The sequence below is a fragment of the Kluyvera genomosp. 1 genome (assembly GCF_001266615.1).
GTDB classification, from domain to species: Bacteria; Pseudomonadota; Gammaproteobacteria; order Enterobacterales; family Enterobacteriaceae; genus Kluyvera; species Kluyvera cryocrescens_A.
On record NZ_LGHZ01000009.1, the window covers coordinates 56,110 to 98,594 of the forward strand.

Consider the following 42,485-nt stretch of genomic DNA (forward strand, 5'->3'; position numbering starts at 1 on the left):
GTTTAGCGATATGGGCCGCTGGCTCGCCCAGCATCCTGATTTGTATATCTCGATCAATATCGCCGCGGCCGATCTGCTATCGCCGACCCTACCGGCGCTGATTAATCAGCAGGTCCAGCAGTGGCAAGTGTCAACGAAACAGATTGCCATCGAGCTAACGGAACGCAATCTGGCGGATCCCCAAACGGCACTCCCGGTACTCCAGGCCTACCGCGAACTGGGCCACACGGTCTATATCGACGATTTCGGCGTCGGCTATTCCAGCCTGAGCTACCTCCAGGATCTGGAGGTCGATACGCTAAAAATAGACAAGTCCTTTGTCGATACGCTGGAATCTAATCACGTGATTGGCCACATTATTGAGATGGCGAAGTCACTCAATTTATCGACGGTCGCGGAAGGCATTGAGTGCATTCGCCAGCGCGACTGGCTAGTTGCCCATGGCGTTTACTCAGGCCAGGGCTGGTTGTTTAGTAAGCCGCTACCAAAACAGGCATTTATCGATTGGGTTAAGGACAATCTCAGCCAGTCGAAAACTTAATGATGATAGGGTAAGGCGTGGACGGATAAAGGGCTTTCAGACAGTTTATGACAGTGCTGAAGGGCCTTTTTTCCGGCGTAGCGAAAGAGAAATTCGCCGCTGTGGGATTTATGAATGAACTGGTCACCATTGGAAAACTTCACCAGGTCGATGCCATTGTGCGTTCGGTGACCCGCGCCCACTTCATAATGCCCTTTCCACAGTTCAGAGACATGGTCATAAACATGCAGCGTGACTTCAACAATCCCTCGTGACGGGCAGTTCAAACGTAAAAGCGTTGACGTAAAATCCAAAGCCAAAACTGGAGCAGAAATTAGAGCTAAAAGTAACAACAGGTGTTTCATCGTTTTAAGGTATGCCTCATTAGAATGGCCGGCTACCATACAGGCTCAGTTAATTCATAATTTGTTCTGGCGCAATAAAATTAGAAAAATGAAAATAGGCTGTCAAAAACAAAACCCACCTCACATTATTTACAATGCAGTCGGAAAGAAAACTTCCGTTTAATCATTTCGCAGGGGATGATTTCCATTATGATTATTTACACGGGTACTTCTTCTCTTTTGGATTAATTTTCAGCATTCGATATGTTCTCCTGGAGAATTATAAATCGTGCACCTGAACGTAATTCATATAATTCCCCACTGCTTATACCCACGTTCTGGGGCTTCTTCTCTACAGCTCACGCAATAGGATGAAACTACTCGATATTGCAGATAATGGCCGCTTAGCCTGCATCGCAATAAAGATTTTTTACACATTAATGGCTAAATAATCGCTCCGGATGTAGACCTATTCTCTTTTTGATTAATGTAAATCGCCTATTTAAGCTATGCCCATTCTCTTAGCAATGGACTCTGTTATGAACAAATATACCGTTATTGCTCTCGCCATCGTCGGCGGCCTGATGATGGGCACAGCCAGTGCGAATACGTTGGATAATATTCACCACAAGAATCAAAATGCGCGACATTCTCGTCACCAGGCAGAAAAAAATCAGGTGCATGACGTCAAAAACCGGGCAAAAGACAGGCACAACAACTTCCGCGATAATCAAGATCAGCGTCAGAATACGTTCCGCGATAATCAGGATAACCGTCAGGACAGCTTTGGCGAAGGCCTGGATGCCCACAAAGACGCTTTCAGAGAGAATCAGGATAACCGGCAGGATAGCTTCCGCGGTAATCAGGACAATCGCCAGAATCAGTTTGAAAATGGGCAAGACAGCCGACAAGATTCTCGTAGCGACCGCGTCTCAGACACCCGTGACCGCATTGATGACCGTCTGAATTAATTGACGATAGCGGGCGGTTTCCCCCGACTGCCCGCTACTGCTCCTCTTTCACTATCCACGCTATCTGCTGCGTTTTCGTGGCCGGGACATGCGTTCTACGCCGATACGAACCGAGTGATTCCGGCGTGCAGTAGGTACACCTCTCCATCACCTCGATATTTTCAGATGGCACACCCGCACGAGCCAGCTGCAATAAGCTAAATGCCGGTAAATCAAACCATAGGCTATTCAACTCTCGAGCAGCGGCGCTGCTGGCATTCGGTTTTTGGGGCGTTGATGTGAACAATGATTGCCGATGGGACTGAATGACATTTTTCGCCGGCGTCTGCAATAAAGCATCGTAGAATTCCGCCGACACTTCATAACAGCAGGCACGAATATGTGGGCCGATGGCGACCACGATATCGTTGGCCGTCACGCCGAGTCTTGCAAATTGCTCAACCGATTGCTCAATGATCCCCGCGGCCGTCCCACGCCACCCGGCATGTACGCTGGCAATATGCTGCCCATTGCGTGATGCCATGAGCAGCGGCAGACAATCAGCCGTCACAACGCCAATGGGATGCCCTGCCAGGGACGTCACGACGCCGTCGACCCAAGGCCGTTGCTCGAGTTGGTGCGTGAAATGAAGGATGTCTTTGCCATGAACCTGTTTGATATCAACCAGCGGAGACTTATCGAAAACCGCAGACTCATGCACGTCAAGAAAGGCGTGGCGGACGCCGGGAATGTCCGCCAGTAAGTGAGAGAACCAGGCCATTTTTACCCATCACCGTTATCGTATCTTTGATAACGGTACTGCGGCGATGCCTACCTGACAAGTCACGGGCATCGCCTGCGATGATAAATTACAGCACCTTGCTGAGAAACGCCGCCGTACGCGGGTTTTGCGGGGCGCTGAAAATGGTCTCCGGCGTGCCCTGTTCCTGAATGATTCCCTGGTCGATGAAAATAACCCGGTCGGCGACTTCGCGCGCAAAACCCATTTCATGGGTGACGATGACCATAGTCATCCCTTCCCGCGCCAGGTTTTTCATCACCTCAAGAACGTCGCCCACCAGCTCCGGATCGAGCGCCGACGTTGGCTCATCAAACAGCATAATGGATGGCTGCATCGCCAGCGCCCGCGCGATGGCGACACGCTGCTGCTGGCCGCCGGAGAGGCTTGATGGCCAGGCATCGCGTTTATCACTCAGCCCAACTTTCGCCAACAGGCTTTCAGCAAACACCACCGCATCACTACGATTCATACCGCGCAGCGACATCGGTGCCATCAGCAAATTTTCCAGCACGGTCATATGTGGGAACAGATTGAAGCGCTGAAACACCATCCCGACGCTTTCGCGCATTTTATTGAGATCGGTTTTCTTATCATGAACCGCAAAACCGTTCACCACGACTTCACCTTCGCTCACCGTTTCCAGCGCGTTCATGCAGCGCAGGAAGGTACTTTTACCCGAACCCGACGGCCCAATCACGCATACCACTTCCTGCGGTTGGATGTCACAGTCAATACCGCGCAAAACGTGGCTTTCACCAAAGTGTTTATGTAGATTTTTAATGTGAATCACTTTTGCCAAACCTCTTTTCCAGACGATTAACCAACTGCGCCAACACGAACGTAATCACCCAATACACCAGTGAAATGGTCAAATACGGTTCCCAGTAAGTCGCATAGGCACCGGACACGGTACGAGCGGCGTAGGCCAAATCGGCAAGGCCAATGGCCGAGGCCAGCGAAGAGTCTTTGACGATAGCAATCGCGTTATTGCCCAGTGGCGGCAGAATACGGCGAAACGCCTGCGGCAGAATAACCTTGCGCATGGTTTTCCACCACGGCAGCCCCAGCGCACGCGCGGCTTCCATCTGCCCTTTATCGATCGACTGAATCCCCGCACGGAAAATTTCAGAAACGTAGGCCCCGGCATTGAGCGTAATAGCGACAATACAAGACAGAAACGCGCCGTAGTTTGAGCGCAGTTCACGTGCAAAATCGCTGCTCATCACGCCGCTGGTGACCAGCAAACCATCACGTGGGTTAATGAATAACGGGACTAGCGCGAAGTGCACCACCATGATTTGTACAAACAGCGGCGTGCCGCGAAAAGCGCTGACGTAAAAGCGTACAGGGAACTGCACCAGGTAACGCAAAATGTATTTCCACGGCCCATGCTCAGCTTTTGCCATTCGCCCAAGTCCGAGCGTGAGGCCCCACAGCGTGCCGAGGATCACGCAGATAATGGTGCATTTGAGGGTCATTATCGCGCCGTCAATAAACAGCGGGCCATACTCCTCGATAATTTCCCAACGGAATCCCGTCATAATGTATCCCTGAAATAAAACGGCGATCGGCCATAAAGGCGATCGCCGTAAAAAATGAAATAAGCGTTACTGCGCCGGCAATGCAGGTACGTCGGCGTCAAACCAGGTCTGATAGATTTTAGCGTAGGTGCCATCAGCAACAATTTTCTTCAGGCCCGCGTTCAGCTTGTCGCGAAGTTCCGTATTGCCCTTAGCCACCGCAATGCCGAAATACTGGCGTTCAAACCTGGCATCCGGCACCAGCTTGAACTGTTTTTCTGGATGCTGTTTGATGTAGTACTTCACCACACCGACATCGCCAACCGCCGCGCTAACACCGTCTTCAAACAGCTCCTGCAGCATTAATGGGGTGTTGTCAAAACGCTTAATCGCGGTGCTGTTTTTACCGAGGACATCAGATACCACGATGTCACCTGTACTGGAGTTCACCACGCCAACTTTCTGATCTTTGAGGTCCGCCAGTGAAGCCACTTTGGAATCCTTCGGCACCACGATGGACTGCTCGGCCGGGAAATACGGCGCGGAGAAATCGACCATTTGCTTACGTTTATCGGTAATGGTGATGCCAGAAATGATGATGTCACGGTCGCCGGATCCCAGGGTGGCGAAAATGCCTTCCCACGGCGTATTGATCAGTTTGATATCGAAGTTTTCCGCCTTGGCGATCGCCTTGATGATATCGATATCAAAACCTTCTAACTGCTTCTGATTATTCTCGAACTCGAACGGGCGGTAGGTGCCGCCAGCACCGACGACATAAGTTTGTGCCGCCGCATATCCGCTGGCCACCAGTGCTGCCGTAAAGCAGCAGGCTTTCATCCATTTGCTGATCATGAGATTACCTTTTTATGCAATTAATTTGCATAAAAATACATAACTTATCCAGCAGATGCAATATGCCAGGAGCGTTATTATCTCGAAAAGCAATAATTAAGCATTTTTATTGAATGATTAACGTCACTGAGGGACGGTGGGCCACTACCCAATGGCTTTGGCCAACCAAATGGTGTGCCCGGCACAGTCCGGGTCCTCCATCTTCATCTCCAGCACCGTAAAACCAATTTCTGCCAGCCTTGCCCGGTACTCCTCCGGTGCGAGGCTTGCATGAAACAACGGCTCGCCCTCAAACTGCCCCATCGCAATGCCGTCACCGGGGCCGCTGGTGAACATCAGCACGCTGCCGGGGTGGTTATGGCGAGCGAAGACCGAAAACATCTGCCGCTGGTCGTTCTGGGTGAGGTGGAAAAAACTGTCCCAGGCGAGCAGGCCGTCAAAGGTTTCACCGAGCACCAACGTGCGCATATCATGCTGCAACCAACGCTGTTCGGGAAAACGGCCGCGAGCGCGGCTCAGCATCGCCTCCGCCCCATCGACCCCGGTCAATTGAACGCCTTGTTGGATAAAATACTCCGCAATCGGCTGGCCGTTGCCGCAGCCCAGATCGAGCACGCTACCTGGCCGCCTCATTGCGGTCATAAAAGCATCCAACCAGCGCTTTTCAAAGAGCGAGCGCGAACGTAATCGGGCGAACGCGTCGGCATGACGCTGGTAAATCGGCAGTATTTCACGGGCGGCTGGATTATCCATAGAGCCTCGGTGTTATGGTCTTTTGTCGAAGAATTAACAGCTTAGAGCAAAAGCATCCGCTTCGCCATTGGCATTCCAAGACGCGCGAATCACATCAAAAAGTCCCCGTCTGGTTATCGTTCGTGCATTCCTTTTGCCCTGCCGCCATCTAACAATGTAAGAGCTTCTGTACACCAAAATAAGGGGAAAACCATGACGCAATCACATCAATATGACGACTGGCTGGGGCTTACGGGACAGGTGTTCGCCGTTACGGGAGCGGCAAGCGGGATTGGCGAAGCTATCGCCACCGCGCTAGCTTCGCAAGGTGCCGACGTGGCGCTGCTCGACCGCAACCCGGAAGGCTGCGAGGCGCTGCGCCAGAAGCTGGAACACTATCCGGGGCGGCGACTGGCAGTCGTCTGCGACGTTGCCAGCGAAGCACAAATCAAAGAAGCGGCGCATAGCGTCCGCACCCAGCTTGGCGACTGTTACGGTCTGGTCAACGCAGCCGGGATCTTACGCCCTGCCGGGCTTGCCGAGATAAGCATTGAGCAGTGGCAGACCCAGCTTAACGTTAACCTCACCGGCTACCTGCTGTGCGCCCGCGAATTTGCCGTTGATATGCGTAAAAACAAGCGCGGCAGTATCGTACATATCGGCTCCATCTCTGGGCGTATTCCACAGCCGTGGAGCGGTGCCTACAGCCCGGGAAAAGCCGCTGTTGGCCTGCTGTCCCAGCAGATCGCCGTGGAGTGGGGACAGGATGGTATTCGCAGCAATCTGGTGGCACCGGGAATGATTGAAACCGCGCTCACCGCCGAATACTACGCCCAGCAGGGAGTACGCGAAGCCCGCGAGGCCTTCACCGCCAGCCAACGTATCGGTAAGCCGGAGGATATCGCCAACGCGGTATTGTTCCTGCTCAGCGATAAATCCGGCTATATCAACGGCGCGGAAATTGGCGTCGATGGCGGCTTACCGACCATGCTGATGGGTAAACTGCCGCGACCGGGCTTTACCGGCTAAACCACTCACCTGCTCAGCGACATTGCCTGGGCAGGTTCACACTCTATCTCGCTGGGTTTGTCGCGGAAATCACGCGGTGAAAATCCGGTCGCGCGACGAAAGAAACGCGAAAAATAGGTCGCATCGCTAAAGCCAAGATAATCCGAAATTTGGCTCACGGTCATGCTGGTGTAAAGCAGACTGCGCTTGGCTTCCAGCAGCAGCCGCTGGTGCAACACACCCAGCGCGCTGCAGCCATGAAACTCGCGGCACAGCGTGTTGAGGTGCACCCCGGACATGCCTATTTGGCTGGCGTAGTGTGCCAGCGGGAAATGCTCCCGGTAGTGATGCTCCACCAGCTGATTAAAGCGACGTACGGCGGCGCGTTTACGCTCCACCTTATCGCTCATCTCCGCCAGCGGTGTAGCCTGCCGGTTCAACCAGACCATCAGTGCACTCAGCTGCGAATGCAGCATCATCGCCCGCATCTCGTTATCCGCCGCATACTCCTGCTGTAGCGTGTGAAACAATGCGTTAATCTGCCCCTGCGAATCACCGACCGCAATGCGCACCGGTCGGTTCAGCACCTGCATTGCCCGGCCAAACTGCTGTTCGAACTGGGCAATAAGCGGTGCGGCAAGCGACAGTGAAAAGCCGTTGGTGCCCGAAGAAAAGCGAAAACCGTGTACGCAGAGTGCGGGAATAATCTGTATGCAGGGCTGCGAAAACGGCTGGCGGACGCCTTCAATTTCGATATCGCCCTCGCCCTGCTGAACGTAGAGAATTTGCACCAGATCGGTGTGTTGATGCGCGCGGATACGCCAGTCATATAGGCTGCTACGGCTATGAATCGACTCACAGTGCAGCAGGTCTGGCGTCGGCCAGTGCCAGCTTTCACCGTAGAGTTTAAAAACCGGAATGCTATTTGTTAGATTCATGACGCCTCCGTTGAGATGGTGCGCGTCCCCGGGAACGCGAAAAGATTTCCCGGGGAGAGCTTAAGATCAGCGCATAGAGGCTGCGCGAATCAGCCGCGTCTCCTGAGCCACAATATACGGCTCAGAGGCTTTTAGATAGGCGGCAAAATCCGGATGCGCATCGCGCAGGCGGCTGCGGCGTTCGTATTCATCGAGACTTTCATAGCCCCACAGATGTACAAACTGGTTTTGTGGCCCGACGAAGCTGGTGTAAAAACCCAGCGGGTTACCGAGGGTGTCGATAAGTACTGGCATCGCCAGCCGCTCAAACACCTCAATAAACTCGTTCATTTTGCGCAGTCGGATGGTGTAAATCCGGTGGTCTACAATCGGCAGCGTCATGATTTGATCTCCGCTACCTGGTGCGTTGGCCAGCCCAGCGGTCCAAAACGGTCGTATGGCTTGGGCCATGGCGCCGTTTCGCCCAGCGCAATGGCGGCGTGAATCGGCCAGTTTGGGTCATCGAGCATACCGCGGCCAATCGCCACCAGGTCCGCCCGCTTTTCGGCAACAATCGCTTCGGCCTGCGGCGCTTCATAAATCAGCCCAACGGTAATCACCACCGCCTCCGGTAGCGCCTGTTTTACCGCCTCAGCAAACGGCACCATATAACCCGGCCGGTCGGCAGGCGGCGTCTGGTTATAGATGTTATAGCCACCAGAAACATGCAGATAGTCATAGCCAAGAGCGTGCAGTTCGCGGGCAAACTGTACCGCTTCCTCCAGAGTCAGACCGCCTTCGGCAAATTCACCACCGTTGAAACGTACGCCCAGCGCCCGGCTTTTCGGCCACACATTGCGTAGCGCACGCGCCACCCGAAGCGGGAAACGCATACGATTTTCCGGGCTGCCGCCGTATTCGTCTTCGCGCAAATTGCTCAACGGCGAGAGGAATTGGTTCAGCAGATAGCCGTTTGCCGCATGCAGTTCAATAAAATCAACACCCGCATTCAGCGCCCGCTCAGCGGCGGCGACAAAGCCGTCGATGATGCGCGTCATCCCGGCCTCGTCAAGTTCCTGCGGCACTCGCCAGCCGGGCTTATAGGCCACTGCCGACGGCGCTACCGTTGGCCAGCCGCCTTCGTTATCAGTCAGCGACGCCCCCTGATTGCGCCACGGCGCGTTGGTACCCGCTTTACGTCCGGCATGGTTCAACTGTATGCCGATAGGGGTATTGCTGTAGGTGCGAATATCAGCGAGCAGCTTTTGCAATGCCTGCGCCTGTTCGCGGTTCCACAATCCCAGGCAGTGCGGGGTAATGCGCCCATCCGGCGTCACGCCGTTGGCTTCACAAATCACCATTCCCGCGCCGGAAATGGCTAAACCGCCAATATGCTGGGCGTGCCACGGCGTGGCTAAGCCGTCGTCTGCCGCAGAATATTGCGACATCGGCGGCACAACGATACGGTTGGCCAGCGTCAATGGCCCCATTGGTAACGGACTAAACAGTGTCGACATCATTTTCTCCTGACTCATGATGCGGCGCGCTGCGGCGTCGCTTCGGTTTCCCCACGCGCGGCCATGCTGCGGGCAGCGATATAGCCAAAGGTGGCGGCCGGGCCAATGGTGATCCCCGCCCCCGGATAGCTGCCGCCCATTATGCTGGCCATCTCATTCCCTGCCGCGTAAAGGCCGGGGATCGGTAGCCCCTGGTTGTCCAGCACCCGCGCTTCGCCGTCGGTTTTCAGGCCATGGAAGGTGCCGAGATCGCCCATGAACATTTTCACCGCATAGAACGGCCCCTGCTCAATGGGCGCCACGCACGGGTTGGGTTGATGGTTTGCGTCACCGAGATAGCGGTTGTAGGCGGATTCGCCGCGGCCAAACTGTGGGTCTTTGCCCAGCCGCGCCTCGGTGTTGTACTCCTCGACAGTGCGTTCAAGCGCTCGCACAGGAATCCCCATTTTTTGCGCCAGTTCCGCCAGCGTTTTTCCTTTCAGCAGGTAGCCACTGTTGACATACACCGACGCCGGAATCGGTGCTGGTTTAGCAAAGCCCATGCCGTATTTGCGCAGCGCCCGCTGGTCGCAAATCTGCCAGGCGAAGGTTTCCGCATCGTCGCGACAGGTTTCAATCATGGCGATACCCACGTCGTGATAGGAGTCGGCTTCGTTGCAAAAGCGCACGCCGTGGCGGTTGAGCATAATGAAACCGGGTTTGTAGCGATCGACCAGGTGCGGGAAGACGTACTGCTGGCGGCCAATCTGCACCTTCGAGGCGGGGATCCACGCCGCACCGTGCGGATAGCTGTCGTCAAAGCGCGCGCCAATGCGTTCCGCCATCGCAATACCGTCACCGGTATCTACACCCGGTGGCGTTGGCGAGAGCTGAATACCGCCGCGACGAACGTGGGGATAGATTTTTTTCAGCCGCGTCTCATCGCGGGCAAACCCGCCGGAGGCCAGCACCACGCCGCGTCGGGCATACAGTTTGACTCGTTCGCCGTTCACTTCCGCCACCACACCGCGCACCACGCCCTGTTCAACGATCAGATCTTTTGCCGCCACGCCGGTGTGAATCGGGATCCCCAAGTCCAACGCAGAGCAGGCCAGCCTGGCGACCACCGCGTTGCCGCCATTGGCGGTGATCCCGCGCCCATAGCGGGCAATTTCCAGTAGATGTCGACTCAGGCGCTTGACCACGTATGCGAAAGATTTCAGCGATCGCGTGGCGTTGAAGAAGTGCTTCAAATCGTTGTTTGAGGAGCTGAACATCATGCCCATAAAGGTGATGGTACGCAGCGGCTTGCGCAGTCGCGACATCGCGTCGCCCAGCTCGCGGATATCAAAGGCTTCCGGCACCACCGAACGCCCGCGCATTACGCCGCCGGGAGCGTCGGGATGGTAGTCAGGGTATTGATACAGGTTGCAGCGAAAACGGGTGTTGTCTTCAAAAAAACGCAGCATTTCCGGGCCATTTTGCAAAAACGCGTCAACAACCTCTGGGCGAAAGCTGTCTCCCGCTTCACTTTGCAGATAGGTGCGCGCGGACTGCTGGCTATCTTCGATGCCCTGCTGACGCGCCAGATGGTTGTCAGGGATCCACAGTACGCCGCCGGAAAAAGCGGTCGTGCCGCCGAACACCGGCTCTTTTTCGATAACCTGGACATCAAGTTCGTTCAGCCCGGCGGTAACCGCGGCGGATAAACCGCCGACGCCGCTGCCAATCACCAGCACATCACACTCGCGGGCGGGAAGTTCTACAGCCATAGGGGACCTCGCAGATGAATGATCTTTATTGTTTTATTTATGTTTTTAAAATGTTGCACATGCATTTTTCACAGCTCTCAAGGGAAAAAGAAGGCCACTTTCCAACCAAAACCTGCACTTTTCGACAATTGCGCCAAAGTGTGGTCTGACTCAACTTTTTTGCGGCTTCGGCAATAGAGAAGCGCCTGCTGTTAAGCCCTACTCAGCTCACAAGATGAACAACTGTCGCTTGCCTGGCGTCGATTTTTATCGCCGAATTCAGGCTCCATTGATTACGGGAATTAACGCTTATGCAGCGCTCACCGACAGGACAAAACCGGCATCATGCCCACTAACGTCACTTCACGCCGGGCGCTGCCCAATTACGCGCTGTACGGTGCCGATGCTGGACAGTCGGCGGTCGATATCGTGCATCATGAGCGCATACCTTCCCGCGCCAGCCGCTTTGGTTTTGATATCGAGCCGCATTTTCACGATGCGCTGATCCAGCTGCTGTACATCACCCGCGGCGGTGGTGATACCTCGATTGATGGCCGGGTGTGGTGCTTTACCGCGCCATGTCTACTGGTGATCCCTGCCCGCTCAGTACATGGCTTTCGCTTTCACGAAGACGTTGACGGCCACGTCATCACCACCGCCCAATCGGCAATCGAATCCGTGGCGATGACCACCGCTCCTGACCTGCTAACGGTTGTACGTGCCCCTGCGGTACTGGCCCTCGAAGCCACCCCATCCTCTGAGACTTCGTTAACCCTGCTGTTTGATGCTATCGGGCGCGAGGCTGAGCACCCGGAGCGCTGGCAATACACCGCCGGGCTGGCGTTAACCCTCGCCCTGCTGGTGCAGGTGGCGCGGCTGAGCGAAAAAGCCCAGCTTGCGCAAAATCCGGCACGGGCAGCCGTAGTGGCCCGTATCGAGCGTTTTCGTGCCCTGCTCGACGCGCGCTGCCGTACCCGCCAGCCGGTGGCAAGCTACGCTGACGCGATGGGCATTTCCGCTGGACAGCTCACCCGTATTTGCCGCGAAGCGTTTGGCATTTCGGCGATCGAGGCTATCGATCGCCGCGCCATCCATGAGGCAAAACGTCTGCTCGGTTATTCGTCGTTCAGCATCAAGCAGATTGCTCGTGAACTGGGCTTTCGCGATGAGGCTTACTTTGGCCGCTTCTTTCGCAAGCAAACCGGGCTGCGGCCCACCGAATATCGCCAGCAGGAGCAGGGGCGTCTGCGGCTCTCACCTTAGTTCGCCCGCCGGATCATCCGCACGTACAGATGCTGCGGCCCGGAGTTGGTAAGGTTGTTGCCACGAACGTATTGAATGGGCCGCGTCGGGTCGAGGCTAATTTCCCCGACTTTTTGCGCCACCAGTTTTGCGGCGATTAGCGTTTCTAGCTTCGCCAGCGGCTGCCCCAGGCACTTGTGCATCCCGTTGCCAAAGCCCAGATGGCCGCGAGTATCGCGGTCGATATCAAAGGTTTCACCATCGGTGAATTTACGGCTATCGCGGTTCGCCGCCGACAGCAGCAGTCGCACCATCGCCCCTTTCGGAATGGTCACCCCGGCCACCGTGGTCTCTTCGGTAGTAATACGGCTGACGCGCTGGACGGTGCCACGATAGCGGGCCACCTCTTCGACAAAGTTGTCGGCATCATCGATATTGCCCTGCAGGCGCGCCACCAGCGTCGGTTGCTCGGCAAACATGCGAAACGCATTGGCGACCAGAATGGTGGTGGTGTCGTGTCCGGCGATGAACACAAAGGCACACAGCTCTTTGGCCTCTTTTTCCGACAGCAGCCCCTGCTTCCACATGCGGGCGATATGCCCGCCGATAGACTGACTGTTGCTGACATACAGCCGTTCCATCGCCGCTTTGAGATAGGCAAAGAAAGCCATCGCGCTTTGTTCATCGGTGCCGGTACCTGGAGCATTACGCGCCAGACGGCCGAAGTAGCTGAAGGTTTCATCCGACCAGAACTTCATCTTCTCTTCGTCTTCGTTAGGTACGTCGATCATCGTCGAAATGGTAGCGATACTCAGCGGAATCGCGAAATCTTCCACCACATCGCCGCCGCCGTTTTCCAGCATCCGCTCCAGCAAGGCATCGGCACGTCGTTCGATTTGTGGGATAAACGGCTCCAGCGACAGCGGCATAAACGATGGCTGCGCCACCTTACGCAGACGGGTATGCCCTGGCGCATCAAACAGCGTCAGGAAAGTCAGCGGTGGTGGGCTCACCACTTCCGAGGAGAACAGTTTGGGATTACGAATGGCCTGATAAACGTCGTCGTAGCGCGAAAGGAACCAGACATCAGTGGTGGCCGATTGGCAGCGCAGCACCGGCGCATGCTCACGCATCCAGCGGTAGTGTTCATAGGGGTCGCCCTGCGAGCCATCATCAACCACCTTGAAAGGCTCAAGCTCAGGCGGCCAACTAAGTTCATGAGAATATGGCGGTAGTACTGGCGGCATCATGGCATGGAACGGGCAGCGCGCAATGTCCTGCTCCTCATCCGTCACGATTGCGCAAGCGTCAGGGGTGACGGCTACCGGCATTGAATCTTGCGCCAGCGCTCGGCTCATGGTGGTGCGCGAATGTTGGGCATGCTGAGCCAGCACGTCGCGCGCGGCGTTCAGATCGCCATATTCAAATGCCGCCACCAAATCCCTGTGCTGCTGGACGATATCCCCGACGATTTCCACGCTGGCGGTCAGCGCACGATGAATATATTCCTGCACCGCCAGTGTGCTGTAGAGCGCAATCAACTGGGCATTTTTGGTGGCCTCAATCAGGAACATATGGAAGGCGTGGTTGGCTTCGGCATAGCGCGTCACGTCGATAAAACGCCGCCCGGAGACAAACGCTGCGGTGGCCTCCGCCAGCCGACGGAAAGCGATCAACTGCTCGCCGGAGAGCCGCCCCATGGTCAGCTGAACCGCTCCCAGCTCCAGCGCCAGGCGCAGATCGAAAGCATTGTCCACGTCGACTAACGCCAGCGGAATGCGCGTAGGCTCGGCGGGCTGCGGTAACGGTGGCTGCGTCATCACAACGCTGCTGCCGGCAAATTTCTCGTAGTAGAAATTACGCGGCGTCAGCCCCTGAGCCTGCAGATAATCGCGCACCGCATCCACCATTGGCGGTGGACCGCAGAGATACACATCAACGTCACCACCATTAAGCTGTGCGGCGTCAACATGTTGCGTCACATAGCCTTTGTGTAGGTGCAGGCTTTGCGGGTCGGCCACCGTGCACAGGTAGCGAAAATTCGGCAAACGGCGCGCGTAGTCATCAAGCTCGCTCAGCGCCACCAGATCCTCATCGCGGGTAACGCCGAAGATAAGCTGGATGGCATGCGTGGTGTCCCCGGTTTCTGCCAGTTTATCCAGCATCGACAGGAACGGTGCCAGCCCGGTGCCACCCGCCAAAAACAGCGCCGGGCGCTCCAGCGGGCGCAGATAAAAACTGCCCATTGGGCCGCGCAAACGAATAGCATCACCCGCTTTGGCACGCTGGCTCAAATATCCGGACATCAGCCCCTGCGGCACATTGCGTACCACAAAGCTGACTTCGCGGGCCGAGGGGCCGGAGCTAAACGAATAGGAGCGCGTTTCTTCCGTGCCCGGTATCTGTACGTTAACGTACTGCCCCGGCTGAAAGCTCAGCGCTTCCCGCTCATCAAGCGCAAGGGAGAAGGTGAGCGTGGTCGGCGACAGCGCCCGGCTCTCGGTGAGATGACCGTGATAGTCACGGACACTCACACCGTTGGACGCGGCGGCAATCTCCACTATGCAGTCGCTGGAAGGGTGCATCTGACAGGTCAGGACGCGCCCTGCGCCCGCCTCCTGCGCGGATAACGCATCATCGACGTAGTCGCCCAGTTCATAGTTTCCCGAACGACAGGTCGCCTTGCAGGTGCCGCACACTCCATCACGACAATCGAGCGGAATGGCAATTTTGGCGCGCAGCGCGGCATTAGCGACGGACTCTCCGGCGCGGCAGTCTATCTGCTGCGTTACGCCGTCTTCAAAACGAAGGGTAATCTGATGACTCATCTCTCACATCCTCCAGACAGTTGCACTCGGAAAATCCGAATGCCCCATATCAAGCCGGATGAGGCTTTGAATCAACGGACAGAGATGACATTAAACAGGACAAATCCGGCATCCCGCCGGGTTTAGCGGGTGCGGTCACACTTGTGCAGACGGCGGAATCAGTGCAATAAACTTATCAACTAAAGGGTTATTGCGTGCAGTCGACCAGGCCGCCGCGGTGGTCACCACCTCAATCGGGTTGTCGAGTGGAACGGTGAGCACGTTGGCCGGTGAAAGTCGCTCCAGCGAGTCAGGCACCAACGCAATCCCCTGGCCACAGCCGACAAAAGCAATCTGTGACGCGACCGAGCGAGCGCTGTGAATGATACGCGGCGAAAACCCTTCGCTGCGGCAGGCGGCGGTAATGCTGTCGAAATAGACTGGGCTTAAGTGGCGCGAGAACATCACCCACGCTTCGTGCATCAGCTCACGAATGGCAATGCGCGACGCTCCTGCTAGCCGATGGTGCCTTGGCAGCGCGACAACCAGTTCGGCGCTGGCGAGCGGCAGCAGCGCTATCCCCTCGCCCATTGCGCCGGTTAGTCGAGCGAAGGCAAGATCGATTTCGCCGTTTTGCAGCGCCGGAATCGCCTCCGCACTGTCGATCTCTTTAATCGAGATAACAATCTCCGGGTACTGCGCTTTCATGCTATCGAGCAGTGGCGGTAGGACATCAAGCATCGCGGTGCTGATTGCGCCAATAGTGAGCATCCCGGTATGGCCTGCGACCGCTTCATTCACCGCCAGCTCCAGCCGCTCGACCTGCTCGGCAAATCGCTTAACGGCGGGCAGAATCGCCAGCCCCACCGGCGTGAGCTGAACGTTGCGCTTTGAACGGTCGAAAAGCTGCACCTTGAGCGACTGTTCCAGCACCTGAATTTGCTGAGTCAGCGGCGGCTGAGTCATGCCAAGCTTTTTGGCCGCTCGGCCAAAGTGTTTCTCCTCCGCCACGGCAAGAAACAGCCACATGTGGCGAATAATACGGAAATTAATCATGGCCTACGCTTCCTGTCAGTTTGCTGGGGCGTGCGAAATCATAACGCTGATTGATATTAAAAACATATCAGACCGTTATCTTAATACGATTTTACATATCGGACCCAACGGGTGAATATCACCACCTTTACATCTTCCATCGGGTTTTTATGTTCAGCGAATTTCATCACCAGCAGCAGACCATCACCGTACAGGGAACCGACATTGAGGTTGCCGCCATTTACCGTAGCGGCACACGCGAGCCGATCGTTTTCCTGCACGGCTTCGGCTCCACCAAAGAGGACTATGCCGATATCGTGCACCACGCCGCCTTTAATGACCGGCCGTTTCTGGCCTACGATGCGCCGGGATGCGGCGAAACCCGCTGCGCCGATGTGAAGAAAATCTCTATTCCGCTGCTGGTCGACACCGCACTGGCGATGGTCGATAAACTCGGCTTCACCCGTTTTCATCTGGTCGGCCATTCGATGGGCGGCCTCACTGCGCTGATGCTGGCACACGCCTACCCCGAGCGGGTGCTGAGTTTTGTCGATATCGAAGGCAATATTGCACCTGAAGACTGTTTTTTAAGCCGCCAGGCCATCGACTACCCTGACGGTGACGACGAGCAGTTTTTTGCCGATTTTATCGCCCGCACCCACCGCTCTCCAGCCTGGGCCAGCGCCCTGTACGCCGCCAGCCTACGGCATAAAGTCCGGGCGGCGGCGGTGCGTCCCATTTTCACCTCGATGGTCGACTATTCCGATCACGGCAAGCTGATGGCCAAATTCCTCAATCTGCCCTGCCCGACGATGTTTATGTACGGCGAACAGAACAACACGTTGAGCTATCTGGCGGACATTGAACGGCGCGGCGTGACGCTCGCGGAGATTCCGTACTGCGGCCATTTTCCGATGTATTCGAACCCACTGGCGATGTGGCAAAAGATCAGCGAACTGCAGGGCCGCGTGGCATGAGGCTCAACCTCTCCTCAACGATGGCGGGGTTTTCGCTGGCGGTGCTGGCCGCGTTTGGTTTCTCGTTTAAAGCCATTTTCGTCAAGCTGGCCTATCAGGTGGCTCCTGTCGATCCGGTGACGCTACTGATGCTGCGGATGTCGATGTCACTCCCGCTGATTGCGCTGACCGCGCTGCCGGTTTTGCGCCACGCCAAAGCGCTGCATCGCCGCGATTATGGGCTGCTGGTTGTGCTCGGCGTGGCGGGATACTATGCCTCAGCAATGCTTGATTTTATGGGCCTACAGTACATCACCGCCGGGCTGGAGCGGCTGATTCTGTTTACCTATCCGATGCTAACGATTCTGATCGGCGTCTTTTTCCTCGGCAAAACTTTTGAGAAAAAGCTGCTGCTGGCGATGCTGCTCTCCTACGGCGGGATCCTGATTGCCTTTGTGCATGACCTCGGTTTCACCACCGATACCCGCGCGGTGATGCTCGGCGGCTCACTGGTTTTTGGCTGCGCCATCACCTACGCCATCTACAGTGCCGGGGCCGAAGTGGCGATTGGCCGCATGGGAGCAATTCGCTTCTCGGTGCTGGCGCTACTGGTGTCGATTATCGCCACCCAGGTTCACTTCTTCTCCACGCGGCCACTGAGCGCACTGCATTTGCCATGGCAGATCTACGCGTACAGCGCCGGCATGGCGGTGTTCTCAACGGTGATGCCGATTTTTTGGCTCTCTTCTGCTATCGCCCGCATCGGCGCGGCAAAGGCGGTGTTGATTGGCCTGATCGGGCCGATTCTGACCATTCTATTTAGCTGGTGGCTGCTCGACGAGCCGCTGTCGGTTGAGCAACTGCTGGGCACCGGGCTGGTGGTGTGCGGCCTGCTGGTGGTCATCAGGCGATAGATTCACACGGCGGCTCGCACTCCTGGCATGAGCCGCCATCCCTTCTTACTTAAACAAACAATAAATGGAACGCTAATAGTTCCAGTATTGAATTGATAAGCATTATCACATTTTATATCGTCGCCAGCTCTCTCCAGGATATTGGATATCTTGCAGTTTTCGCCATGGGACGGGCGGGAGGTCTTTTGACTTTGCCGTGTTCCATAAGGTTATCCAATGAATTCCAGCCTTGCCGCCAGCGTTGAATCGGACGCCCAGGCGATTTCCCGCCGCTATCGCCGGGTCATTTTGCAGCGTTATCTGCTCGCCGGTATCGTCCTGCTGTGCATCGTCTGCTCCCTGCTGCTTGATTTTACCCTCGGCCCCTCGGGCATTTCCGTCTCTACGCTATGGCAAACCCTGTTCCACGCCGATGCGGCCGACGCCGGTATCCGGGTGATTGTCTGGGAACTGCGCTTACCCTTCGCCCTGATGGCCGTGTTGGTCGGACTCGCGCTGGGTCTCGCCGGCGCCGAGATGCAAACGGTGCTCAATAACCCGCTTGCCAGCCCGTTTACCCTCGGCGTCTCCTCCGCCGCTTCGTTTGGCGCAGCGCTGGCGATCATTCTCGGGTTGGGTATTCCCGGTGTGCCGGACCAATGGTTTATCTCCGTCAACGCCTTCGTCTTCGCCTTGCTGGCCTGCTTTATTCTCGACGGCATCAGCCGTTGGACGCGTGTCGCCACATCCGGCGTGGTGCTGTTCGGCATCGCGCTAGTCTTCACCTTTAATGCGCTGATCTCCATTTTGCAGTTCGTCGCCAGCGAAGACACCCTACAGGGCCTGGTGTTCTGGACCATGGGCAGCCTCGCTCGCGCGTCGTGGGATAAGCTGGCCATTCTGGCGGTGGCGCTGCTGGTTATCGTGCCGCTGTCATTAAGAAGCGCGTGGAAGCTCACCGCGCTGCGCCTGGGCGAAGACCGCGCCGTCAGCTTTGGCATTAACGTGCGTCAGTTGCGTCTGGCTTCGCTGCTGCGAATCAGCATTATTTCCGCCCTCACCGTTGCCTTTGTTGGCCCTATCGGTTTTATCGGCCTCGTGGCCCCGCATATCTCGCGCATGATGTTTGGCGAAGATCACCGTTTTTATCTACCGGGTAGCATGCTGATTGGCGCACTGGTGCTGTCGCTGGCGTCGGTGGTGTCGAAAAACATCGTTCCCGGAGTCATCATTCCGGTCGGCATTGTCACCTCGCTGGTGGGCGTGCCGTTCTTCCTGAGCATTATTATTCGTCATCGGGGGACGCTGTAATGGACGGACTCACGATCCACGCCCTGCATACCGGCTATCGGCATAAAAAGATTATCGCCGACCTCACCACGCCCACGCTGCCGCGTGGACAAATCACCGCGCTGCTGGGGCCAAACGGGTCAGGGAAGTCAACGCTGCTGCGGGCGCTGGCAGATCTTAACCCGGCACAGGGGTCCATTATCCTCAACGGCGAAGAGCTGACGGCGCTATCGTCGGTTAAACGTGCGCAAAAAGTGGTGTATCTGCCGCAGTCGCTGCCCGCGGGGGTTCACCTGCACGCGCTGGAGTCGGTCGTGGTGGCTCGGCGCGCCAGCGGCCACAGCGACGGCAACGTGGAGGCCGAAGCCTACGGCATTCTTGAAAAACTCGGCGTCGCCCATCTGGCGATGCACTATCTCGACCAGCTTTCTGGCGGCCAGAAACAGCTGATAGGCCTCGCGCAATCCCTGATTCGCCAGCCGGCGCTGCTGCTACTCGACGAGCCGCTAAGCGCCCTCGATCTCAACTATCAATTCCACGTGATGGATATCGTCGCCCGCGAAACCCGGCTGCGCAATATCGTCACCGTGGTGGTTATCCACGATATCAATATCGCGCTGCGGCACTCCCAGTACGCCGTGATGCTTAAAGACGGCGCGCTGGTGGCAAGCGGTGAGCCGGGTGCGGTGGTTTCACCGCAAAATCTGGCAACGGTCTACGGCGTACGTGGGCGCGTTGAACGCTGTTCACAAGGGCTGCCCCACGTGGTGGTCGACGGTTTAACGACATAACAATAAATGCAACACGGGGAAACATGACAATGAAGAAGGCAATACTGGGTGCGGCTCTACTGCTCTCGCCGCTGCTGGCGCTGGCGCAGAACTGGCCGGTGACGGTCACGGATCTGGATAACCGTACGGTGACCATTGAGAAAGAGCCGCAGCGTATCATTTTGCAGGATGGCCGCGATATTCTGACGCTAGCGGTGCTGGAGCGCGAAAATCCATTCGCTAAAGTGGTAGCGTGGAACAACCTGCCGAAAAAGCAGGATAGCGAAACCTGGAACGTGCTCAAGCGCAAATGGCCCGAGGCGGATAAGATCCTCGATATGAAATTTTCCGATCAAGGTAACGTCGATCTGGAAACCATTCTCTCTCGCCATCCGGATTTGATGATTGCCCAGCTGCGCGCCAAGCCGTCGCTGGTACAAAGCGGCGTGTTAGCCAAGCTCGACGCCCTGCACGTCCCGGTAGTGTTCGTCGATTACGAACTGCATCCGGTCGAAAATACCCGTCCAAGTATTGCCATGCTGGGGAAAGTGCTGGGGCAAAGCGCTCGCGCGCAGGCCTATCTGGACTTCTACCAGCAGCGTCTGGATTTGCTGCATCAACGCCTGGCTGAGGTGAAGAAGAAACCGCTGGTGTTTATCGAACCGATTGCCGGGGTCGCCGGGCTGGATAACGGCTGCTGCTTCACCCATGCGCGCAACGGCTGGGGCGGACTGGTTGAAGCCGCGGGCGGCGAAAACATCGGTTCTAAGCTGTTGCCGGGCGCAACCGGGAACGTGTCGGTGGAGAAAATCATCGCCATGAACCCAGACTATTACCTGATGACCGGATCAAAACGTCCTGGCAAAGGTACAGCGATTATTCCGTTTGGTTACAACGTTGACCAAAACGATGTGACCCACGCTTTTAACGCTCTACTGGGACGTCAGGGTGTGAGCAGCATTCCGGCGGTCGTCGCGGGGCATACCGGTGCGCTATACCATCATTTTTACAATAATCCGTACAACATTATCGCCATTGAAACGTTAAGTAAGATCTTCTACCCAACGCAATTCAAGGATGTCGACCCGCAGGCGGATTACCACACGCTGATTACCCGTTTCACCGATATTCCAGATGATAAGGTGATTCTGAGCTACACCCCGGCCAAATAATGGCCCCCTGCCCGGGCCAATTGCTGGCCCGGTTTTTCCCCGGACTTTCCCTCTGATTCGCAGCACCCGCCACAACACGGTATGATGCAGCGCCGAATATCGGATAACTGGCGATAGATTGCGGTTGATTTGCCGCTAAAATCGCTGCGGTATTCTAAAATTTTAAGCAATGATGCCGCCCGTACCGTCAAGCTGACCTCGGAAAATCAGTCTATTTCTGGCTCATTTCGTTGTTCTACGCCATAAGGTGAATATCCTTGGCGTATTTAATTGATATACCATAAGAAAAAATAATAAATTGGTGTCACAGCGCCTTAATTTCGACCCGTAGATGACTCTCGCATATTGATGAAATTTGCCCTTAACATTCTTGACTGGCAGGCCATGGCCCCAGGATTAAGCGACGCGACGCAGTGGCTGGCATGGTCACGGCAGCCGCACGCCATCGACCCTGCCGCACCACAGGCAAAACTTAGCGAACTGCCGATGATGACCGCCCGTCGCCTGAGTTCCGGCAGCAAGCTGGCGGTGGAATGCGGCATGGCCATGCTCCGCCGCCATCAGATTGATGCCGTCCTCTATACCAGCCGTCACGGCGAGTTGGAACGTAATTACCGTATTTTGCACGCGCTGGCGACCGAGCAGCCGCTCTCCCCGACGGATTTTGCCCTGTCGGTGCATAATTCTGCGGTCGGTAATCTGACCATCACGGCCAAACAGCCGATCGTTTCGTCCTCACTTTCCGCTGGAAAAGAGACGTTCCAGCAGGGGCTATGTGAAGTCATGTGCCTGCTTCAGGCAGGTTTCCAGCGGGTATTGATGGTAGATTTTGACGGTGCGCTGCCGGAATTTTATCACCCGCATCTGCCACCCGAGATGCCTACCTGGGCCTATGCCGTGGCGCTGGTGATAGAAGCCGGTGACGGGCTATCGTGTGAAACGCAGCCGCAGGCCCCCCATCCCCCCGAAGCCGCGCTGCCGCAAAGCCTGCAATTTTTGCAGCACTACCTTCAGAACGCGGCCGACTTTACCCTAGCTGGTGAACGCCTCACCTGGCGCTGGCAGCGTTCATGAACGGTTTCTGCTCACGAATAAACCGCCTGTGGCGCGCGGCAATGACCGGCTTCTGCTTTGCGCTTTTTGGCCTCGGCGGGCTGCTGCTCTCTGTGGTGTGGTTCAATCTGCTGCTGCTGGTAGTCCGCAACAAAGCCCGCCGTCGTCAGCTTGCCCGACGCTCTATCTCTGCCAGCTTCCGCGTGTTTTTGGCGGTGGTAAAAGGCGTCGGCGTGCTCGATTATCGTATTGAGGGCAAAGCCATTTTAGCGCAGGAGCGCGGCTGTCTGGTGGTGGCCAACCACCCTAGCCTGATTGATTACGTGATGCTGGCGTCGGTGATGCCGGAAACCGACTGCATGGTGAAAGCGGCGCTGCTGAAAAACCCGTTCCTTAGCGGCGTTATCCGCGCGGCAGACTATCTGATTAACGATCAGGCAGAAAAACTGCTGCCTGCCTGTCGTCAGCGCCTGCGTCAGGGCGACACGATTTTGATTTTTCCCGAAGGGACCCGTACCCTTCCCGGGGAAAAAATGACATTACAACGCGGCGCGGCCAATATTGCCGTGCGCTGCGCGAGCGATTTGCGGCTGGTGGTTATCCGCTGTACCGAACATATGCTGGGTAAACAGAGCAAGTGGTACAACGCCCCGCCAACCAAGCCTCGGTTCACCGTCACGGTGGGCGAGCGAGTGCAGATCGGCCAATTTTACGATGCAAAAACACAGGAACCGGCGCTGGCGGCAAGGCAGCTCAACCGGCATCTTTTGCGTCAATTACAATCAGGTACTACGCCTGGCACAGGAATGAATGATGCAAGCGCTCTATCTTGAAATAAAAAATCTCATCATCACCACGTTGAATCTGGATGAACTGACCGCCGACGACATTGATACCGACGCGCCGCTGTTTGGCGAGGGGCTGGGGCTGGATTCCATCGATGCGCTGGAGCTGGGGCTGGCGGTGAAAAACCAGTTCGGCATTGTGCTGTCGTCTGAGAGCGAAGAGATGCGTCAGCACTTCTTCTCCGTCGCCACATTAGCCACTTATATTCACAGCCAGAAAGCCTGAGGAGTGCCATCATGACCGATAAAAACGCTATTTACGAAGAAGTCTCCGCGCTGCTGGTGAAACTGTTTGAACTCGATCCGCAGGATATTCGTCCTGACGCCCGCCTGTACGAAGATCTGGAGCTGGACAGCATCGATGCCATCGACATGATTGTTCATTTGCAAAAGAAAACCGGTAATAAAATCAAGCCGGAAGAGTTTAAGGCCGTGCGCACCGTGCAGGACGTGGTGGACGCGGTAGAACGCCTGTTTAAAGAAGGCTAACTCATCGTGTCGAGCGTACGCTCGCGACCGCTGCTATCGCTGCTCACAGGATTACTGCTGCTGGCCTGGCCATTTTTAATTTGGTTTGGGCTGGCGCATAACGACCTGCACTGGCTGCTGCCGCTGATGGCGCTGCTGCTGTTATTACGTCTGTTGCAGACCCGCCGTCTGGCCGGGCCGCTGCGCGGGGTGATTCAGTTGGTCGCCGCGGTAGGCATCACGCTGTGCGCCGCCAGCTACATGCTGAAAACCCACCAGTTGCTGCTGTTCTACCCGGTGGTGGTCAACGCGGTAATGCTGGCGGTGTTTGGCGGATCGCTGTGGTCGGCAATGCCGATTGTCGAGCGTATCGCGCGCCTGCGCGAGCCGGCCCTGTCGCCTGTCGGCGTACGCTATACCCGCCGCGTGACCCAGATCTGGTGCCTGTTTTTTATCTTTAACGGCAGCGTCGCGCTGGTGACCGCAGTACATGGCGATATGACGCAGTGGACCGCGTGGAACGGCATGATTGCCTATCTGCTGATGGGCAGCCTGATGGCCGTCGAGTGGCTGGTGCGCCAGCGGGTCAAAAGACGAGAGGCACCATGAACTCACCGTTAAAACTTGCCGAGTGGCTTACCGCCCCGCGCCCCGCCGACACGCTGATTGCGTGGTCCGCCGACCAGCGTTGGACGCTGGGCTATCTGCGCTGCGACGTAGCGGCGCTGATACCCTACCTGCAGCAGCAACAGGCCACGCGCTGGGCGCTGTGCTTTGACAACAGCTATCTGTTTATTGTTGCCCTATTGGCGACGCTGCATGCGGGTAAAATCCCGGTACTGCCAGGCCACAACCGCGCAGCGTTGCTCAATGAGCAACAGACGCTGTTCGACGGCATTTTAAGCGATGGACAACTGGCGTGGACAGGCCCGAGCCGTCTTGTCACCTCATCAATGCAAAGCGCTGATACCGACCATTTTCCCGCACTGCATCGCGATGCGGTGATTGAACTCTACACCTCCGGCTCGACCGGCACGCCTAAACGGGTCGTGAAAACGCGGGTACAGTTAGACGCGGAAGCGGCGCTGCTGGCCGCACTGTTTGCCGAACGCTTAAGCGGCTGCCGGGTCGTTAGCTCCGTCGCCCATCAGCATCTTTATGGCCTGACGTTTCGCATCATGCTGCCGTTGGCGTTAGGTCTGCCGCTGCATGCCGATGTTATCAGCTTTGCCGAGCAACTCTCAGCGCTTGACCGACAGCATCGTTATACCTTTATCAGCAGCCCGGCGTTTTTAAAGCGCCTCGATTATCGATTACCTCCACCGCCGTTCGCCGTCATTCTCAGCGCCGGAGGGGAACTGAACGGCCCGCTGGCGGCACAGGCCGCCGCAGGGTTGCAGGTTTGGCCGGATGAAATTTACGGTAGCACTGAAACAGGGGTGATCGCCTGGCGCTCGCATCAACAGCCGGACGCGTCCTGGCAACCGTTACCCGGCGTCGAGATTCGTCATGAGGATAAGGGATATCGCCTGTTTTCGCCGTTAATCACCGATGAACGCGGCCTGATGCTTGATGATAGGCTCGATATCCTCGTCAACGGCCAGTTCCGCTTGCAGGGGCGCCGCGACCGGGTCGTCAAAATTGAAGAAAAGCGCGTTTCGCTGAATGAAGTGGAGCTGCGCCTGCTCGCACTTGACGGCGTGCGTGAGGCGGCAGCGCTACCGATTAACCGCAGCGGCCGTCAGAGCATCGGTATCGTGCTGGTGCTGGACGATAGCCACCGTGAAAACTGGGGTAAAAAGCAGGAACTGGCGTGGCGCAAGGCGCTGCGCGCCTGGCTTGAACCGCTGGCCATCCCCCGCTACTGGCGGATAGTCGATGAGATTCCGGTGAACGGGATGAATAAACGCGTGGACGCACAATTACAGGAGTTATTTGATGAAACCCGCAGAACTTGAGCGCCGCCAGGCGCACCCGCAGCAGCTTGAGGTGGTGCTTCACCTCGACCCAGCCCTGCCGTGGTTTCGCGGGCATTTTGCCGTACAGCCACTGCTGCCCGGCGTGACGCAGGTCGATTGGGTCATGCATTATGCTCATGTTCTCGCCCCCGGCTGGCGTTTTGTCTGCTTGAAAAGCGTCAAGTTTCAATCCCCCCTGCTGCCGGGAACCACCGTCACGCTCACACTGGAATGGCAGGAAGCGCGTCAATTGCTGAGCTTTAGCTACCAGCGTCACGACGGCGATGCCCGACACCTCGCCAGCAGCGGTAAGATCGCACTATGTCGCTGACCTTTACCCCCTGCGTGCTGATCCCCTGCTATAACCACGGCACAATGATGGCGAGGGTCATCGCACGCTTACAGCCCTTTGGCCTGCCCTGCATCGTGGTGGATGATGGCAGCGATTTGGATACCCAACAAACTCTCGCACGGTTGGCGGCAGAAACCGCCAACCTGACCCTGATTCGTCTGCCGCAAAACGCCGGTAAAGGGGCTGCGGTGATTCGCGGATTGCAGGCGGCCGCCGAGGCCGGTTTCAGTCACGCCGTGCAGGTGGATGCCGACGGCCAGCACGCGATTGAAGATATTCCCAGACTGCTGACCGAAGCGAAGCAGCATCCGACGGCGTTGATATCCGGCCAGCCGATTTATGACGACTCCATTCCCCGCGCGCGCCTGTATGGACGTTGGGTGACTCACGTTTGGGTGTGGATTGAAACGCTCTCCCTGGCGCTCAAAGACAGTATGTGCGGTTTCCGGGTCTATCCTGTCGCCCCCACGTTGGCACTGGCTGGGAAGGCCACGCTCGGCAAACGCATGGACTTTGATACCGAAGTCATGGTGCGCCTCTATTGGCAAGGCAATACCAGCTACTTTATCCCCACCCGCGTCACCTACCCGCCGGACGGGCTGTCGCATTTCGATGCCCTGAAAGACAACCTACGCATCTCGTGGATGCACACCCGGCTATTTCTCGGCATGCTGCCGCGCATGCCTAAACTGCTGTTCCGTCACTCCTCCGCACACTGGGCGCGGCAGCAGGAGGTTAAAGGGCTGTGGGGAATGCGCCTGATGCTGTGGGTCTGGCGCGTATTGGGACGGTGGGCGTTTACCGCACTGCTCTATCCGGTGGTCGGCGTCTATTGGCTAACGGGCACCCGCGCGCGCCGGGCGTCACAAAACTGGATCACGCGAGTCCGCGCCGAGTTGTTAGCACGTCAGCAGACAACCCCGGCCAATCTCTCCAGCTATCGTCATTTCCTGCGTTTTGGCGAGGCGATGCTGGATAAAATTGCCGGCTGGCGCGGTGAACTCCAGTTTGGCCGCGATGTGGTATTTGCCCCCGGTGCGGAATCAGCGCTCGACGTCGACGCTCCGCGCGGCAAGCTGCTGTTGGCTTCGCATCTCGGGGATGTCGAAGTCTGCCGCGCTCTGGCCCAGCACGCGGGCAGCAAAACCATCAATGCGCTGGTGTTTAGCGATAATGCCCAGCGCTTTAAGCAAATCATGCAGGAGATGGCACCGCAGGCCGGGATCAATCTGATGCCGGTGACCGACATTGGCCCGGAAACCGCCATCTTGCTCAAAGAGAAGATCGACCGCGGCGAGTGGATTGCTATCGTCGGCGATCGCATCGCCGTCAATCCGCAGCGCGGCGGTGAATGGCGCGTCTGCTGGAGCCGCTTTATGGGGCAAAAAGCCCCTTTCCCGCAGGGACCGTTTATTCTCGCCTCGCTGTTGCGCTGCCCGGTAGATTTGCTGTTCGCTCTACGTGAGCGGGATAAGCTGCGAATTTACTGCGAGCCGTTTGCCGACCCGCTGCTGCTGCCCCGCGCCGACCGACAGCAGGCATTACAGCAGGCCATCGACCGTTACGCCGAGCGGCTGGAGTATTACGCCCTGCGCTCGCCGCTCGACTGGTTTAATTTTTTCGATTTCTGGCGGCTGCCGGAAATCCAGGATAAGGAGTGAGGATGCTGAACGATCCCCATTTTACGGCTGAAGTCGAGCTGTCTATCGCTTTCCATGACATCGATATGATGGGCGTGGTATGGCACGGCAACTATTTCCGCTATTTTGAGATTGCACGCGAAGCGCTGCTTAACCAGTTTGATTACGGCTATCGCCAGATGAAGGCCTCCGGCTATTTGTGGCCGGTGGTCGATACCCGGGTGAAATATCGCCATGCCCTGACCTTTGAGCAGCGCATTCGCGTACGCGCCAGGGTGGAAGAATATGAAAACCGTCTGCGCATCGGCTACGAGATTTTTGATGCCGACAGCGGCCAGCGCACCACCACTGGCTACACCATTCAGGTAGCGGTAGAGGAACATAGCCGCGAACTGTGCTTCGTTAGCCCAGCGGTACTGTTTGAACGCATGGGAGTCACACCATGAAATTTCTGCCGCTGCTGGCGCTGCTGATAAGCCCCCTGGTCAATGCCCTCACGCTGGATGCGCTACAACAGCGCTTTACCGAACAACCGGTAGTGCGAGCACACTTCACGCAAACCCGTACGATCAAAGACCTGCCGCAGCCGTTACGCTCCGCAGGAAATATGCTGATCGCCCGCGATCGGGGACTGCTGTGGGATCAAACTTCACCGTTCCCAATGCAGCTGTTGCTCGATGACAAGCGCATGGTGCAGGCCATCAACGGCCAGCCGCCGCAGGTCATTACTGCCGAGAATAATCCGCAGATGTTCCAGTTTAACCACCTGCTGCGCGCGCTTTTTCAGGCCGACCGCAAAGTGCTGGAAGAGAACTTCCGCGTTGCGTTTGCCGACCTTGGCGAAGGCCGCTGGACGCTGCGCCTGACGCCGATTACCACACCGCTGGATAAGATCTTCGCCACCATCGATTTAGCCGGACAGACCTATCTCGAGACCATCCAGCTTAACGATAAACAGGGCGATCGTACCGATATCGCGCTTTCCCAACACCAACTGACACCCACACAGCTAACCGATGACGAACGCCAACGCTTTGCTGCCCAGTAAACGGCCCGCGCTGCTTTGGGGGGCCGTCTGCCTGCTGCTGTTGGCCATGCTGCTGACGCTGCTGCCCCACGCGCGGCTCAACAGCAGCGTGCTCGCGATGCTGCCCAAACAGACGTTGGGAGCCATTCCGCCGGCGCTCAACGACGGCTTCATGCAGCGCCTCGATCGGCAGTTGGTGTGGCTGGTCAGCCCCGGTAAAAAGGCCGACCCGGCCGTTGCCCGCGCCTGGCTCACCCAACTTCAGAATTCAAAACTGCTGGCGGAGGTGAAAGGCCCGATGGACGCTGCCAGCCAGCAGGCGTGGGGAACGTTCTTCTGGCAGCACCGCAACGGCCTTATCGATAACGACACTCGTGCGCGCCTTGATCACGGCGGCGAAGCGCAGGCGCAGTGGGTGCTCTCCCAACTCTATTCGGCCTTTTCAGGCGTCAGCGGCAAAGAGCTGCAAAACGATCCGCTGATGCTGACGCGCGGCGCACAGCTGGCGATGGCGAAAAGCGGCCAGCGCCTGCGGTTGATGGACGGCTGGCTGGTGACGCAGGACACAGAAGGCAACTATTGGTATCTGCTCCACGGCGAGCTGGCCGGGCAGTCATTCGATATGCAGCAAACCCACCGCCTGGTGACCACCCTCGATACGCTGGAACAGGAACTGAAAGCCCGTTATCCGCAGGCGCAGCTGCTCTCTCGCGGCACGGCGTTTTACAGCGACTACGCCAGCCAGCAGGCCAAAAAAGATATCTCCACCCTTGGCATCGTCACGGTGCTGGGTGTACTCCTGCTGATCATCGCCGTCTTCCGTTCGCTACGCCCGCTGCTGCTGTGCCTGATTTCCATCAGCATTGGCGCGCTGGCGGGTACCGTGATAACGCTGATGCTGTTCGGTGAACTGCATCTGATGACACTGGTGATGAGCATGAGCATTATCGGCATTTCTGCCGACTACACGCTCTACTATTTGACCGAGCGGATGGTGCACGGCGGCGACAGTACGCCGTGGCAAAGCCTCGCCAAAGTACGTACCGCGCTGCTGCTGGCGCTGCTGACCACCGTAGTCGCCTACCTGCTGCTGATGATCGCCCCCTTCCCCAGCATTCGCCAAATGGCACTGTTCGCGGCGGTGGGTCTCAGCGCTTCCTGCCTGACGGTGATTTTCTGGCATCCGTGGCTATGCCGGGGTCTGCCGGTACGCCCAATTCCGGCCATGGGGCTGATGCTACGCTGGCTGGCAGCATGGCGGCGCAATAAAAAACTGTCGATGGGCCTGCCGGTGGCGCTGGCGCTGTTTTCACTGGTAGGTGCAGCAATGCTGCGGGTTGATGATGATATCGCCCAGCTACAGGCGCTGCCGCAGGATATTCTGGCGCAAGAAAAAGCCATTACCGCGCTCACCGGGCAGAGCGTCGACCAGAAGTGGTTTGTGATTTACGGTCCTTCAGCACAGCAGACGCTGGAACGGCTGGAGCAATTTATCCCAGCGCTGGCACAGGCGAAGGCCGACGGATGGATTAGCGACTACCGCACTCTGCCGCTCAACTCACTTGCCCTTCAACAGCAGGACCTGGCGCGGCTAAAAGCCGCGACCCCCGCCGTCACCCGCGCCTTACAAAGTGCCGGGATCACGGCGGTAACCCCCAACCTTAATGCTATGCCGGTCACCGTCGATGCCTGGCTTACCAGCCCGGCCAGCGAAGGCTGGCGGCTGATGTGGCTTACGCAGGCTAATGGTGAAAGCGCGGTGCTGGTGCCGGTGAGCGGCGTAAAAGACAGCGCAGCACTTGGCACGCTGAGCCAGCGCTATCGCGAGGGCGTGGCATGGGTGGACAGGAAAAGCAGCTTCGATGCGCTGTTTACGCTGTATCGCCACCTGCTGACCGGGCTGCTCGGCGTGGCATTGTTCGTCATCGCCTGCGGCGCGGTGGTGCGGCTCGGCTGGCGTAGCGGGCTGAAAAGCCTCGTGCCTTCCGTGCTGTCGCTCGGCTGCGGGCTGGCGACGCTGACGCTCAGCAGCCATACCGTCAACCTGTTCTCGCTGCTGGCGCTGGTGTTGGTATTGGGGATAGGCATTAACTACACGCTATTCTTCAGTAATCCGCGCGGCACGCCGATAACCTCAATGCTGGCGATTACGTTGGCCATGCTGACGACCCTGCTGACGCTTGGGATGCTGGTCTTTAGCGCCACCCAGGCCATCAGCAGCTTCGGCATTGTGCTGGTGAGCGGGATATTCACCGCTTTCCTGCTGTCGCCGCTGGCGATGCCCGGTAAAAAGAGACAACAACGACATGATTAATTCGATATTCCACGGGCTGCAAAAGAGATTTGCGCACCGTCATTCCCGGCCAAAAGCAGCCCTTTTCGCGCTCGCCTTGACGCTAGCCGGTTGCAGCCATTCGCAGCCGGACAACGGGGCTCGTCCTCAGGCCTGGCTTGAGCCGGGCACCCGCGTGACGCTACCGAAACCCGGTATCTCACCGGCGTTTAGCTCGCAGCAGTTGCTCACCGGAAGCTTTAACGGCAATACTCAGTCGCTACTGGTGATGCTCAATGCCGATAGCCAGAAAGTCACCCTCGCCGGGCTGTCGTCGGTGGGGATTCGCCTGTTCCTCGTGACCTATGACGATAAAGGCCTGCATAGCGAACAGTCCGTGGTGATGCCGCAGCTGCCGCCAGCAAGCCAAGTGCTGGCCGATGTGATGCTGAGCCACTGGCCACTTAGCGCCTGGCTGCCGCAGCTGCCAAAAGGCTGGACGCTCATAGATATCGGCGATAAACGGGAACTGCGTAATGCCCGCGGCAAACTGATCACCGAGATAAGCTACCTGAACCGTAACGGCCAGCGCGTGCCTATTGCTATTGCGCAGCAGGTGTTTAAATACCACATCACCATTCAATATTTGGGTGACTGAGATGATTTACATTTCTGCCGTCGGCCTGATTAACGCCTTGGGCAACGATGCCAACGAGATCGCCGCCAATCTGGTACGCGGTTGCGCGCCAGGCATGCGGCCACGCGCAGGCTGGCTCCAGGGGAGTCCGCAGGCGATATTTGGCGGCGTGGATGCCGAATTGCCGCCAATCCCCGACGCGTTTAGCGCCCATCGTTCACGCAACAACCAGCTGCTGCTGGCTGCGCTAGCGCAAATCCAGCCGCAGGTGGATGACGCGATTGCCCATTTTGGCCGTGACCGCGTGGCGGTCGTGCTTGGTACTAGCACTTCCGGGTTGGACGAAGGTGATAAGCACGTCGACCGGATACTAAACGGCCACGAAAGCGCCGACTGGCACTACCCACAGCAGGAATTGGGCGATCCGTCGCGCTTTCTCAGCCACTGGCTGGCGCTGGACGGCCCGGCATTTACGCTGTCGACCGCCTGCTCCTCCAGCGCGCGGGCCATCATCAGCGGCCGTCGCTTGATTGAGGCGGGCCTTGCCGACGTGGCGATTGTCGGCGGTGCCGATACGCTAAGCCGGATGCCAATAAACGGCTTTCACAGCCTGGAATCGCTCTCCCCCACGCTGTGCCAGCCGTTTGCCCGCGATCGTCGGGGGATCACTATCGGCGAAGCCGCAGGGCTAATGCTATTGACCCGCGAACCGCAGCCCATCGCGCTGCTGGGCGTCGGCGAGTCAAGTGACGCTTACCATATTTCCGCGCCGCATCCGCTGGGTGAAGGAGCCATTCGAGCCATTGAGCAGGTGCTACGCGAGGCCAATCTCACCCCGCAGCAGGTCGGCTATATTAATCTGCACGGCACCGCTACACCGCTTAACGACCAGATCGAGTCCGGCGTGGTGCACGCGCTGTTTGGCGAAACCGTTGCTTGCAGCTCAACCAAGCATCTGACCGGACACACATTAGGCGCAGCGGGCATCACCGAAGCGGCCCTCAGCATGCTGATTTTGCAGCGCGACCTGCCGCTGCCGCCGCAGGATTTCAGCCGCTCACTGCGCGACGAAACGCTGCCACCGTGTGGAATTTTGACGACGCCGCAGCCGCTGACTCGCCCGGTAATCCTGTCCAATTCATTTGCTTTTGGCGGTAACAACGCCAGTATTTTGCTCGGGAGAGTGTCATGAGCCCCTATTTATCGCCCGGCGACTATCTGCCGCACGATGCACCGATGATGCTGCTGGATGAGGTGGTCGATGTCAGCGAAGAGACCGCCTGCTGCCGCGTGACGGTGGCGGCAAGCGGCGTATTGACACCTTTTCTCGATGCCCAGGGCGACCTGCCAGGCTGGTTCGCATTAGAGCTGATGGCGCAAACTGTCGGCGTATGGTCCGGCTGGCACCGTCATCAGCGCGGCGAAACGCACATTGCCTTAGGTATGGTGCTTAGCGCCCGCGATCTCCGCTGTGATGAAAGCCGTTTTCCCGCCGGCACTACACTCACGATAACAACGACACGGCTGATGCAGGATGCGCGTTTCGGCAGTTTTGAATGCACCATTGAGGCTGGCAGCCACCCGCTCGCCAGCGGGCGAATCAACACTTTTCAGCCGACAACGGAAGAACTTCATACTTTATTTCAACAAGGAGCGTCAGCATGAGTCGTTCAGTTTTGGTCACCGGCGCCAGCAAAGGCATTGGCCGCGCAATCGCCCTTCAGCTCGCAGCGGACGGGTTTACGATCGGTGTGCACTACCACCGCGACGCCCAAGGCGCACAACAGACGTTGGATGCGATTGTTGCCGCTGGCGGTACGGGTCGTCTGCTGGCCTTTGACGTGGCCAACCGCGCGCAGTGTCGCGAGGTGCTGGAGCACGATCTTGCCGAACAGGGTGCCTGGTATGGGGTGGTCAGTAACGCCGGGATTGCCCGTGATGCGGCATTCCCGGCGCTCAGTGACGATGATTGGGATACGGTGATTCACACTAATCTCGACAGCTTCTATAACGTGATTCAGCCGTGCATGATGCCGATGATTAGCGCCCGTCGGGGAGGACGCATCATCACCCTCTCCTCGGTCTCCGGGGTGATGGGCAATCGTGGACAGGTCAACTACAGCGCCGCCAAAGCCGGGATTATCGGTGCGACCAAAGCGCTGGCAATTGAGCTGGCTAAACGCAAAATCACCGTTAACTGCATCGCTCCGGGGCTGATTGATACCGGTATGATTGAGATGGAAGACAGTGCTCAGAAAGAGGCGATGGCGATGATTCCGATGAAGCGCATGGGTCAGGCGGAGGAAGTCGCCGGGCTTGCCAGCTATTTGATGTCGGATATTGCAGGCTATGTGACGCGTCAGGTGATTTCCATCAACGGAGGGATGCTATGACGCGCCGCGTGGTGATTACCGGCATGGGCGGCGTTACCGCCTTTGGCAATAGCTGGTCGGCCGTTTCCGACAGATTGCTGGCGTATGAGAATGCGGTCCGCACAATGCCGGAGTGGCAGATTTATGACGGGCTACAGACCCTACTTGCCGCACCGATTGATAACTTTACCCTGCCGGACCATTACACCCGTAAGCGCATTCGTGCCATGGGCCGTGTTTCCCGACTCGCTACCCGCGCCACCGAATTGGCGCTGGATCAGGCCGGGCTGCTTGACGACCCGCTGCTGACCGGTGGCGATACCGGAATTGCCTACGGCTCTTCGACGGGCAGCACCGATTCGGTAAGCGAGTTTGCCACCATGCTGACTGAAAAACACACTCGCAACATTACCGGCACCACCTATGTGCAGATGATGCCGCACACCGCAGCGGTCAATACCGGTTTATTTTTCGGCCTACGCGGCCGGGTGATCCCGACCTCCAGCGCCTGCACCTCCGGCAGCCAGGCCATCGGCTATGCTTGGGAGGCCATTCGCCACGGCTATCAAACCATTATGGTCGCCGGCGGCGCGGAAGAGCTGTGCCCTTCGGAAGCGGCGGTCTTTGATACTCTCTTCGCCACCAGCCAGCGCAACGACGCGCCAAAAACCACGCCAGCCCCGTTTGATGTCGCACGCGATGGTCTGGTGATTGGCGAAGGTGCGGGCACGCTGATTCTCGAAGAACTGGAGCACGCCAGGGCGCGCGGGGCAACGATCTACGGCGAGATTGTTGGCTTTGCCACCAACTGCGATGCCGCACATATCACCCAGCCGCAGCGTGAAACCATGCAAATTTGTATGGAACAGTCGCTGAAAATGGCGGGATTAAGCGCACGGGATATGGGCTATATTTCCGCGCACGGCACGGCGACCGATCGCGGCGACATTGCGGAAAGTCAGGCGACGGCGGCGATTTACGGCGAAAACGTGCCGATCTCATCGCTGAAAAGCTACTTCGGCCATACTCTCGGAGCCTGTGGCGCGCTGGAGGCCTGGATGAGCCTGCAAATGATGCGTGAAGGCTGGTTTGCCCCCACGCTCAACCTCCGCCAGCCGGATGAACAGTGCGGCGCGCTGGATTACATCATTAGCGAGGCCCGGCGAATTGACTGCGAGTTTCTGCAAAGCAACAACTTTGCCTTTGGCGGCATCAACACCTCGCTCGTCATTCGGCGCTGGCCGTAAGATGTACCGGCTTTTCCTCGGCAAAATCTCTCAGCTCAGCGGCGGCCAACTGCCGCCTGCTGTTGCCGCCCTCGCCCCCACGGGGCCAGGACGCGCTGGCTGGCTTGCCGGCCGCGTCCTGCTTTCGCAGGCGATTTCGCCTCTGCCGGAGATAGTGTATGGGGCACTGGGGAAACCGGCGTTCCCAGTGGGTAGCGGGCTTTGGTTTAACCTCAGCCACAGCGGCGATGAGATTGCGCTGTTACTCAGTGATGAAGGAGACGTCGGCTGCGATATTGAAGCGATACGCCCACGAAAAAACTGGCCAGCACTGGTTGAATCCCTGTTTACCCCCGCCGAGCAGGCGTACATCGCAGCCGAAGAATCTGAACGCCAACTCGCCGCCTTCTGGCGCATCTGGACGCGTAAAGAAGCCATCATTAAACAGCGCGGTGGCAGCGTCTGGCAGATGGCGGACGTGCAGAGCACCTGCGGCGAAGGCCAGTTTATTGCCGATAATATCATTAATGGACTGAGTATCGCCGTTTGCACCCCCACGCGCTGTCATTTGGATGACATTATTCATCTGTTACAGTGAGTGTCTAAAATAATTTTTCGGGTGATTATTTAGCCCGTCACAATAACCTGATAAAATACGCTGAGGGATAATCCGCGGGAAAATACATTAGGATTTCTCTCAGTTCACGATAGCATTAAACCAGTCGTTTATATTAATAATGCGAATTGTGAAAGCATAAAAAACAGGTTATCAGCGAACGTGCCGCATATATGATATTTTGACTCAAGTCATTTTTTAATTTATTTTTCTCACCCACCTTCAATATTGATTTTGGTCAACATCACGCCTGCGCTTAAATAGCATTTTATGCACCTATTATTTTTTAGGGTGAATCCGGCGTTGGTATTAAGACTTGAACAAATGTTCTCCAGGCCTTCCAGCCTGTGGGGATGGCTGATGTGCAATGCGTTAAATGGTATCGCTATCGTGTTGTGCTTTGGCTTTATCAGTTCCCTGATTGGCATCAGAGAGCATGTGTGGCATTTGGTTGTAACCCTATCGATAATTGCCTCAACTTTTTATAGCGCCAACTATTATTCCGCCCTCGAATCGCGAAATGATAAGCGTCGGTATTTCCTTTTGGCATGGGTCATTCTCTCCATCGGCTTAAATTTCATTCATGTCTGGGGTAATTAATCCCGCTCATTCATACCATTACTCATTACAGGAAGGCGAATAAATTGACTCTGCCGGTGATACTCAATCACATCAATAACCATAAATTACTGTCGGCCATACTGCTGGCCGTTTTCGTCACCCTGGTCATGGTATTAACGCCGGTGATCAATAAGTTACTCGGAAAATCCTAAGACCTCGAATCATAGAGGTGTTGCCGGAAATGCCTCGCCGGCAGCACCTCGCTCATCGTCAATCGACGCTAACACTATCCCATCCTGACGGGTTAACGCCTGCCATCTTTACGGCACTCAGGGCCGCGGGCCAAACATCTCCACCAGCTGTTTTTCGTCCGGCATGCCGACGACCTGCTGTAGCTCATTGTTGGCATTCATATAGTAAATTGCCGGCGTGGCATTCGCACCGAGGTCATCCATCAGCTTTTGATGGTGCTGGAGCAAATTAAACGTCGCACGTGGCGTGGTGCCTTCAAAATGCGGCAACTTCTTGCCGCCGGACAATTCATAGTCCCGCCACGCGGCCACCGGATCCGCAGCGTTGAGAATTGCCGTCGCGTAGCGTCCGCTTTTCGGATTCAAAAACGCCACCATTAACGTATTGAGCTGCACTTTCCCCGCGGCCACCCACGGCTGAGCGGCCGACCAGAATGCTTTACAGTAAGGGCAGAACGGATCGGCAAACACGAACACTTTACGCGCGGCGGTATCGGGTCCCTCTTTCAACGGCTGCGTCGCATTGAGGGTTTTCCACATTTCTCTGCCAAGCGGTATATAGATTTGCTCTTTGAAATAACCTTCGCTGAGATTCTTTCCCTGCGCGTCATAGAGATAACCGGAAATCACATGCTGGCCATCGGGCGTCAGGAAAAGATTTACCCCCATATCCTGATACTGCCCAACCCAGCTTTTGACGCCGCCGGGCGCTTCGACGGCTTTAACATCCGTAATATTCTGCTGCTCGCTGAAGCGCTTAATAATGTCGGGGACCGCATCCTGCGCGTGTGCCAGAACCGGAGCTATCATTAACGCCGCTAACATCATACGTTTCATCATCACACCTCATAAAACGGGGGCAAAATCCCCCGAGTACCGATTTACTGTTTTTTCAGCGCATCGCTGACCATAGCATCAAACTGTTCGAAGGGAACCCAGCCCGCCAGTAGTTCATTGCCAATCAGCGTGGCGGGCGTGCCCTGAATGCCGAGCTGCTGCGCCAGCGCGAGACTTTTTTTGATGATCTCGACGCTTTGACTGTCCGGCTCATCCACTACCACGCCAGCTTTCTTTTTCGCCGCCGTGATGCTGGCATCGTCGTGATAGCCTTTTTTCACCATCAGAATGTCATTGAACTTGATGAACTGCTGCGGATGCGTTCGCCATACGGTCAACGCATCGCGAGCGGCGGTCACCGAGCTTTCTGAGCGGTACGGCAGGAATTTAAAAATAACGGCCACATCGGGATATTTGGCGACGATCTTTTCCAGATACGGATCGAGCTTCTTGCAATAAGGGCAGTTGTAGTCGGTAAAGACCACCAGCGTCAGCCGGGGATGTTCAGCCCCCATACGCGGTGAATTCGGATCGCGAAACAGAAAGTCAGCATTATCGGCAATCACTTTGTTAACCCTCTGCTGATTGGCCTGCACATCCTGCTGATCGAGCTTTTCTGCCGCAGCCGCTAAAATCTCCGGATGTTTGAGCAGCGTTTCCTGCACCAGTTGTTGTACCCGAGCCTCCTGTGCCGCCGTCAGTGCGGGCGCGGCAAACGCCGGGAGGGAAGCCGCAAACAGAAATAGTGAGAGAAGTGTTTTGTTCATTGTTAATTAACCTTTGGCATTCTTGAGGGTGTCCAGGACGGTACGTTTGTCGAGCAGCGGCGGCAGCATGTCGCCGTCCATGAGCCCTGGCCCATAAATTTGATTGAAGGGGATCGCGTAGCTATTTCTTTTTTGCAGAAACGCCGTGATGAGCTCGGAAGGTTGGCTCCAGTCGCCGCGCAGTGCCACCACATCCGGCTGGCTCAGGGCCGCGATAACCTCCGGTTGGTTAAGCACCCGATGTTCGTTCACTTTGCAGGTCACGCACCAGTCGGCAGAGATATCGACAAATACGCGTTTTCCTTCCGCCTGCGCGCGAGTAATGGCCTCTTCGCTGAGCGGTTGCCAGGCAATGTGCTGGCTGGCCGCAAGAGCAGAGGTACTGGCGTTATCCTGCAATAGCCCGCGTAGTTGATAGCCACCAAAGGCCGCCAGCACAATCACCACTAGCCAGAATAGCGGCGCCGCACGTTTTCCGCTGGCGATGAAGGCAATAAGTGCAACCGCCGTCAGGGAAAGGGTGATAATGCCTGCCAATGCACTTCCCAGATGCGCACTCAGAAGCGAGGCCAGCCAAAGGCTGGAGCCCAGCAGCATCATCGCCAGCACAACCTTGAGCGTATTCATCCACGGGCCGGGACGTGGCAGCAGCAGTGCCGTTTTCGGCACCAGCGCCACAAACAACCACGGCAGCGCCATGCCCAATCCCAGCATCAGGAAAATGAGCCACAGATACGCCAGCGGTGCCGCCAGGGCGAAGGCGACGGCGGTGCCGAGAAACGGTGCCGAGCACGGCGTCGCCAGCAGCGTGGCGAAAACACCCTCAAAGAAGCTCCCCGCTAACCCGTTGCCCCCCGCTGTCGCCATTCGCCCACTTAGCGATGCGGGCAACAGCATTTCAAACAAGCCAAACAGATTCATGGCAAAGATGAAGGTAACAGCCACCATCAGGCCAATAAACCACGGGTTCTGAAACTGAATCCCCCACCCCAGCGACGCGCCGGCGAGCTTCAAGCCGGTGAGCATCGCGGCAAGCAGCGCGAACGAAGTCAGAATCCCGGCGCTGGTCGCCAGAAAGCGCAGGCGAATACGGGTTTTATCAGTCCCGGAATGGAGCACTGAATTGAGCTTCATGCCCATCACCGGCAGTACGCACGGCATCAGGTTTAAGATAAGCCCACCCAGCAGCGCAAACAGCAGCATCTGAGCAAAACCTGCAGACGTCGTATCCAGCATTGGCAATGCCGCCTGGTCAGCCCCCACGGTGAGCGTCGTCTGCTGAGCCTTTCCCTGATTAGTCAGGACGAAGGAGAGCGTTTTGCCCGCCAGCGTTGTTGCCTTTTCACCCCATTCATCGGTGACCGGCGCGGTTACTACCAGCTCCGCGCCGCTGCTTTTCAGCGTCGGGTCGCCGGGAATGATGTCGCCGTCTAAAGGATCAAAATAAATTTGCGCATCGCGCCATTCGCCTACCGTCGTGCCGGTAATTACCAAATCGCTCCCCGCCAGGTGCGCACGAAGATCGCTTGAGATCCCGCTTTCCGCAGGGATAGTTCGCATAGCCTGCTCAAACGCGTCCTGAAAATGGGTATCCACCGACTGATTAAAATCCAGATGCAGCGGATAGTCCGTTAACAAGCAAACGTTGCTACAGGTAGAGAGCGTCAGCGTGCCATCCAGCGTATCGCTTTGCCCATCGGTGATAATCATTGGGATAACCACCTGCTTGTGGTAGCCCTGTGTGGTCAGCCCGGAGATATCAAACCGCGAGGGCACCGGCCAATACCATTGTGCCTTCTCACCGTTATGCCAGTGAATTTCAGGCGCAACGCCCCCTTCTCCCGGTGAACGCCAGTAGGTTTTCCATCCCGACTGCAGTTCAACGGTGAGTAATCCGTAAAGCTTGTTTTCGTCTCGTTCAGCCTGGAAACGTATCCGGGCGTGATCGTTTTGGGGTGACGTGAGCCACCCGGTATCTGCCGCTTGGGCCATGCCCATGCACGACAGCAACAGGAGGACCAGGCCCCTGAAGATATTCAGCATGTGTTTTCTCCGTAAATTGAATAAGTCATCGCGTTAACGATGATTATTCATTCCCGGAAGACGCAATTTTGCAGATGGATCCGTAGCGTTGGCGGCCGGACAGGGACGTCTCGAAAGACGAACGTGCGTTGCTCAGTCAATCGCTGAAGCAGGGCCAGGAAGAGAATGACGGCGGCCAGTGCGCCATCAAAGAAGACAGGTTGGGTACACAGCAGCGAGCTGGCGCTCAACTGACACGGTGAAGGACCGGCGGACGCATCATCGGGGGCTGGTGTGGTCAGCATTTGCGCAGAGTTAGCGGCTTGCTGGAAAAAATGGTGCAGATAGACCGCCCGCTGAACCATACAAATAAGCATGGCAAGGCAGGTCAGTATCAACAACCCTTTCGCAAGACGCTGACGATTACGCATAATTTCCCAGACAATTCAGAACAGCCGAATCATAAACAATACAAATCTATGTGCAAGGTGTTCCTTGTAAGGTTTTGTCTGCGTCTGGCCAGTGGAGAGAGTGCCTGACGAATTCTATAGTTAGAAGCATCTCCCATACAAAGGCGGCAAACCTGATGAGATCGGTACTTCTCCGCCTTGACTTATTGCTCATCGTCGCCTGGAGTACGGGCGCCATGGCCGCCGACGGTCATCGCATCAAACAGCGCGCCGATGCGGTGCTGACATTGATGAGCTTTATGATTGTGCCGGATATCACCGCCAGCGATCTCAACATAGGTTCTGGATCTGACGACAAGAGTGAGCTGGCCATCACCCAGTTTGGCGGCGGTGCCACGATGGGAGAATCTTTTCCGCTCTATCTCGAAGGGGCATTGGGCTACAGCCGCTACGACCCGCAGTTCGTCATTAGCGATGGTAGCCAGAGCCGACGTATTCCCACCAAATGGAACAGCCTCACCACCACCGGCGGTATCGGCTGGGACTTCAACCTGCATCGTGACCGTTGGGGCGGTAACCTGGTGTTGCGTCCTATTGCCAATGTGATGCTCGGTACTATGGCCAGCGACCTGCGGATCGGGGCCTGGGTACTTGAGCGGCATCAAAATGCCGATTACGACTTTCTCGATGGCGGCAGGCTCAATGCCTACGGACTCGGCGGTTCACTGATGCTCGACTACGAGCTTCTCTCGCCAAAACAGGATATTGATGTTGAGCTGCGCTATACCGGAATGAGCCTGCAAACCTTTGGCAACACCGCCAGCGCCGTGAGCGGCAGCGCCAGCGCGCAAAACCTTGGGCTGTATCTGCGCCGCCGTGCGCCCATTTTCGACTGGACACTGCTCAAAAGCCCGGTGCGTTACGTACTGGAAGGCGCGCATACCGAATATCTTGGCGACCAACGAGGAAAACTGGGCTTCAATAGTCTGAGTTCAGTGGGCATTGGGCTTGAGCTGGACAGCAGCAAATATCCGGTTTTTATCACCCGCACCCGACTGGTGGCGCGCTATATGTTCGGCAACGGCACCGAAGGGTACGGCGTGGGGCTGGCCATGAGTTTTTAGCCCCGCTCTGCGCTGCCGGCATGCCCAATGCTTCCGGCAGCGATGTGATGATTACTTCAACAATTCGCGGTACTGAGATTCGTACTGTGGCGCGTTCCACACACCATCAAACACGGTATAGGTGATATAGCCTTTGTTGAGCCAACCGGAGTCGGTGTCGTCGAGGGTTGGTTTAAGCGCATCCGGGTTCATCGTCTGTACGGCAGTGCCATCTTTTTGCAGATCGTAGCCAATCTGCGGCACCGGGAAACGTTCGTTATCGATGTAGTGAACCCCTTTGATGTCGGCCTTCGCCAGCGCAGGATAATTGATGCTCAGCCCACTGCCTTCCGGCAGCAGCGGCTTGCCAGCAACGCGTTTGGCGTTCAGTTTGTCCACCACGCCCACCACATAATCCACCGACTCAGGCCAGTATTTGTGCGTGCTTGGCCAGTGATTTTTCATCTCTTCTTCACTGAACACGTAGCCAATGCTGGCGGCGATGGCCGGAACACCGTAGCGCACTGCGCGAGCGGCGGCACTGACGGTACCGGAGTTCACCTGCGCCATGCCGGTATTCGGCCCATCATTTACACCGGAAATCACCAGATCCGGCGCAGCATCTTTTAATAATCCCCGCAGGCCAAAGTCGACGGAATCGGCAGGCGTGCCGGGGAAGCAGTAGCGTTTTTCCGCGACCTTTTTCACATCAAACGTCTTTCCGGTTTTAAAGGTAATCGCCGAGCCGATACCGCTCTGATTAGTGGCTGGTGCGACCATCCACACGTCGTACCCTTTGGCAGCGAGCTTATCCTGCAGCGAGGTACTGCCCGGTGATTCACAGCCATCGTCGTTGACGATCAGAATTTTCAGCGGTGCATGACCGGCCTGAACAGAAAACGCGAGCAGTGCGAAAAGCGAGGCGACAATTTTGAAGAACATCATGGTTATTCCTTCTGAGTTATTTTTAACCAGTTTTAAAAGCAAAAAAAAAACCTAAGACATTCG

General features: G+C 56.8%; 45 protein-coding genes and 1 pseudogene (1 of these 46 running past the window's edge). 28 read left to right on the top strand and 18 right to left on the bottom strand.

From position 1 onward, the window contains the following. A protein-coding gene (locus KP80_RS05840) for an EAL domain-containing protein (RefSeq protein WP_052282653.1) crosses the window boundary here: on the top strand, positions 1-541 show its end. 1,022 nt of this gene lie to the left of the window's left edge; only the last 541 of its 1,563 coding nucleotides appear in the window; its start codon lies off the left edge, out of view; the stop codon is at positions 539-541. Here KP80_RS05840 and KP80_RS22255 read toward each other — a convergent pair. Beyond that, positions 538-885, bottom strand: coding sequence for a hypothetical protein (locus KP80_RS22255; RefSeq protein WP_072129055.1), 348 nt, complete (start codon positions 883-885; stop codon positions 538-540). The two genes, KP80_RS05840 and KP80_RS22255, sit on opposite strands and share 4 nt — an antisense overlap. A gap of 518 nt (positions 886-1,403) precedes the next feature. Between KP80_RS22255 and KP80_RS05850 the strand changes: the two genes are divergently transcribed. Beyond that, complete coding sequence (locus KP80_RS05850) at positions 1,404-1,835, top strand: hypothetical protein (RefSeq protein ID WP_052282655.1); 432 nt, start codon at positions 1,404-1,406, stop codon at positions 1,833-1,835. A 34-nt stretch (positions 1,836-1,869) separates the two neighbouring features. Here KP80_RS05850 and pgeF read toward each other — a convergent pair whose 3' ends face one another. From pgeF to KP80_RS05875, 5 genes are all read right to left on the bottom strand, one after another. Continuing rightward, positions 1,870-2,595: a peptidoglycan editing factor PgeF gene (gene pgeF, locus KP80_RS05855; protein ID WP_052282656.1), complete on the bottom strand. Its 726-nt coding sequence runs from the start codon at positions 2,593-2,595 to the stop codon at positions 1,870-1,872. An 88-nt stretch (positions 2,596-2,683) separates the two neighbouring features. Continuing rightward, the gene (locus tag KP80_RS05860) at positions 2,684-3,406 is read right to left on the bottom strand and encodes an amino acid ABC transporter ATP-binding protein (RefSeq protein ID WP_052282695.1); all 723 of its coding nucleotides are present in this window, start codon (positions 3,404-3,406) and stop codon (positions 2,684-2,686) included. Beyond that, positions 3,393-4,157 (bottom strand): amino acid ABC transporter permease, encoded by a 765-nt coding sequence (locus KP80_RS05865; protein ID WP_052282657.1) that lies wholly within the window; start codon positions 4,155-4,157, stop codon positions 3,393-3,395. The genes KP80_RS05860 and KP80_RS05865 overlap by 14 nt, the downstream gene beginning before the upstream one ends. 66 nt (positions 4,158-4,223) lie before the next feature. Then, positions 4,224-4,991 carry a basic amino acid ABC transporter substrate-binding protein gene (locus tag KP80_RS05870; protein WP_052282658.1) on the bottom strand — a complete coding sequence of 256 codons (768 nt, stop codon included), beginning with the start codon at positions 4,989-4,991 and terminating at the stop codon, positions 4,224-4,226. Positions 4,992-5,135: 144 nt separating this feature from the next. Then, a complete protein-coding gene (locus tag KP80_RS05875) occupies positions 5,136-5,744 on the bottom strand; it encodes a class I SAM-dependent DNA methyltransferase (RefSeq protein WP_052282659.1) in 609 nt (202 codons plus the stop codon). Positions 5,745-5,936: 192 nt separating this feature from the next. On the opposite strand from KP80_RS05875, the gene KP80_RS05880 reads away from it, so the two are divergent. After that, positions 5,937-6,752: an SDR family NAD(P)-dependent oxidoreductase gene (locus tag KP80_RS05880; protein WP_052282660.1), complete on the top strand. Its 816-nt coding sequence runs from the start codon at positions 5,937-5,939 to the stop codon at positions 6,750-6,752. Between the two features lie 5 nt (positions 6,753-6,757). Here KP80_RS05880 and KP80_RS05885 read toward each other — a convergent pair whose 3' ends face one another. From KP80_RS05885 to KP80_RS05900, 4 genes are all read right to left on the bottom strand, one after another. Beyond that, entirely contained in the window at positions 6,758-7,669 is a 912-nt protein-coding gene (locus tag KP80_RS05885; RefSeq protein WP_052282661.1) for a helix-turn-helix domain-containing protein, read from the bottom strand. 66 nt (positions 7,670-7,735) lie between these two features. After that, entirely contained in the window at positions 7,736-8,050 is a 315-nt protein-coding gene (locus KP80_RS05890) for an NIPSNAP family protein (protein ID WP_052282662.1), read from the bottom strand. Continuing rightward, positions 8,047-9,165 (bottom strand): NADH:flavin oxidoreductase/NADH oxidase, encoded by a 1,119-nt coding sequence (locus KP80_RS05895; protein ID WP_052282663.1) that lies wholly within the window; start codon positions 9,163-9,165, stop codon positions 8,047-8,049. The genes KP80_RS05890 and KP80_RS05895 overlap by 4 nt, the downstream gene beginning before the upstream one ends. Positions 9,166-9,179: 14 nt before the next feature. After that, positions 9,180-10,916 (bottom strand): FAD-dependent oxidoreductase, encoded by a 1,737-nt coding sequence (locus KP80_RS05900; RefSeq protein ID WP_052282664.1) that lies wholly within the window; start codon positions 10,914-10,916, stop codon positions 9,180-9,182. A 324-nt stretch (positions 10,917-11,240) separates the two neighbouring features. Here KP80_RS05900 and KP80_RS05905 point away from each other — a divergent pair, with 324 nt between their 5' ends. Then, on the top strand, positions 11,241-12,158 hold the full coding sequence (locus KP80_RS05905; RefSeq protein WP_052282665.1) for a helix-turn-helix domain-containing protein: 918 nt from the start codon (positions 11,241-11,243) through the stop codon (positions 12,156-12,158). Here KP80_RS05905 and KP80_RS23285 read toward each other — a convergent pair. The 3 genes and pseudogenes from KP80_RS23285 to KP80_RS05915 form a co-directional block, all read right to left on the bottom strand. Next, the gene (locus KP80_RS23285) at positions 12,155-13,957 is read right to left on the bottom strand and encodes a cytochrome P450 (protein ID WP_269432216.1); all 1,803 of its coding nucleotides are present in this window, start codon (positions 13,955-13,957) and stop codon (positions 12,155-12,157) included. The two genes, KP80_RS05905 and KP80_RS23285, sit on opposite strands and share 4 nt — an antisense overlap. A 9-nt stretch (positions 13,958-13,966) precedes the next feature. After that, positions 13,967-14,965, bottom strand: a pseudogene (gene benC, locus KP80_RS23290) (benzoate 1,2-dioxygenase electron transfer component BenC); the annotation flags it as partial. 135 nt (positions 14,966-15,100) lie between these two features. Then, positions 15,101-16,000, bottom strand: coding sequence for a LysR family transcriptional regulator (locus tag KP80_RS05915; protein ID WP_052282667.1), 900 nt, complete (start codon positions 15,998-16,000; stop codon positions 15,101-15,103). Positions 16,001-16,149: 149 nt separating this feature from the next. Here KP80_RS05915 and KP80_RS05920 point away from each other — a divergent pair, with 149 nt between their 5' ends. The 23 genes from KP80_RS05920 (at position 16,150) to KP80_RS23295 (ending at position 36,126) form a co-directional block, all read left to right on the top strand. After that, on the top strand, positions 16,150-16,956 hold the full coding sequence (locus KP80_RS05920) for an alpha/beta fold hydrolase (RefSeq protein ID WP_052282668.1): 807 nt from the start codon (positions 16,150-16,152) through the stop codon (positions 16,954-16,956). After that, entirely contained in the window at positions 16,953-17,849 is an 897-nt protein-coding gene (locus tag KP80_RS05925; RefSeq protein WP_052282669.1) for a DMT family transporter, read from the top strand. The genes KP80_RS05920 and KP80_RS05925 overlap by 4 nt, the downstream gene beginning before the upstream one ends. 216 nt (positions 17,850-18,065) lie before the next feature. After that, entirely contained in the window at positions 18,066-19,139 is a 1,074-nt protein-coding gene (locus tag KP80_RS05930) for a FecCD family ABC transporter permease (RefSeq protein WP_052282670.1), read from the top strand. Continuing rightward, positions 19,139-19,909 carry an ABC transporter ATP-binding protein gene (locus KP80_RS05935; protein WP_052282671.1) on the top strand — a complete coding sequence of 257 codons (771 nt, stop codon included), beginning with the start codon at positions 19,139-19,141 and terminating at the stop codon, positions 19,907-19,909. The genes KP80_RS05930 and KP80_RS05935 overlap by 1 nt, the downstream gene beginning before the upstream one ends. Positions 19,910-19,932: 23 nt before the next feature. Continuing rightward, positions 19,933-21,060 (top strand): ABC transporter substrate-binding protein, encoded by a 1,128-nt coding sequence (locus tag KP80_RS05940; protein WP_052282672.1) that lies wholly within the window; start codon positions 19,933-19,935, stop codon positions 21,058-21,060. A 348-nt stretch (positions 21,061-21,408) separates the two neighbouring features. Next, positions 21,409-22,134 carry a beta-ketoacyl synthase chain length factor gene (locus tag KP80_RS05945; protein ID WP_052282673.1) on the top strand — a complete coding sequence of 242 codons (726 nt, stop codon included), beginning with the start codon at positions 21,409-21,411 and terminating at the stop codon, positions 22,132-22,134. Further along, complete coding sequence (locus KP80_RS05950) at positions 22,131-22,946, top strand: lysophospholipid acyltransferase family protein (RefSeq protein WP_052282674.1); 816 nt, start codon at positions 22,131-22,133, stop codon at positions 22,944-22,946. The genes KP80_RS05945 and KP80_RS05950 overlap by 4 nt, the downstream gene beginning before the upstream one ends. Then, positions 22,927-23,184: a phosphopantetheine-binding protein gene (locus KP80_RS05955; protein ID WP_052282675.1), complete on the top strand. Its 258-nt coding sequence runs from the start codon at positions 22,927-22,929 to the stop codon at positions 23,182-23,184. Before KP80_RS05950 ends, KP80_RS05955 begins: the two co-directional genes overlap by 20 nt. A gap of 11 nt (positions 23,185-23,195) precedes the next feature. Further along, positions 23,196-23,447, top strand: coding sequence for an acyl carrier protein (locus tag KP80_RS05960; RefSeq protein WP_052282676.1), 252 nt, complete (start codon positions 23,196-23,198; stop codon positions 23,445-23,447). Positions 23,448-23,453: 6 nt separating this feature from the next. Further along, positions 23,454-24,035 carry a hypothetical protein gene (locus KP80_RS05965; RefSeq protein WP_052282677.1) on the top strand — a complete coding sequence of 194 codons (582 nt, stop codon included), beginning with the start codon at positions 23,454-23,456 and terminating at the stop codon, positions 24,033-24,035. Further along, positions 24,032-25,384 (top strand): AMP-binding protein, encoded by a 1,353-nt coding sequence (locus tag KP80_RS05970; RefSeq protein ID WP_052282678.1) that lies wholly within the window; start codon positions 24,032-24,034, stop codon positions 25,382-25,384. Before KP80_RS05965 ends, KP80_RS05970 begins: the two co-directional genes overlap by 4 nt. Beyond that, the gene (locus KP80_RS05975) at positions 25,365-25,715 is read left to right on the top strand and encodes a hydroxymyristoyl-ACP dehydratase (RefSeq protein WP_052282679.1); all 351 of its coding nucleotides are present in this window, start codon (positions 25,365-25,367) and stop codon (positions 25,713-25,715) included. The genes KP80_RS05970 and KP80_RS05975 overlap by 20 nt, the downstream gene beginning before the upstream one ends. Then, positions 25,706-27,397, top strand: coding sequence for a glycosyltransferase family 2 protein (locus KP80_RS05980; protein ID WP_052282680.1), 1,692 nt, complete (start codon positions 25,706-25,708; stop codon positions 27,395-27,397). Before KP80_RS05975 ends, KP80_RS05980 begins: the two co-directional genes overlap by 10 nt. A gap of 2 nt (positions 27,398-27,399) precedes the next feature. Next, positions 27,400-27,822 carry an acyl-CoA thioesterase gene (locus KP80_RS05985; protein ID WP_052282681.1) on the top strand — a complete coding sequence of 141 codons (423 nt, stop codon included), beginning with the start codon at positions 27,400-27,402 and terminating at the stop codon, positions 27,820-27,822. Beyond that, positions 27,819-28,424: a LolA family protein gene (locus KP80_RS05990; protein ID WP_052282682.1), complete on the top strand. Its 606-nt coding sequence runs from the start codon at positions 27,819-27,821 to the stop codon at positions 28,422-28,424. The genes KP80_RS05985 and KP80_RS05990 overlap by 4 nt, the downstream gene beginning before the upstream one ends. Beyond that, positions 28,393-30,717, top strand: a complete 2,325-nt coding sequence (locus tag KP80_RS05995) for an MMPL family transporter (RefSeq protein ID WP_052282683.1) — start codon at positions 28,393-28,395, stop codon at positions 30,715-30,717. The genes KP80_RS05990 and KP80_RS05995 overlap by 32 nt, the downstream gene beginning before the upstream one ends. After that, entirely contained in the window at positions 30,710-31,333 is a 624-nt protein-coding gene (locus KP80_RS06000; RefSeq protein WP_082221715.1) for a DUF3261 domain-containing protein, read from the top strand. The genes KP80_RS05995 and KP80_RS06000 overlap by 8 nt, the downstream gene beginning before the upstream one ends. A 1-nt stretch (position 31,334) precedes the next feature. After that, a complete protein-coding gene (locus KP80_RS06005) occupies positions 31,335-32,504 on the top strand; it encodes a beta-ketoacyl-[acyl-carrier-protein] synthase family protein (protein WP_052282697.1) in 1,170 nt (389 codons plus the stop codon). Next, a complete protein-coding gene (locus KP80_RS06010) occupies positions 32,501-32,977 on the top strand; it encodes a 3-hydroxy-fatty acyl-ACP dehydratase (protein WP_052282684.1) in 477 nt (158 codons plus the stop codon). Before KP80_RS06005 ends, KP80_RS06010 begins: the two co-directional genes overlap by 4 nt. Then, the gene (locus tag KP80_RS06015) at positions 32,974-33,705 is read left to right on the top strand and encodes a 3-ketoacyl-ACP reductase FabG2 (protein ID WP_052282685.1); all 732 of its coding nucleotides are present in this window, start codon (positions 32,974-32,976) and stop codon (positions 33,703-33,705) included. Before KP80_RS06010 ends, KP80_RS06015 begins: the two co-directional genes overlap by 4 nt. After that, a complete protein-coding gene (locus tag KP80_RS06020; RefSeq protein WP_052282686.1) occupies positions 33,702-34,931 on the top strand; it encodes a beta-ketoacyl-ACP synthase in 1,230 nt (409 codons plus the stop codon). Before KP80_RS06015 ends, KP80_RS06020 begins: the two co-directional genes overlap by 4 nt. A 1-nt stretch (position 34,932) precedes the next feature. Further along, positions 34,933-35,508: a 4'-phosphopantetheinyl transferase AcpT gene (gene acpT, locus KP80_RS06025; protein ID WP_052282687.1), complete on the top strand. Its 576-nt coding sequence runs from the start codon at positions 34,933-34,935 to the stop codon at positions 35,506-35,508. A gap of 378 nt (positions 35,509-35,886) precedes the next feature. Continuing rightward, complete coding sequence (locus tag KP80_RS23295; protein WP_072129054.1) at positions 35,887-36,126, top strand: hypothetical protein; 240 nt, start codon at positions 35,887-35,889, stop codon at positions 36,124-36,126. 290 nt (positions 36,127-36,416) lie between these two features. Here KP80_RS23295 and dsbG read toward each other — a convergent pair whose 3' ends face one another. From dsbG to KP80_RS06045, 4 genes are read right to left on the bottom strand one after another with little or no spacing between them, the layout of a single operon-like run. Then, the gene (gene dsbG, locus KP80_RS06030) at positions 36,417-37,178 is read right to left on the bottom strand and encodes a thiol:disulfide interchange protein DsbG (RefSeq protein WP_052282688.1); all 762 of its coding nucleotides are present in this window, start codon (positions 37,176-37,178) and stop codon (positions 36,417-36,419) included. A 41-nt stretch (positions 37,179-37,219) separates the two neighbouring features. Further along, positions 37,220-37,942: a DsbA family protein gene (locus KP80_RS06035; RefSeq protein WP_052282689.1), complete on the bottom strand. Its 723-nt coding sequence runs from the start codon at positions 37,940-37,942 to the stop codon at positions 37,220-37,222. 6 nt (positions 37,943-37,948) lie between these two features. After that, the gene (locus tag KP80_RS06040; protein WP_052282690.1) at positions 37,949-39,985 is read right to left on the bottom strand and encodes a protein-disulfide reductase DsbD family protein; all 2,037 of its coding nucleotides are present in this window, start codon (positions 39,983-39,985) and stop codon (positions 37,949-37,951) included. Positions 39,986-40,032: 47 nt separating this feature from the next. After that, positions 40,033-40,395, bottom strand: coding sequence for a hypothetical protein (locus KP80_RS06045; protein ID WP_052282691.1), 363 nt, complete (start codon positions 40,393-40,395; stop codon positions 40,033-40,035). A 155-nt stretch (positions 40,396-40,550) separates the two neighbouring features. Between KP80_RS06045 and KP80_RS06050 the strand changes: the two genes are divergently transcribed. Next, a complete protein-coding gene (locus KP80_RS06050) occupies positions 40,551-41,498 on the top strand; it encodes a hypothetical protein (RefSeq protein ID WP_052282692.1) in 948 nt (315 codons plus the stop codon). A gap of 51 nt (positions 41,499-41,549) precedes the next feature. On the opposite strand, the gene surE is transcribed toward KP80_RS06050, so the two are convergent. Continuing rightward, positions 41,550-42,422, bottom strand: coding sequence for a 5'/3'-nucleotidase SurE (gene surE / locus KP80_RS06055; RefSeq protein WP_419772952.1), 873 nt, complete (start codon positions 42,420-42,422; stop codon positions 41,550-41,552). Between the last annotated feature and the right edge of the window lie 63 nt (positions 42,423-42,485).

Bases quoted from the DNA above. Each gene is read 5' to 3' on its own strand.
- KP80_RS22255 (WP_072129055.1), bottom strand. From the start codon at position 885: ATGAAACACCTGTTGTTACTTTTAGCTCTAATTTCTGCTCCAGTTTTG.
- KP80_RS05850 (WP_052282655.1), top strand. From the start codon at position 1,404: ATGAACAAATATACCGTTATTGCTCTCGCCATCGTCGGCGGCCTGATG.
- pgeF (WP_052282656.1), bottom strand. From the start codon at position 2,595: ATGGCCTGGTTCTCTCACTTACTGGCGGACATTCCCGGCGTCCGCCAC.
- KP80_RS05865 (WP_052282657.1), bottom strand. From the start codon at position 4,157: ATGACGGGATTCCGTTGGGAAATTATCGAGGAGTATGGCCCGCTGTTT.
- KP80_RS05870 (WP_052282658.1), bottom strand. From the start codon at position 4,991: ATGATCAGCAAATGGATGAAAGCCTGCTGCTTTACGGCAGCACTGGTG.
- KP80_RS05875 (WP_052282659.1), bottom strand. From the start codon at position 5,744: ATGGATAATCCAGCCGCCCGTGAAATACTGCCGATTTACCAGCGTCAT.
- KP80_RS05880 (WP_052282660.1), top strand. From the start codon at position 5,937: ATGACGCAATCACATCAATATGACGACTGGCTGGGGCTTACGGGACAG.
- KP80_RS05885 (WP_052282661.1), bottom strand. From the start codon at position 7,669: ATGAATCTAACAAATAGCATTCCGGTTTTTAAACTCTACGGTGAAAGC.
- KP80_RS05890 (WP_052282662.1), bottom strand. From the start codon at position 8,050: ATGACGCTGCCGATTGTAGACCACCGGATTTACACCATCCGACTGCGC.
- KP80_RS05895 (WP_052282663.1), bottom strand. From the start codon at position 9,165: ATGTCGACACTGTTTAGTCCGTTACCAATGGGGCCATTGACGCTGGCC.
- KP80_RS05900 (WP_052282664.1), bottom strand. From the start codon at position 10,916: ATGGCTGTAGAACTTCCCGCCCGCGAGTGTGATGTGCTGGTGATTGGC.
- KP80_RS05905 (WP_052282665.1), top strand. From the start codon at position 11,241: ATGCCCACTAACGTCACTTCACGCCGGGCGCTGCCCAATTACGCGCTG.
- KP80_RS23285 (WP_269432216.1), bottom strand. From the start codon at position 13,957: ATGACGCAGCCACCGTTACCGCAGCCCGCCGAGCCTACGCGCATTCCG.
- KP80_RS05915 (WP_052282667.1), bottom strand. From the start codon at position 16,000: ATGATTAATTTCCGTATTATTCGCCACATGTGGCTGTTTCTTGCCGTG.
- KP80_RS05920 (WP_052282668.1), top strand. From the start codon at position 16,150: ATGTTCAGCGAATTTCATCACCAGCAGCAGACCATCACCGTACAGGGA.
- KP80_RS05925 (WP_052282669.1), top strand. From the start codon at position 16,953: ATGAGGCTCAACCTCTCCTCAACGATGGCGGGGTTTTCGCTGGCGGTG.
- KP80_RS05930 (WP_052282670.1), top strand. From the start codon at position 18,066: ATGAATTCCAGCCTTGCCGCCAGCGTTGAATCGGACGCCCAGGCGATT.
- KP80_RS05935 (WP_052282671.1), top strand. From the start codon at position 19,139: ATGGACGGACTCACGATCCACGCCCTGCATACCGGCTATCGGCATAAA.
- KP80_RS05940 (WP_052282672.1), top strand. From the start codon at position 19,933: ATGACAATGAAGAAGGCAATACTGGGTGCGGCTCTACTGCTCTCGCCG.
- KP80_RS05945 (WP_052282673.1), top strand. From the start codon at position 21,409: ATGAAATTTGCCCTTAACATTCTTGACTGGCAGGCCATGGCCCCAGGA.
- KP80_RS05950 (WP_052282674.1), top strand. From the start codon at position 22,131: ATGAACGGTTTCTGCTCACGAATAAACCGCCTGTGGCGCGCGGCAATG.
- KP80_RS05955 (WP_052282675.1), top strand. From the start codon at position 22,927: ATGCAAGCGCTCTATCTTGAAATAAAAAATCTCATCATCACCACGTTG.
- KP80_RS05960 (WP_052282676.1), top strand. From the start codon at position 23,196: ATGACCGATAAAAACGCTATTTACGAAGAAGTCTCCGCGCTGCTGGTG.
- KP80_RS05970 (WP_052282678.1), top strand. From the start codon at position 24,032: ATGAACTCACCGTTAAAACTTGCCGAGTGGCTTACCGCCCCGCGCCCC.
- KP80_RS05975 (WP_052282679.1), top strand. From the start codon at position 25,365: ATGAAACCCGCAGAACTTGAGCGCCGCCAGGCGCACCCGCAGCAGCTT.
- KP80_RS05980 (WP_052282680.1), top strand. From the start codon at position 25,706: ATGTCGCTGACCTTTACCCCCTGCGTGCTGATCCCCTGCTATAACCAC.
- KP80_RS05985 (WP_052282681.1), top strand. From the start codon at position 27,400: ATGCTGAACGATCCCCATTTTACGGCTGAAGTCGAGCTGTCTATCGCT.
- KP80_RS05990 (WP_052282682.1), top strand. From the start codon at position 27,819: ATGAAATTTCTGCCGCTGCTGGCGCTGCTGATAAGCCCCCTGGTCAAT.
- KP80_RS05995 (WP_052282683.1), top strand. From the start codon at position 28,393: ATGACGAACGCCAACGCTTTGCTGCCCAGTAAACGGCCCGCGCTGCTT.
- KP80_RS06000 (WP_082221715.1), top strand. From the start codon at position 30,710: ATGATTAATTCGATATTCCACGGGCTGCAAAAGAGATTTGCGCACCGT.
- KP80_RS06005 (WP_052282697.1), top strand. From the start codon at position 31,335: ATGATTTACATTTCTGCCGTCGGCCTGATTAACGCCTTGGGCAACGAT.
- KP80_RS06010 (WP_052282684.1), top strand. From the start codon at position 32,501: ATGAGCCCCTATTTATCGCCCGGCGACTATCTGCCGCACGATGCACCG.
- KP80_RS06015 (WP_052282685.1), top strand. From the start codon at position 32,974: ATGAGTCGTTCAGTTTTGGTCACCGGCGCCAGCAAAGGCATTGGCCGC.
- KP80_RS06020 (WP_052282686.1), top strand. From the start codon at position 33,702: ATGACGCGCCGCGTGGTGATTACCGGCATGGGCGGCGTTACCGCCTTT.
- acpT (WP_052282687.1), top strand. From the start codon at position 34,933: ATGTACCGGCTTTTCCTCGGCAAAATCTCTCAGCTCAGCGGCGGCCAA.
- KP80_RS23295 (WP_072129054.1), top strand. From the start codon at position 35,887: ATGTGCAATGCGTTAAATGGTATCGCTATCGTGTTGTGCTTTGGCTTT.
- dsbG (WP_052282688.1), bottom strand. From the start codon at position 37,178: ATGATGAAACGTATGATGTTAGCGGCGTTAATGATAGCTCCGGTTCTG.
- KP80_RS06035 (WP_052282689.1), bottom strand. From the start codon at position 37,942: ATGAACAAAACACTTCTCTCACTATTTCTGTTTGCGGCTTCCCTCCCG.
- KP80_RS06040 (WP_052282690.1), bottom strand. From the start codon at position 39,985: ATGCTGAATATCTTCAGGGGCCTGGTCCTCCTGTTGCTGTCGTGCATG.
- KP80_RS06045 (WP_052282691.1), bottom strand. From the start codon at position 40,395: ATGCGTAATCGTCAGCGTCTTGCGAAAGGGTTGTTGATACTGACCTGC.
- KP80_RS06050 (WP_052282692.1), top strand. From the start codon at position 40,551: ATGAGATCGGTACTTCTCCGCCTTGACTTATTGCTCATCGTCGCCTGG.
- surE (WP_419772952.1), bottom strand. From the start codon at position 42,422: ATGATGTTCTTCAAAATTGTCGCCTCGCTTTTCGCACTGCTCGCGTTT.